We start from the raw sequence: 57671 nt of genomic DNA, 5'->3' as shown, positions 1-57671 counted from the left end.
ATTGATGAAATGCAAATCAAAGATATAAGACTAGTATTTCAAGCAGTAGCTTTAGCTTTTGAAAAACTAACAGGGGTAATGTGTTCAGTTGTAATGGAGATGAGTCATGAAGGTTTTGGAAGAGTTGTAGTTTTTGCAGGGAAGATTGTGCTTGCAGAGAAATTCTTCAAAGATGCTCATAGATTCTCATTTAGAACTTATGATGACTTGCTAGTTGATGGTGAAAAATATCTTCTAAAAGCAGAAGAGACTTATAACAAATATAAAAACTTATAAGCTTTATTCATAAAGCTCTTTAGGGTTTGCTTCTTTATAAAAGAAGTTATAAAAATATAGGTCCCTTAAAAATGGGACATTTTGAAGGAGAAAAGTATGGCAAATATTGGGATTTTTTGTGGAACAGCAGGTGGAACATCTATGATAGTTGCAGAAGCTTTAGCAGAAGCTTTTGAAGTTGATGAAGTAATCAATATGGAAGAAGATTTTGATGATATTGATCAAATGCTTGAACATGATGTTTTATTTATAGGAAGTTCTACTTGGGGACAAGGTGATGTATATTTTGAGTGGGTTGATCCTTTACTTGAAATTGAATCAGACGGAATAGATTTTTCTGGAAAAACTATTGCATTATTTGGTGCAGGAGATAGTGTAAAACATGGTGAACATTTTTGTTCAGCATTAGGAAAACTACATAAAACATTTACAAATGCTGGTGCAAAAGTTGTTGGTTTTGTTGATGCAAGTGATTATAAATATGAATTTTCACAAGCAGAAATGGATGGAAAACTTTGTGGTTTAGCAATTGATGAACACAATGAAAAAGACAAAACTGAAGATAGAGTAACAAAATGGATTGACTCTTTAAAAGAAGAGATTCCAGCTTAGAAAAAATAATATCCCTTTAATCTGGGATATTTAAAAGGATACAAAATGAAAACTGTAGAAGAATTTTATAAATTAAGAGATACAGAAGATTTTTTTAAATTTTTTGATATTGATTTTGACCAAAAGTTAATCAATGTAAAAAGATTTCATATGATGAAAGAGTATGGAACTCTTATAAAAAAAGGTTTAGCTGAAATAGCAGATGAAGATAAACTTTTAGAGTTTTTGAAATTTTCACTACTTAGAGTTTATGGTGATTATAAAACTGGTCACTCTCCAAGTGCTGCTGATGTATGGAATATGTATGAAACAGGAAAACTTGAAGGTTGTTCTTCATGTAGTCCAAGTCCAGCAGGAACAAGTACAGGAGGAAGTTGTGGGTGTTAATCATAAAGATATCGTAGATGCAAACACTCCTTTGCATGATAGTGTAACAGCTAATCGTTCTGGAAAAGATGAAGATAAACCAAAATTTGGTTTAGGACAAAAAGTAAAACTAATAAAAGAGATAGTAAATGATGGGACATACCCTCATGCACCAATTGGGACACTTTTGATGCCAGCAGGTGCAGTAGGTTATATAAAATCAATGGGTGAATTCTTACAAGTTATTCGTGTATATGAAGTTCACTTTTTAGGTTTACTTGATGTTCCTGTTGAAATAGTTGGGTGTAGAGAACATGAACTAGAAGCAATGGAAGATTTTAGAGATGAAGTAGAAGAAGAGTTAGAATTTATGCGTAAGCATAGAGAAAAGAACTACTCAAAAGACTAAATTTTTTTAACCAAGTCAGATGAAAGAGTTTTCAGAACTTTATCATATGGCTTGGTTTGTATGAAGAAACAAGCTAAAAAAGGAGACAAAATATGGCAAAAGTTATTTTTATGCATTTTGATACTGTTACTGATGGTGTTTATGATGCAAAAATTGGTGAACCAATTGTAAGATTGGCTAAAGAAAAAGGTGTTCCTATGCCTTCAGATACTAAAGATTACTCAAAAAGTTTAATTACTGTTGAAAATCTTGCAACTGAAGAACCTACAAGTTATATGGAAGATGAAGAGTTAGATGTATTAGTTAAATTAGGGGCAATCACTGCTGAAGAAGCTGAGCAATGTCAACAATTTACAATAAGTCCTAAAGTTAGAATTGCGCCAATGATGTTAATCAAAGGTGACATTTTAGTTAAACCGTATAAATTAAAAAAATAAGGAAAGAAAATGACAACTAGAGTAGAAATTATTAACGATTTTTTAGCAATCAATGTTAAACCAGGAAGTACAATTCAAGATGTAGTTGAAGCATCTGGTTCAGCTTTACCTTTTGGATGTAGAGATGGAGAATGTGGAACATGTGTTGTTGAAATAGAACAAGGTATGGAATTTATTTCTGATATCAATGAGAAAGAAATCAAAGTAATCAAAGAGGCTTGTGCTGGTACTTGTACTGATAACACAAGATTATCTTGCCAAATGAAAATAGTTAAGCCTAACGGTGTTGTTAGAATTAAGTATTAAAAAATATACAGGTTTATGTCCAAATTCTTTTTGAATTTGGGCAAAATACGATATGGCACAAACATTATCAACCTCCGCTTCTCAGAAGCAAAATCTTAATTTATCTTTGAAATTGTGGCTTCCGATGCTACAATCTTCACTTCAAGACCTAGAGAAACATCTAAAAAATGTATCTTATGAAAATCCATTTTTAGAAATCAAAAAACCAAAAGAGTTTTATAACAACTTTATGCCACAAGGTACAAGTGGGGAGTTTATAGAATCTTTAGCACTTTATGATGAATCATTAAATGATATTATTAGTGAACAAATCTGTGCACCAAACTTTTCAACTCCAAACTCACAAAAAGTAGCTATGGAAATTTTGTGTGACATAAATGAAGAGGGATACTTTGAAGGTGATATAGAAAAGATTGCTATAACATGTGGCGTGTATAAAGAGTATGTAGAATCAATAAGACAAAGATTTTCACTTTTAGAACCAAGTGGAATTGGATCAATGAATTTATCAGAATCATTTCTTTTTCAATTAGATGCTTGTGATAAACAAATTGATAATGAACTATACAATTTCATAAAAAAAATCATAAAAGATATTGCTCACTTAGATAAGTATGCCTCACACCATAGATTTGATGAAGCAAAAGATATTATCAAATACTTCAATAATCCACCAGCAGTGAATTATATGAATAACAATGTACAGATAATTCCTGACTTCTTTGTAGAAATTGGTGAAGATATTAATATCAAAATAAATCATGCTTATTATCCTGATTTAGAAGTAAAAGATGCTTTTAATACTAAAAATGAAGGTATAAGAGAGAAGTTAAAAGAGGCTAGAGATTTAGTAAACTTATTGGGTTTAAGAAAATCAACTCTATACAAAATAGTTCTTTTAATTGTTGAAAAACAAATCTCATTTTTTGTGGGAGGAGAACTTAGACCCTACTCTATGCAAGAGTTAGCCAATGAGATTGGTTTCGCAGAATCTACAATATCAAGAGCTGTTGCAAATAAATATATAGAGTGCTCTTTAGGAACATATCCACTAAAACACTTCTTCTCAAATGCAGTTAATAATAAAGATTTATCATCTTCGGAGATAAAAAACTATATTAAAAGTTTAGTAGAATATGAAAATAAAGATGAACCACTAACAGATCAAGATATTCTTGATGCTATTCAAGAAAAGTTTAGCTTATCAATGGTGAGACGTACTATTACAAAATATAGAAAAATGTTAGATGTACCCTCATCAAAAGAGAGAAAAAAACTCTATAAAGTAGAAAATTTATAAAATAAATATTGCTGTCTTTTTTCTTTTTAAAACTCTATTCTTATCCATTAAAATCATAATACCTGGCATTTTTAGGGCTTGATTACAATCAAGACAATTTTTGTCCTATTTAGATAATATTCTAAAAAAAATAAGGACAACATATGTTTAATATAAAATCACTATATTTTAGAATGACAGTAATCCATTATCTAGGAATGATCTTATTACCTATAAATGCATTCTTTTTTACTGGTAATATAACTTCACAAACTATTCAAGTTATTATTGCAATATCTTTAATTTTTCATGAATTAGATGAAAGGAAAAATGGGAAACAACTTTCAAAGGCATTAATTAACTTTCTAAAGAATATGGACAATAAAAATGCAAAACTTAAAATAAATACAACTTTTGCTAGTGAATACTCTGAAATAAAAGATATTATTGATAATAGAGATAAAAATCAAAAAATCAAAGAAAAAGAAGAATTATTATTTATCATAGAAGCAAAAGATATACTTGAACAAGCCAAAAATGGCTCTTATGAAAATGTTATTCAAGCAAAAACTTCAAATGATGTACTTGAAGAATTTAAAAAAGTTGTTAATGATATGATTATTGATACAAAAAAACATTTTGAAATAATTAATGGTATTCTAAATGAATATACCAATTACAACTATAAAAATAATTTGGTTTTAGAAAACATTTCAAGTGATGGAGAGTTTATGAATTTATCGACTTCAATCAATCAACTTAGAGATGCAATTACTCATATGTTATTAGAAAATAAGAAAAATGGTGTGACATTACAGCAATCATCAGAAATCCTGTTAGATAATGTTTTAAAACTAAATAGTTCTTCAACTGAAGCTTCTAAAAGTTTAAAAGACACAACTATAGTATTAGAACAAATCACTCAAAATATTAGTAAAACATCCCAAAAGACTGTTAAAATGTCAGAGTTTGCAAATGCCGTTATATCCTCGTCAAGAAAAGGACAAATTCTAGCAAATAAAACTAATATCTCAATGGATGAAATTAATGAAAAAGTAAGTTCTATCAATGAAGCAATTAGTATTATAGATCAAATTGCATTCCAAACTAACATTTTATCACTAAATGCAGCAGTTGAAGCGGCAACGGCTGGAGAAGCAGGGAAAGGTTTTGCAGTAGTTGCACAAGAAGTTAGAAATCTAGCAAATAAAAGTACTGAAGCAGCAAAAGATATTAAAAAGCTTGTAGAATCTGCAAACCTGAAAGCAAATGAAGGAAAAATTATTGCAAATGAGATGATTGATGGGTATAGCAATCTAAATACTGATATTGATAAAACAATAGAACTTATAAATGAAGTAGCAATAACATCTAAAGAACAACAAGATGGTATAATTCAAATTAATGATTCTGTACAAATTTTAGAAAAGCAAATATTTACAAATTCAGAAGTATCATCAAAATCAAATAAAATTGCAACCCAAACATCAAATATTGCAAATACAATTGTTGATGAGGCAAATAAAAAGAGTTTTGAAGGTAAAGAAAGTATCTCTTGTAGTAGATGTGCTTAAATTATTATGAAAAAAAATAGCTATAAAACAATTGAATATATCACAGAAAATAGTTGTAAAGACATATTAAATAACTATGACTTTAGAGAAATAGATGCTTTACAATTATTAAAAATTAAGAAATTAGTTTATAAATATGAAGAGAGTTTATTGGAAGAGTTTTATAAATTTATTTTCTCCTTTAATCATGCAAAAAGATTTTTACATAATCAAGAGATTTTATATCGACATGAAAAAGGAATAAGAGCTTGGTATAGAAATTTATTTTGTGGTAAATACGATACTAATTACTTTTATAAATTAAATATTATAAGTGAAGTTCATGTTCGTATTGGATTACCAACACACTATGTAAATGCAGCATTTAGTTTTGTGAGAAGATTCATAAAAGATAAACTAATATCTGAAAAAAGATATGAAGTATTAAGTGCTTTTGATAAAATAATTGATATTAACTTAGATATCTTAACTATTTCTTATCAAGATGAAGAACAAACAAAACTTATAGATGAAATAATCTTACTAAAACTAGCTGTTGAAAATAATAATATAGAACCTTATATTCAGTCAATCTATAACTCAAAAACAATGAAAGTAGAAAAATATGAATGTTTAATGAGAATAATTAATCCAAATACCCTTGAGGTTAAATCCATATTCCCATATCTAGATATTGCAAAGAAAATTAAGCTTTATGAAAAGATGATGACCATCATGGTTGAAAAATCATTATCTTATTTCTCAACTCGAGATAATGAATTTAGCCTTAACTTATCTTATGAAGATATTGCTAATGAATCCTTTAGGAATTTTATATATGAAAAAGTTAAATCTTTTCCTTATTCTTACAATATTATTTTTGAGATTTTAGAAACAGATTTTATTGAAGACTTTTCAATTGTTGAGACATTTGTAAATAATGTTAGAATATTTGGTTGTAAAATTGCTATTGATGATTTTGGAAGTGGGTTTTCTAGTATGGAAAATATTTTAAAACTAAATCCTGAAATTATAAAAATTGATGGTTCATTAATAAAAGATATTCATACATCTAATGAATCAAAAACTATTGTTAGAAATATTATTAATATGGCAAAAGAATTAAATGCAAAAACAGTAGCAGAATACGTCCATTGTAAAGAGGTCTATGATACAATTCTTCAATTAAATGTTGATTTTATACAAGGTTTTTATCTTGCAGAGCCCAAAAGTCTAAAATAAAGTTTATAAAACTCTTCCCAGATATTAAATGACATAAAACAACTACCAACTAGTCTATTCTTAAGATAATATTTCAGTAAGAATCATAAAGGAATATTATGTTTAATTTTGGAAAAACAGAAGAAGAAGCAGGAAGATTAACTGCTATGGAAGAAAACTTTGCAATTATATCATTTAAGCCAGATGGCACAATAATTCATGCAAATGACAATTTCTTAAATGCATTAGGTGGTTATAAACCAAGTGAAGTAGTAGGGAAGCACCATAGAATGTTTTGTGATAAAACCTATACAACTACACAAGCATATGCTGATTTTTGGAAAAATCTAGCAAATGGAATAGCTCAAATTGACGAATTTGAAAGAATCAGAAAAGATGGTACATCTGTTTGGATTCAAGCTTCATATACAACAGTAAAAAATAAAAGTGGAAAAGTAACTCGTGTTGTTAAATTTGCTCAAGATATTACTGATGCAAAAAAAGTAATCCAATCAGTTAATGCAGCAATTGATTTAGCAAAAACAGGAATTATGAAACAAACTATAAAAGAAACAACTAAAAATGATGGCATCGAAAACCTTAAAAATGGGGTTAATGAGCTATTTGACATTGTATCTACTAAAGTTGGTGGTGATTTAAATAAAATTTCAGATGCCCTATTATCTTATCAAAAGTTAGACTTTACACATAGAATATCTGAAGATTCAGGAGAGGTATCTGAAGGATTAAATAACCTAGCAAATGTTGTAAATGATATGTTGGTCGAAAATAAAGCAAATGGATTAACACTCGATAAAAGTTCAGATTTACTTTTAATAAATGTAGATAAATTAAATCAAAGTTCAAATGAAGCAGCAGCTTCTTTAGAAGAGACAGCAGCAGCACTTGAAGAGATAACATCAAATATTAGAAACAATACTGAAAATATTGCAAAAATGGCAAGCTACTCAAATAATGTTACAACTTCTGCTTCAAACGGAGAAAACCTTGCAAATCAAACAACAGTTGCAATGGATGAAATTAATGTACAAGTAAAATCAATAAATGAAGCAATTAGTGTAATTGATCAAATAGCATTTCAAACAAATATCCTAAGCCTAAATGCAGCCGTTGAAGCAGCAACGGCAGGAGAAGCTGGAAAAGGTTTTGCGGTAGTTGCTCAAGAGGTAAGAAATCTAGCTTCAAGGAGCGCAGAAGCAGCTAAAGAGATAAAAGCTATAGTTGAAAATGCTACATTAAAAGCAAATGAAGGTAAAAATATAGCTGGAAATATGATTATTGGATATAAAGAGTTAAATGAAAATATTCAAAAAACTATAAATCTAATTTCAGATATTGAGATGTCAAGTAAAGAACAACAAACTGGAATAGAGCAAATAAATTCAGCAGTCAATCAACTTGATCAACAAACACAAGAAAATGCTATGATTGCATCACAAGCTCATGATATAGCAGTTACAACAGATACTATTGCTAAACTTGTCGTTTCAGAAGCAAACGAAAAAGAGTTTATTGGTAAAAATGAAGTGAAAGCAAAAGAGATGAACTTAAAAGCTGAACAATCTAAATCTACTCAAGTAAAAGAGAATAAAACTGCTTCTTCACAAAAAAAGAATGAACAAACAAGAATTTCAAAAAATGAAATAATAAGACCTAAAACAACTAAAGATGAATGGGAAAGCTTTTAAAGTTTTCCCATATATAAAACAAAAATTAAAAAAGTTACAAGAGTTTATTTTTAACATAATTATTAAAAATAGACTCTAACTCTTCTTCGTTAAAACTCATATTAAAATCATTTGATACTATTTTTTTAAAAGTTTCAAAACTGTCAATTAAAATCTCTTCTTGTGAATTTTCATATATCTTTATATAGTTGTCATTTCGTAAACTTCTTATTTCAGTATCATTTATGGATGAGATTACTAAGTTATTTACAAAAACTGCGGATGGATGTTTGTGTGAATAGAAGTGTCCCATTTCATAATCTGCTTCATTATAATTGTTTAACTCGTAATTTGTGATAGTAAATTTTTCTTCATCTTTTAATGACGCTAGGGCAAAAAGATTCTTTTCCAATGTTTTAACACAGTATGAAATACCCAAATGACTTGGCGTGAATTCATCTATTATTTTAACTGGAACACAAGGAGATCTAAATCCAATACCCACATCAATTAGATATCTTTCATCATTAAAGTTTAAAATTGTAAATCTATGGGTTTTTGGAACAATGTTGTTTGTATTGTTAACAACTCTTGCCATATATGATTTTACATCAAAACCTAACTCAGATAAAACTACAAAAAAAAGTTTATTGTGCTCAAAGCAATATCCACCTCTTTTATTTATAACAATCTTTTCATATATCTTATTTATATCCAAAGATATTTCATCTTTTAATAAAACAGTCATACTAGAAAAAGAAAATGTTTTTAAATGTGCTTTTATTAAGTGAGTAATTTCATCTAAGCTACTAATTTGCTTATCAAATCCTAAAGTTTTTAAATAATTCTTTACTATGTCTCTCATTTATTATCCTAAAAGTTAAAAAAATACTACTAGATTTTGTAGTAATTTTATCAATATTTACAAAAAAAGTCATTGTAAAACAATAGTGTAAATAAGATAGATTTTATCCTATTTTTTCTTTTTTTAAAATATTATATCAATAAAATCCCATATTTTAGGGATTTTAAGTAAATTGTAAAATTTCTTTATATAAAAAAACTTCTGTGGAACACTATGTGCAATTATCTATTTTGTAATTATAATATTAAAAGGAGACAATATGTCAGATTTAAGACAAATAGCGTTTTACGGAAAAGGTGGGATTGGTAAATCAACTACATCTCAAAATACATTAGCAGCAATGTGTCATTATTATGGAAAGAAAATTTTAATCGTTGGGTGTGATCCAAAAGCAGATTCAACTAGATTAATATTACATGAGAAAGCTCAATGTACAATTATGCAACTTGCAGCTGAAGCTGGAACTGTTGAAGATTTAGAATTAGAAGATGTATGTAAACCAGGTGCTGGAGAATTTCACCCAGATAACAATGATATAACTGAAGGTTACATTAATTGTACTGAATCAGGTGGTCCTGAGCCAGGTGTTGGATGTGCAGGTAGAGGTGTTATTACAGCAATTAACTTCCTAGAAGAAGAAGGTGCTTATGATGATGAATTAGATTTCGTTTCATATGACGTTCTTGGAGATGTTGTTTGTGGTGGATTTGCTATGCCTATTAGAGAAGGTAAAGCACAAGAGATTTATATTGTAATGTCTGGTGAAATGATGGCTATGTATGCAGCTAATAACATTTCTAAAGGTATTTTAAAATATGCAAATACTGGTGGAGTTAGACTTGCTGGTTTAATTTGTAATGCAAGAATGACAGATAAAGAGTATGATTTATCTAAACACTTAGCACAACAAATCGGTACTCAAATGATTCACTTCGTACCAAGATCTAACCACGTTCAAAGAGCTGAGTTAAGAAGAATGACAGTTGTTGAATTCTCACCATCATCTGACCAAGCTATGGAATATAAAGAGTTAGCAAGAAAAATTATTGCTAATGACTTAAAAGTTATTCCTGAGCCATTAGAAATGGATGACTTAGAAAACCTATTAATGGAATTCGGTCTTGAAGAAGAAGTTGACGAAGAAAACTTAGGTAAAAAAGCAGAAGAAGCTTAATAAATAAATTAAAAAATAAAAAAAAGAAATATAAGGAGAACAAAATGTTTGTATGTGGATACCACTTCCCAGCTGATATGGGTAATGATGTAAGTTTTGATAAAGTAATAGAGAAAGTACAAGATGGAATTGATGCTACAGGTAAATCTGTAACTGTTTCAAGTGAAACAAGAGAAGGTGTTAAATTAGAAGAAATTTCTATCCCAGAAGGTTCTTTTTTACATACTGCCTTAGTTGATTATTATACTAATACTGAGTGTAAAGAAAAAGATGGTTTTAAAATGGTTTATTATACTAACAAATACCAAATTTCTGAAATCTCAAAATCTGTTGACGGTGATGCAACTAAAGCAATTTGTAAAAAATTAGATGACATGAATCTATATAGAGTTAAAGTAGCATAAGCTACTTTTTCTTTCAAAGGAGAAAATTATGGGACCAGAAACATTAGAAAGTATTCAAAAGCAAGCAATTGCTGATGTACTAGAAGCTTATCCAGAAAAAGCTAAAAAAAATAGAGCAAAACACCTTGGGGTTGATAATCCAGAGGGTGTAAAAGGTTCTTGTGATACTACAAGAAGTAATAAACAAACTGTACCAGGAGTAATGTCTCAAAGAGGTTGTGCATATGCAGGATCTAAAGGTGTTGTTTGGGGACCAATTAAAGATATGATTCATATTTCTCATGGACCAATAGGTTGTGGGCAATATTCAAGAGGTGGAAGAAGAAACTATTATATAGGAACAACTGGTGTAGATACATTTGTTACTATGAATTTCTCGACTGACTTTAATGAAAAAGATATCGTATTTGGTGGAGATAAAAAACTTAAAAAAGCGTTAGAAGAGATTGATGAATTATTCCCATTAAACAATGGTATTTCAATTCAATCAGAATGTCCAATCGGTCTAATCGGTGACGATATTCAAGCAGTAGCTAAAGTACATAAAAAAGAGACAGGTCATCAAACTGTTGCTGTATCATGTGAAGGGTTTAGAGGGGTTTCACAATCTCTTGGTCACCACATCGCAAATGACATGATTAGAGATCACGTTATGCCAGATACATCACATAGAAAAGATTTCGAAACAACTCCTTATGACGTTGCAATTATCGGTGATTATAATATCGGTGGTGATGCTTGGTCAACAAGATTAATCTTAGAAGAAATGGGATTAAGAGTTATTGCACAATGGTCTGGTGATGCTACTTATAAAGAGTTAGCAATTGCTCCAAAAGCAAAATTAAACCTACTTCACTGTTATAGATCTATGAACTATATTTCTAGACATATGGAGCAAGAGTTTGGTATACCTTGGATGGAATATAACTTCTTTGGACCAAGTAAAACTACTGAGTCTTTAAGAAAAATTGCTTCATTCTTTGATGAAACAATCCAAGCAAAAACTGAAGCTACAATAGCTAAGTATACTGCTATGACAGATGCTGTTATTGCTAAATATAGACCAATGTTAGAGGGTAAAAAAGTTATGCTTTATGTTGGTGGATTAAGACCAAGACACGTTATTGGTGCTTATGAAGATTTAGGAATGGAAGTTATTGGTACTGGTTATGAGTTTGGACATGGTGATGATTATAAAAGAACTAAAGAAGATTTAGAAAGATCAACACTTATTTATGATGATGCAAATGAGTATGAGTTAGAAGAGTTTGTTAAACAATTAAGACCTGACTTAGTTGCAGCTGGTGTTAAAGAGAAATATGTATTCCAAAAAATGGGTCTACCATTTAGACAGATGCACTCTTGGGACTACAGTGGACCATACCATGGGTATGACGCATTTGCAATTTTTGCAAAAGATATGGATTTGGCTATGAATTCTCCTGTATGGGATCATACTACAGCTCCATGGGATAAAGAAGTAGAGGGAGCGTAATATGCAAGATTTAGATAATATAGTAAACGGACAAAAACTGTTTTTAAAACCTGAATATCAAGAAGTTTTAAAAAACAAAAAAGAATTCGAAGGTAACATGGGTTCTATTAATCCTGCTAAAGTTGATGAAATCCAAGAGTGGACTAAATCATGGGATTATAGAGAAAAAAACTTAGCAAGAGAAGCAATTACTGTTAATCCTGCTAAAGCTTGTCAACCTCTAGGTGCTGTAATGGCTGGTCTTGGTTTTGAAAATACTATGCCTTATGTACATGGTTCTCATGGATGTGTTTCATACTTTAGAACTTATTTTACAAGACACTTTAAAGAACCAACTCCATGTGTTTCTGATTCTATGAGTGAATCTGCAGCGGTATTTGGTGGATTATCAAATATGAAAGATGGTTTAAGAAACTGTAATGCACTTTATAAGCCAGATATGATAGCTGTATCTACTACTTGTATGGCAGAAGTTATCGGGGATGACCTTGGTGCTTTTATTCTTGGAGCTAAAGAAGATGCTGAGGGTGAATTAGACAATGTTATCATTCCTAATGCACATACTCCTTCATTCGTAGGTTCTCATATTACAGGTTATGATAATATGATGAAATCTATCTTAGAGCAAGTTAGTACTGAAAAAGGTGCTGTTGATGAAGAAAGAATTAATATTATCCCTGGATTTGAACCATATTTAGGTTCTTTAAAAGAGATTAAAAATATTTCTAAAATGTTCGGTGACAAAATTGTAATGTTAGGTGACCATGAAGAACAATGGGATACAGGAGCTGGTGAATATAAATTATACGCTGGTGGAACAAAAATTGAAGATCTTAAGACTTCAATTAATGCAAAAGCAACTATATCTTTACAAAAGTATTCTTCTATTGCAACTGCTAAAACTATTAAAAACAAATGGAAACAAACTTACGAAACTTGTAATCCAATTGGTTTAAGTGGTACTGATGCATTTGTTATGAAATTAGCAGAATTAACTGGTAAAGAAGTTCCTGAAGAATTAAAAAATCAAAGAGCTAAGCTAGTTGATGCAATGCAAGATTCTTACCCATATATGCATGGTAAAAAAATTGCAATCTGGGGAGATCCTGATTTCCTTTTAGGAATGGTTTCTTTCTTAGTTGAAATGGGTGCAATCCCAACACATGTTGTTTGTCACAATGCTCCTAGAAAAAACTGGGAAGCAGAAATGAGAGCAATCTTAGATAAATCAAACAGAACTGACGAATGTAACATTTGGCCAGGTAAAGATTTATGGGCATTAAGATCATTATTATTCACAGAACCAGTTGATTTCATGATTGGTAACGTTTATGGTAAAGAACTTTACAGAGATACAAAAATCCCACTTATCAGAATTGGTTTCCCAATTTTTGATAGACATCACTTACATAGATACTCTATGAGTGGTTATGAGGGAGCTATCAACCTTTTAACTTGGATTACTAATGGTATCTTAGACCAATTAGATGAAGAGACAAAAGATATTGCTGAAACAGATTATTTCTTCGATTCAGTAAGATAATTTTAAAACTAGAGGTTTTTCCTCTAGTTTTTTTTAGCTAATCGTTATATATAAAAATATATAATGCTTTTATCAATAAGGAAAAAAGATGAAAAAAATAGTCTTAGGAGTTTTATTATTGGGTATAACGCTATTTGCAAATAAAATTAATATTGCAGTTGCAGCAAATGTAAGCTATGCAATCAATGATTTAATAACAGAGTTTAATAAAACTAATCCAAATACAAAAGTTCATGTAACACTTGGAAGTAGTGGAAAACTAACTGCTCAAATTAAAAACGGAGCACCTTATAATCTTTTTATGGCAGCAAATATGAAATACCCAAATGCACTTTTTAGTGAAAATATTGCCATAACAAAGCCAATAATTTATGCCCAAGGAAGTTTAGCAATCTTAAGTGCAAAAAAACTAAACTTTTCAAAGGGAATCAATCTTGCAGTAGATAATTCAATAGAAAAAATCGCAATTGCAAATCCTAAAACTGCACCCTATGGAAAAGCTGCCCTTGAAGCTATGAAAAATGCAAAAATATATGAGAATATTGTAAAGAAACTAGTATATGCAGAGTCAATCTCACAAACTGTTACCTACACACTAACAGCTACTGATATTGGTTTTATTGCAAAGTCATCTTTATACAGCCCAAAGATGAGTATGTATAAAAAAGGGATTAATTGGATAGAGGTAGAAGAGAGACTCTATACTCCAATCAACCAGGGAATAGTTATACTAAAAAATGCAAAAGATAATAAAGAAGTAGAAGCATTTTATAACTTTATCTTAAGTAAAAATGCAAAAAAAATATTTAAAGAGTTTGGATATTTAGTACCATGAATAAAATAGAAGCAATCATATCTCAAATAGACAATATTGATAATCTTAATATTGTTCAATTTGACTTTTTGGGAATCAGTCTTAAAATGATGAGTTTGGATTTAAGTGAAAATATAAAAGTGGGTCAAAAAGTCATTTTGATAGTAAAATCTACAAATATCTTAGTGGCAAAAAACTTTGAAGGAATGCTAAGCTTCTCCAATCAATTCAAGGCAAAAATAGAAGAAGTAGATAATGGAAAACTTTTAAGTTCTATTTCTCTAAAAGTAAAAGAGCTAAATTTAGAATCAATTATTACCCAATCAAATTCTTCTAAAATGGATTTAAAAAAAGATGATGAAGTTACGGTTTTAATAAAAGCTAGTGATTTATCAATATATGAGGTGATAAATGATTGAAATACTAAAAAGCCTAGAGTTTACCCCTTTTTTATTATCATTTAAATTGGCCTTTGTTACCACTTTGATTTTGTTTGTTATATCTTTACCTTTTTCTTGGTATTTATCACAAACAAAATCAAAATTTAAACCAATATTCGAAGCTATAACTGCACTTCCTATTGTACTTCCTCCTTCTGTTTTAGGGTTTTATATTTTATGGGCACTCTCTATTAACTCTCCTATTGGAGCATTTTTTGAAGAGACTTTTGGAATAAAACTTGTTTTTAACTTTACTGGACTTGTCATTGCTAGCTGTTTTTATTCACTTCCTTTTATGATGCAGCCACTTCAAAGTGGCTTTGAAAGTATAAATAAAAACATGCTAGAAGCTAGTTATATAAGTGGGAAAAGTAAATTAGAAACCATGATAAGAGTAGCCTTACCAAACATAAAACCAGCCTTAATGACTGCTATAATTGTAACTTTTGCTCATACAGTTGGAGAGTTTGGAGTAGTTCTTATGGTGGGTGGAAGTATTCCAGGAGATACAAAAGTAGCCTCTGTAGCAATTTATGAATTTGTTGAAATTATGGATTATAGTATGGCTCATATTTATAGTGCTATTATGGTAATTATTAGCTTCTTAGTACTTTTAAGTGTATATATATTTAATGGTAAAAACAATAAAAAACTTGGTGGAGTTGCCTAATGCTAAAAATAGATATTAATAAAAAACTTCATGGGGCAAATGGAGATATGGATTTAGATGTAAATCTTACTATTAAGGAGGGTGATTTTGTTGCCCTAGCAGGACAAAGTGGTAGTGGGAAAACTACACTTCTGCGAATCCTAGCAGGACTAGAATCTGCAACTGGACATATAAGTATTGCAGATGAAGTTTGGTTGGAAAACAAAAATGTAATATCACCACAAAAACGAAAAATAGGATTTGTATTTCAAGATTATGCACTTTTTGCAAATATGAGTATTGAAGAAAATCTTTTATATGTAAATAAAGACAAAAATCTTGCCAATGAACTTTTAGAAATAACAGAGTTAAGTGAACTAAAAAAGAGATTACCAAACACTCTAAGTGGAGGTCAAAAACAAAGAGTTAGTCTATGTCGTGCTATGATGAACAGACCAAAACTTCTACTTATGGATGAACCCTTATCTGCTTTAGACCCACAAATGAGAAATAAACTCCAAGGCGAGATACTAAGCTTGCATAAGAAGTTTAATACTACAACTATAATGGTAAGTCATGATCCAAGTGAGATATATAGATTGTCAAATAGAGTTGTTGTATTAAATCATGGTCAAGTTATAAATGATGGACAAGCCAAAGATGTATTACTTAAAACTAGCGGTACACAAAAATTCTCTTTTGAAGGGGAGTTACTAGATATTGTAAAAGTAGATGTGATTTTTATAGCAATTGTAGCAATTGGACAACAGCTTGTAGAAATAGTAGTAGGAAAGGAAGAAGCACAAGATTTACAAATTGGTCAAATTGTACAAGTGAGTACAAAAGCTTTTGCACCAATGATAAATAAAAAATAATAAAATAAATTATTCATTTGCCTAAAAGGAATGCTACTTGCAACTTACTTAGTATATTTAAAAAAGGATTGCATTTGGAACTTGAGAAGTTTATTTTACCTCTAATACTAATTTTATACACTACTGGAATTATTCTTTACACAAATTATAAATATAAAAATAAAGCATAAAAATCTACGGAACACTTCTTGCATATACATTATCTAACCTTTTGTAGTTAAATTTTAAAGAGTAAAGTTTCCCGACTTTACTCTTTTTTTAAAAGGGATTTAAAAAGGAAGAAGTATTTATGGCAGAAGCAACTCTAGAAGCAACTCATAATTTTGCAAAAAAGTTTTCAACTTATAAAGAATTTTATATTAAAAGCAATGACCTGATTTTCTCAAAACTTGGTCTTGGAACTTTTAATAAAGAGCCTTACAAAGAAGAGAATTATGTTTTTCATTATATTGAAGGTGTAAAAGAGGCTGTTAAAAATGGTATAAACCTTATAGATTCTGCAAGTAATTATAGATATGGACAAAGTGAAAAAGAGATAGGAATAGCACTAAAAGAGCTTTTTGAAGAGAAAATAGTTACAAGAGAAGAACTAATTATTTGTTCAAAGGGTGGTTTTATTCAACTTGAATATCCATTTCCAAAAAACCCATATACTTGGATTGAAGAGAATATCATCGATTCAAAACTTGCAACAAAAGATGACATAGAACTTGACCAACACTGTTTAAGTGCTGACTTTATAGAGTGGTCTTGTAAAAAATCTTTAGAAAATATGGGAATTGATAAATTTGATATCTACTACTTACATAATCCAGAGATACAAATACAAAAACATGGATATAAAAAGTTCCTAAAAAAAGTAGAAACCATCTTCAGAAGACTTGAAAAAATGGTAACTATGGGCTTTATAAAATATTATGGAGTTGCTGTTTGGAATGGATTTAGTGATAAATCTACAGGTGAACATATTAACTTAGAAGATTTAGTAAATATTGCACAAAATGTTGGTGGAGAGAATCATCACTTTAAATATATTCAAACACCATTTAACATAGCAAAAACCTCAATATATACTATGCCAACACAGAGTGTAAAAGGTGAAGAGTGTACACTTTTACAAGCAGCACATAGACTTAAAGTTGGAGTAATTAGCAGTTCTTCATTACTTCAAATGAATCTATTTAAAAAATCATTTAAAGCAGAAACTGGTTATTTACTTGATAATAAAATGGTTTTAGAAAATGATATTCAACTAGCACTTCAATTTGTACGTTCAACACCAGGAATAATAAGTTCACTTTTTGCATCTAAGGTTCCTGTACATATAAAAAGTAATCTAAAAATAACTGAAATAAAAACAACTCCAAGAGCACACTACGACCTAATGTATAGAGTATAAATAATGATTTATGATGTAGTAGTTGTAGGTGGAGGAATTGCTGGACTAATGGCAGCAATAGAGGCCAAAGAGGTTGATAATAGCGTCGCTGTAATTACCAAGGGAAATATATTTAAATCTAATTCTGCCATGGCTAGTGGTGGAATAAATGCAGTTTTAGATAAAGATAACATTACTGAACTAAACTCACATATTAATGATACATTTAACTCTTCAAAGGGATTAGGTGATATAAAGTCCATAAACTATATGTGTAAAAGTGCCTCTGATATCATCACAAAACTTCAAGACTACGGTGTTGAGTTTGATAAAGATGAAAAGGGGGATATCTTACAAAGACCTTTTGGTGGAGGTTCTGTTAATAGAACTTGTTATGTGGGAGATAAAACTGGATTTGCAATAACTCAAGCACTTATAAAAAAAGCAAAAGAGGTAGGGATTACATTTTTAGTTAATACTTATGTCTTAAATTTAGCAAGATATAAAACTTCAATTTCTGGTGTTGTTTGTTTAAGAAGATCAGACTCTTCAGTTTTAGTCTATCCTGCAAAATCTGTTGTTTTAGCAGGTGGGGGATATGCTGGTATATTTAGAGGAAACTCAACAAATGCACAAGATTATACAGGTGATTTATTAGCTGTTTGTTTAAGAGCTGGAATGGTTTTAAAAGATATGGAGTTTTTACAATTTCATCCAACAGGAATAGCAAAAACAAATTATTTGGTAACTGAGGCAGCAAGGGGTGAGGGTGGCTATTTAATAAATAGTGATGGAGAAAGGTTTATTAATGAACTTGAGACCAGAGATAAGATTGCAAAAGCAATACTTGAACAACAACAAAATGGCAAAGAGGTCTTTATAGACCTAAGACATTTAGGACTTGAGAAAATCCAAGAAAAGCTACCTTCTCTATTCAACGCTGCATATAATCAAGTAGGCATTGATATAAGTAAAGAGTTGTTAAAAATAAAACCAGTAGCCCATTATAGTATGGGTGGAGTTGATACTAAAATGGGAACAACCAATATAAAAGGTCTTTATGTTTGTGGAGAGATGGCAGCAAATGGTGTACATGGGGCAAATAGACTTGGAGGAAATTCACTTCTAGAAGGGACTGTTTTTGGTGTATTAGCAGGAATAAAAGCTAGTAAACATGCCCAGTTTAATGACTTTTTACCAATTGATTATAATGATGTGATAAAAGATATTCAAAATATAGATAAAATTTTTGATGGTGAAACATCAAAAAACTTCAATGCTATTAGAATATCTTTAGGAAAAGCAATGTTTGAAAAAGTAGGAATCAAACGCTCAAAAACAAGCTTAATAAAAGCCTTTGATTATGTAAAATACCTAAGACGAGAATCATATTCACTACATTGTATAAATAAAGAAAAAAGAAATAATGTTGAACTTGTCTCTATTTTAGAACTACGAAATGCCCTAGAGATTTCTGAAGCAATTATACTTGCTGCTAAGAAAAGAAAAGAGAGTCGAGGGGCCCATTTTAGGGAAGATTATAGTGAAGAAAATATTAAATATAAAAAACATATTTTAATAAAAGAGATTCAAAAAGGTTTCTTCAGATTAAGATATGAAGATAACTCAATACTTACAAAAATAAGAAATCTATTTATAAATAGAATGGATTAAATTTAAAAAAAGGAGAATAAAATGGCAAAAGTAATGTTAAGAGAAAATGAGGGCAAAATATATTTTTATTTTGCAAAAAAAGATATGGAAGAGATTATAGAGTCTGTTGAGTTTAATACTGAAGAAAACTGGGGTGGAGAGTGTGAACTTTCAAATGGAGAGACTTGGTGGATACAACCAGGACCTAAAAACCTACCAAAAGAAGAAGTTTGTAAAAAACTAAATGGTTAAGATTAATTTGTATATTTTTTATACAAATTAATTTGTGAATTTCTATTCACCATGCTATACTAATAGTAAAAAAGGATTTTTATGTCGCTATTTGATAATACAGCCTGTAATTCATGTCTAACACTAAAAGAGTTAACAACACTTTATGAGATTTCAGCAGTTATTTCAAATCACTATGATTTAAAAACTTCTTTAGAAAAATCCATAAAGATTTTAAAAAATAGTCTAAACCTTACAAATTGTACTGTACATGTTTTAGACGAAGACCTACTATCAGTATTTGCATCTGTAGAACTTACAGCTATTCAAAAAAAATTAGCAACGTATAAAATAGGTGAAGGTGCAACTGGTATTGCAGCTGAATCTAAAGAACCTGTAGTTGTAGAAAATATTCATAGTGATTCACTATTTTTAAACAAATCAGGAAAAAGAGACTTTTCAGATCTCTCATATGTTGCAGTTCCTTTAGTTGTAGATAATCAAACAGTTGGTGTTTTAGGTGCTGCTCTTACAAAGAGTACAGAAATAGGATTTGAGGATTGCGTAAGAATATTGACAATTATTGCTTCAATATTTGCACAAGCTATTTACTCTTATCAACTATTTAACAGAGAGAAAGAAAGATTAGAAGAGTTGAAATCATATTATAAAATGGAATGGGACTCAAAAGTTCACAACTTTGGAGATATCATTGGTGATAGCCCAAAAATGGAACAAGTTTTCAAAGTAATAGAAAGAATAGCCCAATCTGAGGTTACTATCTTAGTGCGAGGGGAAACAGGTACAGGTAAAGAGTTAGTTGCCGCTGCTATTCATAAAAGAAGTAAAAGAAAAGATGAACCATTTATTAAATTAAATTGTGCTGCAATTACTGATACTTTATTGGAAAGTGAACTTTTTGGTCATGAAAAAGGTGCCTTTACCGATGCAAGAGAGACAAGAAAAGGAAGATTTGAACTAGCAGATGGGGGAACACTATTTTTAGATGAAATAGGTGATATCTCTGCTTCAGCACAAGTAAAACTTTTACGGGTACTTCAAGAGCGAGAATTTGAAAGAGTTGGTGGAAGTAAAACAATTAAAGTAAATGTTAGGCTAGTTGCTGCAACAAATAGAAATCTTGAACAAATGGTAAAAGAGGGTAAATTTAGAGAAGATTTATACTATAGATTAAATGTTATTCCTATAGATCTTCCAGCTCTTAGAGAAAGAGGTAATGATATAAAACAGCTTGTAAACTATTTCTTAGAACGCGCAATAAAAAATCATAAAAAGAGCGTAAAGATTTTAGATGATGCAATGGAAATACTTGCTGCTTATCCATGGCCAGGAAATGTAAGAGAGCTTGAAAATACAATTGAAAGAATTGTATTAATGGGAAATGAAGATGGTATAGATGCCCTTGATATGCAACTACTTCTTCCAGCACTTGAACGAGGTAAAATAGAGAATAAACCTATTGCTGCAGCAACTCAACAAACTCCTCTACCTAAACAAAGTTTAGAAGAGATGGAAAAAGCAGCTATAGAAGAAGCTTTAATTGCAAATAATTTTAATCAATCACATGCGGCAAAAGAGTTAGGCATAACACTTAGACAAATTGGTTATAAAATCAATAAATATGGAATAACAAATGAATTATAAAAATGAAGAGTTTCAACTTATTGATGAGTTTATTGATGTTGGATATATGGCAGAAAATATTGAAGCTATAGATTTACAAGGAAATGAGTTAACTATAAAAAAAGCAAGTCCAAATAGAATGATTCAGATTTTTTTATCATTTCCAAATTTTGAAGACTTTAAAGAAGAAATCATAGCTTTTGATGAGTTTATGAATGATGCAGAAGTTGAAATTTTTACCTATTTAATTTTTAATAAAAACACAAATTTTGATTATAAATTTAAAAAAATAATTCCAGTTTTTGATATAAATGAAGATTTTGCAAATATGTATGGCACAAAAATCATAAATGGAAGTTTAGAAAATAGTCTAACAAAAGCACTATTCTTAGTTGGAAAAGATGGCGCAATCTACCATATTGATATGCCAGAAAATTTAGAGAAACCTTTAGATATGGATAGAATTAGAATCGAACTAAACAAAGTTTACCAATCATATACAGGAGTTGGTTGCCACGATTAATCCCTTTGTTTTTGCCTTAAACTCTCTAGTTTTAGGCTAGTGTAGTGTATTTTAAAATGATTAATCAAAGGGAACGGCATTTGCATATTATATACAGATAAAGTAATAGATTGGATACCATAATGGATAACTTAATAGAAAAATTAAAAAGTGGCACTATTGTCCCATTTTTAGGGATGGGTGTATTCGAAGATTGTACTGCAAAAGATGGAACAAAGCTTCCATTTGATAGCGATTCGATGATTTTAGCTTTAAATAACGGAAGAGCTATGAGCCCAAGACTTATGTATGAATACAGTCGTGCAGCTATGAGTTTAGAGCAAAGAAAAGGTAGAGAATTTATAATTCAAATGACTAATCATATCTACAGTTCTAAAGAGTATGATTTACCAAATGTATACACTTGGCTAAAACAAATCAAACCAAAATATATCATTGATACAAATATGGATGATAGCCTACAAAAAATCTACAGTGATGAAGAACACTTTCTTATCACAGGAGTTTCTAGAATAACTGCTGATTATGATAGATTTATAATATATAAATTTGATGTTAGTAAAAATGATTATGAAAAAATAGAAAAAGAAGCCTTAACTTTAGATTTACCAATTTTATTTAAACCTATGGGTTCAACAAAACCTGAGATGAATTTTATCATCTCAGATGCTGATTTTGTGGATTGGTTAACTGAAGCCATGGGTGGTTTTGCTATACCTGCTATACTAAAAGATTTTAGAAAAGATAAAGAGTACCTTTTTATGGGTGTTGATTTTGCTAAAGATACTTTTAGAATGGTAGCAAATGAGATTACGATGGATTTAAAAGGTGGGTTTACTATACTTAATAAACCTGAACTAACAAAAAAAGAGGATAAATTTATTAAAACTCACAATTTAGAAAATTTAAATTTGAGTTTAAATGAGTTTATAAATAGCCATGCCTAGTAAATTAAAATCATGTGACTTTTGTGGAAAAGAGATAAAAGAGGTCAAAAAAATATTTTCAAGTGAAAAATCAAATATTTGTGATGAATGTATCTCTATGTGTTCAAATGTTATGGAAAAAGAGACCATAAAAGAGGCTAAAAAAGAGTTTCAAAAAGGTCTTAGTGTTCCAATTAAAATAAAAGAACATCTTGATGAATATGTAATAGGACAAGATGATGCTAAAAAAGTTTTAGCAGTAGCTTTATATAACCATTACAAAAGAATTGATAAACCAATAATCAAAAATGTTGAACTTGAAAAGTCAAATATTATGTTAATAGGTCCTACAGGAAGTGGTAAAACTCTACTTGCAAAATCATTAGCAAAAATCATGGACGTACCTTTTGCCGTTGCAGATGCAACAGCTTTAACAGAAGCTGGATATGTGGGTGAAGATGTTGAATCTATACTTTCAAGACTTCTTGCAGCTGCTGATTTTGACTTGGAAAAAGCAAAAAGAGGGATTGTCTATATTGATGAAATAGATAAAATTGCCAATAAAAGTGAAAGTGCTACAAGTGGAAGAGATGTAAGTGGAGAAGGTGTTCAACAAGGTTTATTAAAAATCCTAGAAGGTGCAGAAGTTTATGTTCCTGTAAAAGGAAGTAGAAAAAACTCTTCAGCTGAAACAATTATTTTTGATACTACCCATGTCTTATTTATCTGTGGTGGTGCTTTTGTAGGATTAAGAAAAGATGAAAATAAAGATAAATCATCTGTTATGGGATTCTTAAATAAAGATAGCAAACAAAAAGATAAAAAAGATATAGAAGCAAAAGAGCTTATCTCTTTTGGATTGATTCCAGAGTTTATTGGAAGAATTCCAGTAATTGCTGAACTTAACAAGCTTTCAAAAGATGATTTAATCAGAGTTTTAAAAGAGCCTAAAAATGCCATCACAAAACAGTATGAAATACTTTTTGAGCTTGATGGAGTTGATTTAAAATTTGAAGATAAAGCCTTAGATGAAATAGCAAATATTGCTTATGAAAAAGATGTAGGTGCTAGAGGTCTTAGAGGTATCATAGAGAGACTTATGCTTCCTCTTCAATACACAATACCATCTGAAGAGAATCTTGGTACCTGTGTGATTACAAAAGATTACATAACTGAAAATAAAGATGTGGATTTGATTTATACAAAAAGTAGTGAAAAAAAAGTCTCAAAAGAGATAAGCTACGATGATATTAAGAAGTAATTTACAAATATGTAAAGCTACAAGTGTAGATATACCTATACTTGTAACACTTCTTAAAGCACTATTTAGTATAGAAAAAGATTTCTTTTTTGATGAAAAAAAACATAAAGATGGATTAAACTTATTAATCAATTCTAGAAACTCCCAAGTAATAATCGTAAAATTTGAAAATGAAATAATTGGAATGATAACAATACAAAAGATTATCTCTACAGTTATGGGAACAAAAGTCGGACTTATTGAGGATTTTATAATCAAAGATGATTATAGGGATTTAGGAGTTGGAACTTATCTTTTTGAATATATAAAAGATTATGCTGAAAAAAATAGCCTAACAAGACTACAACTTGTCTGCGATGAAGACAATATAACTGCAAAAGAGTTTTATACAAATAAGAAATTTAAACAAAGTAATTTAAACGCTTGGTACTACACTCTATAAAAATAATTCAATAATGGAACACTATTTGCATCTTCTTTTTATATATTTATATAAGGAAAGACAATGGCAGTTAAAATTACAGAAGAGTGTATAAGTTGTGAGGCATGTGCTCCAGAGTGTCCAGTGGCAGCAATTTTAGAAGATGGTCATGCAAAAAATCCTACAGATGTATTTTATGTAAAACCAGAATCATGTGTTGAGTGTGTTGATCATGCAGACAAACCAAGATGTGCAGAAGCATGTCCAACAGAAGGTGCAATTGTATGGGATATGCCTTATACTGCAGAGTATTCTGAGTACTATGCAATGGGTAATGACGAAGGAACATATAAAATTAGAGAACATAAAACAAAAGGTCTTATGTTACCTACTGTAAAAGCTCAAAAGTTTATCGAAGATATATCTATTGAAGATAGAGAATCTTACGCAAACGTAGGACAATTTTAGTCTTTGATTGTTGACAATTAATGCCCATTCGGTTATATTTCATTTATGGAAAATAAATTTAATATAGATGGCAATTTTTGGGTAAACAAAGATGAAAAAGCCTTTATTGGCAAAGGAAGAGTTGAACTTCTAAAAAACATCCAAATTTATGGATCTATCTCTAAAGCAGCAAAGCAAATGAAAATGAGCTATAAAGCTGCTTGGGATAGTGTTGATATTATGAATAAACTATCTCGTGAACCTTTAGTTACTAAAGTAACTGGTGGCGTTGGTGGAGGTGGAACAGTAATAACAACCTATGCAAAAGAGATCATCAATGCTTATGATGAGTTAAAAAATCTACATGAAACTTATTTAAAAAATATGACTAATCTTTTTGATGGATTAGTAATTGACCTAAAAAATGAAAAACCTGTTTTCTCAAAACTTCAAGGAATTATTACAAATATTATTTCAACAAATAAAACCTGTGAAATAGAGATTATCTTAAACTCAAAACAAAAATTAATAACTATTGTAAATGAAGAATTTTTATTAAAAAGAGAGTTAAAAGTTGATAAACCTGTAAAACTATTAATTGAAACTAGCTCCGTAGTTATTACAAAAGATGAAAACTCTAGTAGTGCTAGAAACTACCTTAAAGGTAGAGTAAAAGAGATAGATGATGATGGAATAAGCACCTATTTGACTATTGATTGTGGAGATAAAGATATAATAAATGCAAAAATCACAAACTCTAGTTATAAAAACCTATCAATTGAAAAAAATAATCTAATTTATGCCTTTTTCAAAGCATACAACATAAATATTATTTAAGATAAAGTGATATAAGCCAAAACAGCATATCTAGAAAATTTTGAAATAACAACCAATAATAAAAAGTATTTGAAATTAAACTTTAAAATACCTGCAATAAAAGTTATAGGATCGCCAATAAATGGCACCCAAGATAGAAGTAATGACCAAGCTCCATATTTATCAAAAAAGCTTTTAGCACCTTGTAAACTCTTTTTTGAGATGATATTCTTATTTTCTAAATACTCTTCACCCTTCAGCCCCAAATAGTAATTTAAACAAGCACCCGCACTATTTCCTAAAGTAGCCACAAAAAGAAGTAGATATACGTTATACCCTTCTAAGATATCATATACAAGTAAAGCCTCACTTCCCATTGGGAAAAGTGTTGCAGATATGAAACTTGAGAAGAGAAGTGCTAAATAAGTCATCAACTTTCTTTTTCCTACTTTTAAAATTTATTATAATTTTAAGTTTATTTTGATACTATTTCACTCCTAAAGAGTAGCCCAAAGAATAAAAATTTATTTTTTGGGCTCTTCTTTAGACCTTTACAATTATATCTGAAGACAACGCCCCAGGATGGGAACATAGCAAGGCACCTTCTTTTATGGTGTGTTTAGGTATCTGGAGAGGAGTGCTATTGGCACTCTTTTTTTTTGCTTATTTAAAATCTGAAAAATCTTCATTTAATATCAAAACTTTTTTTGTCTTTTTAATATAAATAAATCTTTTATCCCCACTTTTTAGAGCTTTTATAATCAAGTTTTTTATTTCATTATCATTTTTTTTATAACTTTTCATCAAAGCTGTAAAATCCTGCAAAGAGATAAACTTATTTTTCTCTGGTCTAGCTTCTATCTTTGGTTTATAAACAGAACGCATCTCATTGAAGGCACTTTGTAAAAGTTTTATTTCTGAGTCAAAGACACTTATTATTTTGTCTTGATTTTTTTCTAATCTTGCTATTTCTTCTTGGTACTGTCTTCTTAACCATTTTACAGATTTTTTTAGAAGAACAATTTGTTCATCTTTGCCCTCTATTACTTTTTGAATAGATACACTATTTTCTTCTTTTTTTTCTGCTATTTCTTCTACAGAAGCAACATAAGCATCTTTCTTACTCTTGTCATCCCATAAATATACATAGGTTTTCCCAGATTGTTTTATAGATTTTAATTGATTATTTTTTATTCTATAATGAACACCTTGTAAAGATATTCCAAGTATCTCCGCCGCTTGTGCTGTAGTTACTAATCTTTCCAAGGTTACAACTTATAGTTTATTTGAGTCTATTTCAATAACCGTATGAACATTTCCACGTGGTTTGAAATCAGCTACAACTTTTAACCATCTTGGCTCTAATTTTTCCATTAGAGTATCAAAAATCTCATTTGCCACATTTTCGTGAGAAATTTCTCTAATCATAAATGAATTTATATATAGTTTTAAAGCTTTTAACTCTATAACTGTTTTATTTGGAGTGTAATGTAAAAATATTGTTGCAAAATCTGGATAGCCACTTCTAGGGCATTTTGCCATAAATTCTGGCAGCTCTATATTTATCACATAATTTTTGTCATTTTCATTTGGCCAAAAGTTTTCTTCTTTGTTTATATCAAATTCAACTATCTCTTTTTCACCATATTTCATTCTATCTTGCCTTTTACTTGAAAATTCTTTAAATATTATAAGTACATGATTTTATCAAAACTATTCTTACAAATGTTATATTAATATAATTTCATGGTATTATAGTATTAGAAAAACTTATTTATGGAGTTTACATATGAGAACAGATGAATATGATATAGCAATAATTGGTGGTGGACCTGGAGGCATTGCAACAGCACTTGAAGCAGTCGTTCATGGTATCAAAAATATTATACTAATAGATAAAGCTGACAATCACTCTAGTACTATTAGAAAATTTTATAAAGAGAACAAAAGAGTTGATAAAGACTGGAAAGGCAAAAGTGTCGATATAGAGGGGAATATTCCTTTTATGGATGGAACAAAAGAGTCAACCTTAGACTTTTTTGACAAACTTTTGGACCATGATAAGATAGATACATTATTTAATACAGAAGTTGAATCAATAATTAAAAAAGATAATGAAGAGAAATTTCTAGTTACAACAGGAAATCAAAGTTTTAAAGCAAAAGCTGTAGTAATAGCAATAGGAAAAATGGGCAAGCCTAATATGCCAAAATACAAAATCCCACCATCACTAAAAGCAAAAGTAAATATAAATTTAGATGGCTGTAGTGAAGGTGAAAAAGTATTGGTTGTAGGAGGGGGAAATAGTGCAGCTGAGTATGCTTATGAACTAGCTGATGAAAATAACAATGTCACACTAGTTTATAGAAAATCTCAATTTACTAGATTGAATCCTGAAAATGAAGAGATTCTAAAAACCTACAATGGACAAGAGAAACTTCGACTACGAATGAATACAGATATTATCTCCTTAGAAAATGAACATGGAAAAGTAAAAGTGAATTTTGATGATGGTTACTTTACCTTATATGATAGGGTTATTTATGCAATAGGAGGAACTAGTCCAATAGATTTCTTGAAAAAATGTGGCATAGAGTTAGATGATGAAAACAAACCTATCTATGATGAGCACTATCGTACAAATATACCTTTTTTATATGTAGCTGGAGATATAGCTTTTAATACAGGAGGTTCCATTGCAGCTTCTCTAAACCATGGCTATCATATAGTAAACTCATACATGAGAAGAACAGGTAAAATTTATGCCTATACGGACAAAGTAGAAGAGTTTCTTAAAAGAAATCCTGAGTTTAAATAAAAATATTGGATATAATAATTTATGAATTTTAAATTATTAATCCTAATTTGTCTTACTCTTTTTTTCTTTTCCACAAGTTCAGTTTTAGCTCGAGCTGCACTAATAAATAACTCCATTGATCCATATAGCTTTACATTTTTTAGACTATTTTTTGGAGCGCTAACACTTCTTGTGATTTTATACTTTAAAGAAAAAAAAATAAATCTAAGCCTAACTAAAAACTGGGACACATCATTTATGCTTTTTGCCTATGCCATCTGTTTTTCCTATGCTTATATAAACTTAGATGCTGGACTTGGGGCATTGATTCTTTTTGCTATTGTGCAACTTACGATTATAATTGCAGCCCTGATAAAAAAAGAACACATTGATTTAAAAAAAGCTTTAGGTATTACTATAGCTTTTGCAGGTTTAGTCTATCTTTTATACCCTTCTGAAGGTTTTGAGATATCAATTTATCACTCTTTTTTGATGATGATATCAGGAGTTGCTTGGGGACTTTATACATTATTTGGAAAAAAATCTGCCAATGCCACACTTAATACAACAGATAATTTTACAAAATCACTTTTATTTCTTTTAATATTTTTCACTTTTTTTGTAGATAATATAAATATTTCAACTTATGGGCTAACTTTAGCTTTTATTTCTGGTGGTATTACCTCTGCTATTGGATATCTTTTATGGTACTACTTACTTCCAAATATAAAAATAGTAACATCTGGGATTTTACAACTTCTAATTCCACCCCTTGCTATATTTTTAGGAGTAATATTTTTAAATGAAAAACTAACTTCTACCTTAGTTATATCAACAATCTTAATACTTCTTGGAATATATATATCCATATACAAAAAATCTAGTAATTAATAACAAAAAACTATAAGAAAATAACTATCTTATTTTTTTTATAGTTTTTAATTGTATAATATAAATTAAAAATAATAATAAAAGAGTCACCATGAAAAAACTTACATTATCATTGTTAATACTTAGTATTTCATTATTTGCAAGAGAGTATATTACAATAGGAACTGGTGGTATAACAGGAACATATTACCCAACAGGTGGAGCAATTTGTAGACTTTTAAATATGATAAAAAAACAAACAGATGTCTTATGTACAATAGAATCAACAGATGGTTCTGTTTACAATATCAACTCAATAGTAAAAGGTGAACTAGATTTTGGTATTGTACAATCTGATATTGTTTATGATGCTTTAAAAGGTATTGAAAAATTTGAAGGCAAAGACGTTCCTAAATTAAGAGCAGTGATGGCAATATATCCTGAGTTATTTACACTAGTCTCAAGAAAAGATGCAAATATAAAAAGTATAATGGATATAAAAGGTAAAAGAATAAACCTTGGAAGTCCAGGCTCAGGGAATGAAGCAACCGCAGAAATACTATTTGCTGCCTTGGGTATAAAAAAGTCTGAGTTAGCCTATGCAGGAATGTCAAAAGTTGCTGAAATGCCAGAGGAATTAAAAGATAGCAGAATTGATGGATATTTTTATATGGTTGGTCACCCAACAGCAAATATAAAAATCACTTCAGATTTTGTTGATGTTAGACTTGTACCTATTTCAGGCAACAAAGTTGACAAACTTGTAGAAAAGTATCCCTATTATACACAAGATATTATTCCTGCTAATACATATAAAGGAAACAGTGAAGACGTTTCTACTTTTGGTGTAAAAGCTGTTTTAGTAACTACTAGCGATACAAGTGATGAAATTGTTTATGCCCTTGTAAAACAAGTTTTAGAAAACTTTGAATTATTTAGAAAATCTCATCCTGCCTTTTTACATATTACTGAAGAATCTTTACTAAAAGGTCTATCTGCTCCACTACATGATGGTGCTAAAAGATATTACAAAGATGCTGGACTAATTAAATAGAACTCAAAAGGGCAAGATAAGCTTGCTCTTGATATTTATTTAAACCCTCTGGGTACTCAACACTATTTTTTCTCTCAAAACTTCCCATTGCTTGTGAAGAAACTAACTCTACAGAACACTTAGGATTTAGTTGTATTAAACTCTCCATTTTAAAAGTAACTGCACCACCTGCAAAGTTTCCTTTTTTTGCTCTTTTTTTGATATATACTTGTTCAATATTATTCTCAGTTAAAAATACCAATAAATCATTACAATAACTTCGTATAGACTCTTGATGTTCATCATCTTCTAAAGTGATTTTTTTTGTTTTTAAATCTTTGTATTCGCTATCAATTTGAACTGCTAAGATGGTTTGATTTGCTTTTAGTTCTATTCCACATATATTCATTTTATTATTCCTTATAAGTGTCCCATTTAAAAGGGACATCAATATTATGATTTATAGAAGTATAAGATAAATTTTTAATTTGCATTGATTTTATTGCAGATTGTTATATTATTTAAAAGTGAATAATTTATATAATTATGTTATTATTTATCGTAATTTTAATATATGGAGTGTGTATAAAATGAATTCTTATAATATAAAATTTACAGACTATAAGAATCTTTTAACTCATATAAAAACAAATAAGCTTGATACTCATAAATCCTTACTTATACAAATCTTTTCAGGCATTATTGACAAAGATATACTTGAAGAGTTGAGTACTTTTTTAACAAATCACCTCCCCCAAGCCAAAATTATTGGTGCAACAACAGATGGCGAAATATTAAACGACAAAGCCACCACACACCAAATCATAATATCTTTTACAACATTTGAACACAGTACATTAAATATTTCAACTATTGATTTAAACTCAAAAAACAACTCTTTTGAGGATGGAAAAGAATTAACACAAATGCTTTTAAATAAAAAATCAAAAGTTTTTATTATATTTGCTTCAGGATTAAATATAAATCCAGAAGAGTTTTTAAAAGGTATTAAAAAAAGTGCTCCAAAAGTAATTGTTGCAGGTGGTTTAGCTGGAGATAATGCAAAGTTTAGTGGTACATATATTATTAGTACTAACAAATTACTTCCCTCTTCAGCAATAGGAGTTTCAATTAACTCCGATAATCTGTATGTTAATAACCAATACTCACTAGCTTGGAAAAACTTAGGGAAAATGTTTAAAGTAAATAAATCATCTGGAAATACTATTTATGAAATTGATAATATGACCCCATATAATTTATACAAAAAGTATCTAGGTGAAGAAGTAGCCAATGAACTTCCAGGTATTGGAATAGAGTTCCCACTAATCATTCAAAAGAATGGACAAAAAATAGCAAGAGCACCTTTATATCTCCAAGAAGATGGGTCAATGATTTTTGCAGGAAATATTGAAGAAAATGCAGAAGTACGTTTTGGAATAGGAAATATTGAAGAGATATTAAACGGCTCTTCACATCTTATAAATAGGCTAAGCTTACATAAAAATGAGGCAATATTTATATATTCATGTATGGCAAGAAGAAGGTTTTTAGAAAACAAAGCCTCTTTGGATATAAAAGATTTTAGTAAACTTGCTCCCACTTGTGGTTTTTTTACCTATGGAGAGTTTTTCTCAACAAATACTTCTAATGAACTACTTAATGAATCACTAACTGTTTTAGCCCTAAGTGAACATTCTGAAACCTACCAAAACATAAAACCTATATCTAATACAAAAATTTCAAATAAACTTTTAAAACAAAAAGCTATCTCTCACATAATAAACACTACATCAAAAGAGCTAGACTCCCTTAACGCTTATTTAGAGAAAAAAGTTCAAAGGAAAACCCAAGAAAACATTGAACAAAAAAGATATATTTTTGAACAAGAAAAAATGGTACAAATGGGAGAAATGATAGAAAACATAGCTCACCAATGGAGACAACCATTAAGTGCGATTTCTAGTAATATTAGCTCCACAATAATACAAAAAGAACTAAACTTATTGGATGATGAGGAGTTAATTAAAAACTTAAATAAAATATTAAATCATACAAAATTTTTATCTGATACAATTAATACTTTTAGAAATTATATTAACGAAAACAATGAGACAAAAGAGATTGTATTTCAAGATAGATTAAATATTGTAATAGATATTTTATCTACAACATTAAAAGATAATCACATAACACTAATAAATGAGATTGATTACTCAAAACCTATAAATAAATGGCTAACAATTGGTGATTTGTCACAAGTTGTATTAAATATATTTAATAATGCAAAAGATATCTTAATTGAAAAAAATATTAGAACTCCTTGGATAAAAATAGAGTGTAAAATTATAAAAGGAGATATTGTTACAACTATTGAAGATAATGGTGGAGGAATAGATGAAGATATTATTTCAAAAATTTTCGAGCCATACTTTACAACAAAACATAAAAGTCAAGGTACAGGAATAGGGCTTTATATGTCACACAATATTATAACAAATAAATTAAATGGTAATTTGTATGTTAAAAATACTGAACAAGGTGCTAAATTTTTTATAGAAATACCTTTAGATAGTAAATAAAATACTAGTAGAGTTTTCCATATAAATCCATATATGTAAGATAAACTCTTAGGTCAAATTCATATTGATGATAATTAGGCTCCATAAAGCAACATAAACTATAAAAGGCCTTATCATGTTCTTTTTCTTTTAAGTGGGCTAATTCATGCACTACAATCATCCTAAGGAACTCTTCTGGAACATTTTTAAACAAAGTTCCTACTCGTATCTCATTTTTACTCTTAAGCTTGCCACCTTGAACTCGAGAAATAAAAGTGTGTAAACCCAAAGCATCATTGATAACATTTATCTTTCCATCATAAATCACCTTACTAAGAGGAAGTGACTTTTTTAAATAGCTATTTTTGAAATCCATAGCATAAGAGTAGAGCGCTTTATCATTTTTATAATCATGAGAAATTTTGTATTTATTAAGTAAATATTTATCAAGCTTTTTATCATCTATTAGTTTTTGTATCTGGGAGATTATGTCTTTTGGATAGTGGTTTAAATATTTTAGAGTTTTCATATTATTTAGTCAAATGCATTATTAGGTTCAGCTTTAATATACTTAATACCTAATATCTTCAATTTTTCATCATTATGAAGAATATCGAATGTAATTGGTACTTTTTGAAAGTTAATATATTTATTATATTCAATATTTGTAAGAGCAAAACTACATATTTCACAATTTATACTTGTATTGTAAATAGCTATTCTTTTACTATCACAAGAAGGACATGGTAAATAAACAAATCTTTCAGGTTTTAATATTACTTGCCCATCTACTCTAGCTTTAATATAAGTATATTTACCATATTCTAAATTTGCTTTATAAATTTTTTTTCTAACGTTAAAAGCCACTTCATTTTTTATATATTTTTTCAAATCATCAATAATATTTTTTTTTCTATGGAATGGGTCAATTTGTGTAGTTGCTAAAATTGGGTCATTATTGTAAAACTTTATAATAAACTTATAAAACCAATAAAAAATTCTCATAAATAATTTATAAAATATAAAATCATGTAATTGTGTTCTCCAATGAAAAACACCATTTCTAATGTCTTTTAATGTATTTAAATCATAAATAATTTGCTTTGGTATTTTATAAAAAGAAGATATTAAAATTATTGTTTTTTCAAAACTGATTGTTTGACTATATTTTTTTGGTTTAGAACTATTTAAAGAACTTTTTATTAAAGACTTCTTATCTACAATTTTAATATATTGTTTAAGTTTTGTATATATGGAATTATTTAATTCTGAATATATAAGTCTACTATCGATTTTTTCCAATTGTTGTTTTAAAAATGTTTCTAATCCGATACTTAGATGTATAAGAGAGCTTAATAATTTATCAGGATATTCTGCTAAAAGAAATTCATCAATAGCAGCAGAAATATAATTTTCTGGTCTTTGTAAAAACTCTTGTTTTTTACCATATTTTTTTGATGTAACTGTACTCATAAATCAATCCTCACTTCAGCACTCATAAGTTTTAATTGTAATTTTAGAGCTAAGTTTCATTCTTTGAGAAGGTTTCATATAAATCCTTAAAAGTCATATTTTATTTAAGGTCAAGGCGACGGTTGAGTTTTTGCGAAGGAGCCTACTAGAAGTAGGTGACTGAGTAAAAACTCAGCCTCCAACGCAGAGATTAATTAAAAGATGTCTTTTAGACTAAACGTCTAAGTGTTCTACATCTTTCGCATGTTCTTCAATATAGTTTCTTCTTGGCTCTACTTCATCACCCATAAATAGTGTGAAAGTATCTGATGCTACTGTTGCATCTTCTATAGTAACTCTTAGAAGTCTTCTTGCTTCTGGTGTCATTGTTGTTTCCCAAAGTTGCTCAGGATTCATTTCCCCAAGACCTTTATATCTTTGAATATAAGCACCTTTTTTAGCTAAAGCTTCTATCTCTTCTAAAATTTCTACTAAATCTCTACCTTCAAATACAGTTAAATCTCTTTCAACTAATTTGTTGTAAATATAAGTAGCTTCACTAAAATATGGTGATGCAAAAAGTTCATCATCAATTAGTAACTCTTCAAGACCTTCATTTGTTTGAACAAAAAGTTGAATACTTTCATCTGTTAATCTTTTAGATAAAATGTTATATCCCTTTGCTTCTAGGAAATTTTTTACTTCTTCATATAGGGCTGTAAAGTCTAGATTCACTAAATTTGAATTTTCAATTAAGTGTTTTAATACTTCTGCTAAAGAGTATCTTTTTTCTAATTGTGTTAGCATTCCTCTATATCTAGAAACTGTTTTAAATAAATCCACTAAGTCATTGTATCCAAGACCTTGGAACTCAAATGATTCTAAACCATTTTCTATTAAGAAGGCAGATAGGGCATTGTCATCTTTTAAATATGTTTCATTTTTACCTTTTTTATATCTATAAAGAGGTGGTTGAGCAATATATAAATAACCTTTTTCAATAACTGGTCTTAAAAATCTAAAGAAGAAAGTTAAAAGTAGTGTTTGGATATGAGATCCATCAACATCTGCATCCGTCATAAAAATGATTTTATGATATCTGATTTTTTCTTCATCAAAATCTTCACCAATACCACAACCTAAAGCTGTAATCATATTTCTAATTTCATCAGATTTTAAAATCTTATCAAGTCTTGATTTTTCAACATTTAAAATCTTACCCTTTAGTGGTAAAATCGCTTGATAAACTCTATCTCTACCTTGTTTTGCAGAACCCCCTGCAGAGTCCCCTTCCACCAGGTATAATTCTCTAATAGCTGGATCTTTACTTTGGCATTCTGCTAATTTACCAGGAAGAGTTCCTACTGTCATAGCATCTTTTTTACGTGTTAAATCTCTAGCTTTTTTTGCTGCTTCTCTACCACGTGCTGCCATTAAAGCTTTATCCATAATAGCTTTAGCTTGTGCTGGATTTTCTTCAAAATATTTATCTAATTGTTCAGATGTTAATCTTTGACAAATAGGTTTTACATAAGAAGAACCAAGTTTACCTTTTGTTTGACCTTCAAATTGAGGTTCCGGAACTTTTACAGAGATAATTGCAATAAGACCTTCTCTTACATCATCACCTGTGATTTTTGTATCTTTTTCTCTAGCTGCTGCATTTTCATTTAAGTATTTAACAATAGATCTTGTAAGTCCTGCTTTAAATCCAGCTTCATGAGTTCCCCCATCAATTGTTCTAATATTATTTACAAATGATAAAGTCTTTTCAACATAAGTATCATTGTACATAACTGCAATATCAACTTCAACATCATCAACTCTATCATTAAAAGCAACTGCATCAGATACCGCTGTTGCAGTATTTATATCTTCAACGAACTGTTTAATACCACCTTCAAAATGATAAACTTCTGTATTTTTATGAATTTCATCTACTAAAGTAATAGAAATAAATGAGTTTAAATATGCTACTTCTCTAAATCTTTTTGCTAAAACTGCTGTATCATAAGTATTTACTTCAAAAATAGAAGTATCTGCTAAAAATTCAATAGTAGTTCCTGTTTTTCTAGGACTCTCTCCGATTACTTCTAGTGGAGCTTTTGGAATACCTTTTGAAAACTCTTGATAATGTATTTTACCTTCTCTGTAAATAGTCATTTTAAGTTCTTCTGATAGTGCATTTACAACAGAAACACCAACCCCATGAAGCCCACCAGATACTTTATATGTATCTTTATCAAATTTACCACCTGCATGAAGTACTGTTAAAACAACAGTAGCAGCTGAAATTCCTTCACCTTCATGGATAGATGTAGGAATACCCCTACCATCATCTTCAACTCTAATCCAATGATCTTTAGTCATAGTAATTTTTATATTTCTACAGTATCCAGCCATTGCCTCATCAATTGAGTTATCAACAACTTCATAAACCATATGATGTAAACCGTTAGTGTTAGTATCACCAATATACATACCTGGTCTTTTTCTAACAGCTTCTAAACCTTTTAAAACCTTAATATTACTAGCACCATACTCTTGGCTCATAAATTATCCTTTTTTATTTATCTAACACGATTGGCATTACAATCGTGAAAAATTTGTCATCTTCTAAGTAAAATGGTAGATTTGATTCATTGAATCCTACAACAATATTTTCATTATTTGACATACTTAAAAAATCTAATAAGTATTTTGCATTTACTGCCAAATAAAAGTTTTCACTAATATTTAAATCAATATCTATTTGTGTTTTAGATTCAGTATCTTCATCTAAAGATTCAAAAATTATAGAATTTGGAGAAAAAGTAATTTTAATATTTGAAAATAGTGAAGTAACTAATTTAATAGAATCTATTAAAACAGCTTTAGGTAATGTTAAATTATATTTTAAACTATTTGGAATAATTCTTTCATAATCTGGAAATTTTCCATTAATTAGTTTTGTAAAAAATTTAGAATTATCAGCTTCTACTACTAAGTTTGTATCATCATAAGATATCTTAGCATCATCTAAAAATAGTTTTTGAATCTCAATAATTGCTTTTTTTGGAATGATAAATTGAGATTCATTATTTGATATATTTTGTAAATGTGAAATAGCAAGTCTTCTTGTATCTGTTGCAACAAAATTGATTTTAGAATTTTTAATATCAATTAATGCTCCATTTAATTCAAACTTAGGATTGTTATTATCAATAGCTGGTGTAATTTTTCTAATACTATTTACTAAACTTATAGTAGAAATATTTAAAATATTTAAATCACTATTCATAATTAAATTTGGATATTCATTAGCATCATACATAGGTAGTTTAAAAGTAGATCTACCTTGTTTTATAACTAAATTATTATCTATAGTATCAACAGTAATAGTATCATTTTTTAATCTTTTAATAATACCTAATAAATTACTTCCATTAACTGTACCTTTTCCATCTGTTGATTCTTCAATATCATTAACATAAGATTCTAAACCTATTTCATAATCAGTAGCTTTTAATGTTAATTTAGAATTTAATACTTCTAAATATATATGAGAAGTAATAGAACTTGAATCTTTTTTTTCTAAAAATGGTTGCATTGAAGAGATTATATTTTCAAAAATATTTTTTGCAATGATAAATCTCATTTTATCCCCTTTATTTATATTTAATTTAGTGGTAGTAGTAGACTATGTGAATAGATGAAAACTCTTATTTTAATCCGATTATATCAGCTCTTGCAAGAGTGATTAAAGAACTAAAGATATTCACATCTATTCACATAATGATTTGAAACTTTTCTACACCTATCCTCTATTTATGATTTTATTTTTTAAATTTTCAATTATAAGTTTAAAATTTTCATCTTTTTCAATAAGCTCATTTGCTTTTTTGATATTATGAGAAATTGAACTATGATCTTTCATCCCTAAAAATTTAGCAATATCTGGCATAGAGTTATGTGTTAACTCACGAGCAAGGTATATTACTATTCTTCGTGCATTTGCAACAAGTGCAGTTCTTTTTTTAGACTTAATATCACTTGGCTTGATATTTAATTCAATTGCCACAGTTGTTATTATATCAGGAAGTTTGATATTTTCTTTTGTCTCTTTAATTTGCTCTTTTAAAAGATTTTGTACCATTGGTAAATTAATCTCTTGATTAAGTAGCGAGGCACTGGCATTTATTCGTATAAGAACACCCTCTATTTCTCTAATAGAGTTATCTAAATTGGTTGCAATATAGTTTATAATATCTCTTGATAACTTAATACCATTTAATTCAGATTTTTTTTCAATAATTGCAATTTTTGTTTCAAGTCCTGGTATTTGAACATCTGCTGTTAAACCCCACTCGAATCTTGACTTTAATCTATCTACTAGACCTGCTATTTGTGATGGCAGTCTATCTGATGTCATTACAATTTGTTTTTCTGCATTGTGAAGTTCATTGAAAGTATGAAAGAACTCCTCTTGAGTTTGCTCTTTTCCACTTAAAAATTGAATATCATCTATAAGTAAAACATCACATTTTCGGTATTTGCTTCTAAAGTGTTCCATATTTTTGTTTTTAATTGCAAAGGTAAAGTCATTCATGAACTGTTCAATGGTAACATATATAATTGTTCTTCCATGTTCTACGGCATCATTTCCAATAGCTTGAAGTAAGTGAGTTTTTCCTAAACCAGTACCACCATATATAAAAAGTGGGTTGTATTGAATACCTGGTTTTTTAGAAACTGCAAGTGAAGCATTGTAAGCCATTTGATTTGATGGACCAACAATAAATGAATCAAAAGTATAAGAAGGGTTTAAGATGGTGCTTTCCACCTCTTTTCTTCCACTCTTTTCTTTTAATATCTCTTTTTTTGTCTTTTTTTCACCAGTTAATTTTATCTCAATAGCTGGTTTTGTCCCATCGATAGTCTCGATACAGTGCTGTATGATTTTTGAGTATTTACTTTTTATCCAATTTGCAATATATTTATTTGGGACTTCGAAAATAGCTATATTTTCATCAGATGAAATTTTTTTGTATACTAGTTGTTTTAAATATCTTTCATAATCTGATTTTGATGTCTCATTTTTTAAAACTGATAAAATCTCTTTGCTTGTCATTAAATATAAACTCTTTTTTATTTGATTGGTAGATATTATAGCTAAAATATTTTAAAAACTAAGATATAATAAAAATATTGTTGATTAAGAAGTGAATAACTTTTGCTAAACTATATAATTTAAGTGAAAACTAATAAAAGATTTACCAATATACTACACTTTACACAAGTGAATAGATTTTTTAAGGATATGTGAACAGTTGAAAAAAAAGATATTAGGAATAGATCCAGGGACTATAAATTGTGGTTATGCAGTTATAGAAAAAGATAGTAGAGATTTAAGACTTTGTGAAGCAGGATTGATAAAAATAAAAAGCAAAATTCTGCAAGAGCAAATAGTAGAAATGGTAGAAGGCTTAGACTTGATTTTTTCAAATCATGAAATAAGTGAAGTTGCTATTGAAGATATGTTTTATGCTTTTAATCCAAAAAGTGTAATAAAGCTTGCTCAATTTAGAGGTGCCATATCTTTAAAAGTTTTACAAAACTTTGGAAATTTTTCTGAGTATACTCCTTTGCAAGTCAAAAGAGCAGTTACGGGAAATGGAAAAGCTACAAAAGAACAAGTAGCTTTTATGGTAAAAAGATTGTTGGGTATAAAAAAAGAGATTAAGCCACTTGATATCACAGATGCAATAGCAATTGCACTTACTCATGCTCAAAGATTAAAATAAAAAAGTGATATTATAATTTAAACAAAAGCTGTTATAATTCGCCTTCTAAAAATATTAGGATAATAAATGAAACGAATTGGAATACTATCTTCACACAATGGAAGTGGTTTTGATACTATTTTAGAAGCTTGCGAAAATAAAATCTTAGATGCTCAAGTAGTATTAGTAATTTCTAATAATCAAAATGCAAAAGTATTGGAAAAAGCATCAAATAAAGATGTTCCAAATTTTGTAATAAATGCAAAAAAATACCCAAATGAAAATCTTGATGAAAAAATCACAAATCTGATGCTAGAGTTTAAAATAGATTATATATTTTTATCAGGATATATGAAAAAAATCGAAAAAAATCTTTTAAAAAACTTTCCAAATAAAATTATAAATTCCCATCCTGCTTTACTTCCTAAATTTGGTGGAAGTGGTATGTATGGGAGATTTGTACATGAGGCTGTAATTGAATCAAAAGAGACAAAATCAGGTTGTACAATACATTATGTTAATGAAAACTATGATGAAGGAGAGTATATTTTGCAAAAAAGTATCACTTTACTTCAAGATGAAAAAGTAGAAATACTTGAAGAGAAAATAAAAGAGCTTGAAAAGACAGCTGTAGTAGAAGCATTTTTAAAATTGATAAAGTAGTTTGCTATTTAATAATATTTTACATATAATAAAGCAAGATTAATTTTGGAGTAAGAATGAAATATTTAGTTTGTGATGATTCTAAGATGGCTAGAAAGATGCTAATAAAAGCTCTTAAGGCTTTAGTTGGCGAAAATATTGAAATAGTTGAAGCTTCAAATGGACAAGAAGCTGTAGATTTATATACTCAAATATCTCCTGAAGTTACATTTATGGATTTAACTATGCCAATAATGAGTGGTTTTGAAGCAGTTAAAATAATTTGTGAAAAAAATAAAGATGCAAAAATAATTGTAGCAAGTGCAGATATACAAGAAGGCTCTATGGCAAAAGCAAAAGCAAATGGCGCTTTAGGGTTTATTAAAAAACCTGTCAATGAAGAGAACTTGAAACCAGTTCTTCAAAAACTGAAGGTTTTATAATGGTTGAAAATGACTTCTTAAGTGAGGATCAAAAAGATTGTCTGCAGGAGTTAATGAATATCTCATATGGTTCAGCAACTGCTGCAATTGCTGATATTATTGAAAAGTTTGCAAAGTTAAGTATTCCAAAAATTGCCACATTGTCAAGTGAAAACTTTAAAGACTATATTAAAAATAAAGTAGATGAATACCATGTTTGCTATTTGGTTAGTCAGTCAATTGATGGGAAACTTTCAGGTGAAAATCTCTTTTTAGTGGATGACAAATCTTTAAAGAATTTAGCTTTAGAGTTTGGTTTAAGTGAAGTGGAAATAGATGAGGATGAATTAAAAGATGTGGTTTTGGAAATTACAAATATTATTTCATCAACAACTTCAAGTAAACTAGCTGAACTTATAGAAACTGATATTTTATTTGCTCCTCCTCATGTGGAAATTATTGACTCTGCACAAGATTTAGGAGATTATTATAAAGTAGAATACAATCATATAATTATAATCTCAACATTAATAGAGTTTGAAGAACAGAATATTAACAGTGAGTTAGTAATAATGTTAAAAGATGATTCTATTACATATTTGAGAGATGCATTAGACAAAGTTATGGATGAGTATTAAGATGGAATTATTAAATAATAATATAATTTTTAATACTATTGATAATGGGATAATGATTTTAGATGAAAACTTAAATATCAAAGCATGGAATAAATGGCTTGAAGTAAAAACAGGTATAAAGTCAGATGAAATTGTAAATCACTGTATCTGTGAAAGATTTCCCTATATTGAACAAAAAAAATTAGTAAGAAAAATAAAATCTGTCCTTATAACTAAAAACGCTTCTTTTTTTAGTGTAGAACCACATGAATATTTAATCAAAATTAAATCAAATACTATTATGGGTAAAGTTTTTAAATATATGAGACAAGATATCACTCTTGTACCTTATGATTTAGAAAGAAGACTTGTGTGTTTATACATATATGACCATACAAAACTTCATGAATCAAGTGAGAAATTAAAAAAACTAAATGAAGAATTACAAGATCTTTCAAGTAAAGATCACCTTACTCAACTCTATAACAGAAGATATTTTGGAGAAGCAGCTGCAACAATGCAAAGCTTATCTGTTAGAAATAATCACCATATCTCTATTATCATATTGGATGTGGATAATTTCAAACAAATAAATGATAATTATGGACATTCAGTTGGGGATAAAGTTATAGTTTCTCTTTCTAGAATATTAGAAAATAATTGTAGAAAAAGTGATATTGTTGCAAGATGGGGTGGAGAAGAGTTTGTGATTCTTTTATACAATACTACTTTAGGTTATGCTCAAAGTGTTGCAGAAAATATTAGAAAAAATGTAGAAGATTTTTATGTTGAAGTAAAAGATGAAAAGTTAAAATTTACACTAAGTTTAGGTGTTTCAGAATTTGAACCACAAATAGATAAAGACTTAGAATGTACAATTAGCAGAGCAGATAAAGGTCTATATACAGCAAAAGCGAGTGGTAAAAATATGGTTGTGACTAACTAATCACAACCTAGGAAGCGACCACTTTTTATAATAAGCCACAAGTCTTAAAAGAACTCCAGCGACAAATAGTATAGTTATCGTTAAAATATTTGTTTGGTGGAATAAATGTAAGATATACATGAATAGCCCAACAATAATTGCAACTGTTCCATAAAACTCACTTACTAATATGGACGGTACTCTATTTATAAGAATATCTCTTATTGTTCCTCCTCCAACAGCAGTTAGAAAAGCTAAAATTAAAACACCCAAAAAATTGAAGTTATTATCAAGGGCAATAATTGAACCAGTTATTGCAAAAGAGACTAGGCCAATTGCATCTGATATTATAAAAGCAGTTTTACCTTCAAAGTCTGGAATTTTATGAAGTTTAAAAATTAGTGATATAAAAACCGTTGCAATTACAAGTATTACTGGAAGTGTATCTGTAAAAATATATGGAGTTTTATTTGCAAGAACATCTCTAATCATTCCACCACCAAGAGCTGTTAAAAATGAAGAGATAACTATTCCTAAAATATCTAAGTTATAATGAACCGCAATTAAAAAACCACTTGTTGCAAAACAAATGATTCCAATGATATCTGCAATTTGTAAGGCTGTCATTTTTACTCTTTCTTATAAAGTCTTTTATTTTTTGGGATTATACTAAGTTTTTTATTTAAAATTGATTTTGAAAATATTCTTATTATTTTTATAATCATACTCTAATTTTAAAAAGTGTCTTTTTAATATTTTTTTAACAATACTAAGTCCTAATCCAAAACCATCTCTTTGGACTAATTCTTGAGTAAATGGTTTTAAGTAATATTCTAAATCTTTTGAAAGTTTTTCACCACTATTTATTATGGATATTTGAGAGTTTTTAGCCTCTATTATTATAGGAAAAGAGTTTGTATATTTTAAGGCATTATCAATTAAGTTTTTTAAAGCAATAGCTAGATAATTTAGGTCTGCTTCTATTTTAAAATCATTTATTATTTCAATCTTTATTTTTGACTCATCATTTATGTATAGTTTTCCTAAAGATTCTAAAATCAAGGTTTCAGCACTAAAGTGTGTGATATCTAGTTTAGAAGAGTTTAATTTTTCTAGTTCTATTAGCTCATTTGTTAAGATTTCTAAATCACTAAAAATCTTTTTCAAAAGCTCTTTTTGTGAAAAGTCATCAATCTTTTCTATGGCAAATTTCCCTTTTGCAATAGGTGTTCTTAACTCATGCCCAATATCTCTTAGCAGCTCTTCTCTTGTTTTTATTAGCTCTTCAAGGTTGCTTGCCATTTGATTAAATGTTTTTGCTAAAACACCTATTTCATCATTTGATTTTACTTCAACTCTTCTACTTAAGTCTCCTTTTGAAAAACTCTCTATCTCTTTTGTGATTTTTTTAAGAGGTGAGAGAAGTTTTAATATATATAAAAATATAAGAGTTAAAACAAAAATATCAAGAAAAACCAATAAGTTTAATCTAAACTTTTCATTTAAATTCTCTTCATCTTGTGTTTTTAAAATATATTCATCATCTAAGTATTTTATATGAAGTATAAATTCATCTTGAAAATTTTCTTGAAAAATAGAGATAAATCCAAAAGTATGTGCTTTGTAGTACAAAATATCTTTTTTTGCATTTTTAAGTTTTTTTAGTGGTCTTAATTTATATTGTTGGATAATGTTATTTACTAATTTTGTATTATCTATGTTTTCAAGAAGTTCATTTGATATTTTAAGATATTTGTCTTTTATTAGAGTCTCTATTCTTTGTGAGTTAATACTATCAATCCAAAAACCAATGATACCCATAAGTATAAAACTAATAAAAAATAAAATAGAGATTTTTTTTACAATACTCATTTTAACTCACAAACTTATAACCAATACCCCAAACAGACTTAATATATTTGGGGTTTTTAGAATCATCACCAATCTTATATCTTATATTTGATATATGCATATCTATTGTTCTATTTTTTGTAGTTATATCCAATGAAGTTGCGTGAAGTATTTGCTCCCTTGAAGAGATTTTATTTAGGTTTTCAATTAAAAATATAAAAACCTCAAACTCTATTTTTGTAAATTCTACAGGAAAATTATCAACTTTAACTTCTCTATTCTCTTTATCTATCTCAAAATCACCTATTATTATTTTACTATTTTCATATTTTTTTAAAATATGTTCTATTCTAAGCACTAATTCCCTTGGTTCGTATGGTTTTGCTAAATAGTCATCAACGCCAAGTTCAAAACCGTGTATTTTATTTCCAATATCACCACGAGCTGATGAGATTATGATAGGAATATCTTTTATCTTTTTTAGTTTTTTAAATAGATCAAATCCATCCATTTCTGGAAGCATCAAATCTAATATAGCAATAGAGAAATCTTGATTTTTAGAAAACTCTTCAAGTGCCTCTTTTGGATTTGCAAAAGAGGTGCAATCAAAATGATAATCTTTTAGATAATCATTTATAAGAGTTTGCATTTGAAGATCATCTTCTATAAGTAAAACTTTTTTATTCAACTCTCCACTCCTGTAAATAGTATGAAAATTGTTTTCTTTGTTTGGCATTTAAAATTTCATGAATCTTTTTAAACTTTTTTGCTTCAAGCTCTATGGTTTCTTCATGGATTTCTTCGACTATCTCTTCATATTCATCTTTATCAAAATACTCTTTTTGAAAAAGTTGTTGAAGCTTTTTTTCCTCTTTTTCTTTTTTGTGATAATATTTTGAATATTTTTTCCTATATTTGATAAGTACTTCTTTTATATCTTCATACTGTGCAGCACTTAAATTTAAATAGTCTAAGCTTTTATAAATATGATTATGATTATTTTGGCTTACATCTTCACTTGCATAAAGAGTAAAAGCCCAAAATAGGCTACATAAAAGCGCGAATATTTTTAATCTTATCATCTTCAATCAATCCTTTTTCAACATCACTGTGGCATGCTTTACAGTTGGCTTTACTTTTAACATCGGCGTGGCCAAACACTTTTTTGGGAATCTCTTCATGCTCTTTTTTCCAAAAATCAGTATGTGTAATGGCAATTATATCTTTATTTCCAATGGAATTCAAAATCTTAAAACTGAACTCTTTTGTCGATGTTTCCGCACTGTTTTTAATTAAGAATGCTGAAATATTTTGGTTATCTTCTTCACTAATTGATGCATCATCTCCAAAATGGTTCTCCAAGTCGCTCATCATACTTATCCATGAGTGTTTAGGCAAAGAACTGGGAGGGATATAGAGTGTGACACGATGCACACTCACTAACAAAAAGTTCATTTTGTTTTTCATAATCAATTGGTTCATATTTTGATGCAACTAAAATATTTTTAGGAGAGCTTACATTAAATACAAAATAAGCAATCATTAAAAAAAGAAAAAACACAGCAATGAGTTTTTGAAAAAATGTTAATTTTATACTTACTGACTCTTTTGTTTTTTTATAACCTGTAAAAATAGAGCTCAATGTTTCATGTTTGCTATGAAGCAGTTTATCTGTTAATACCCCTCCAACATGAGCAACAATAAGAACAATAGCCAAATTGGCTAAAATTTCATGTAACTCTTCAAAAAGTTCCATTTTTTTGAAAAAAGAGTCATTTAAAAATGAAAAAATTCCTTTCCCTTCTTGAATACCAAAGGTTAATGCCCCTGTTACAATAACAAAGAAAATAACAACAAACATACCTATCATAACAAAAGAAGCAGGAGGATTGTGTCCTACATATTTTTGTTCAGAATTAAAAATATTGAACATAAACTCTTTTACTTTTGCAATACTTAAAGGAAAATCTCTAAACTTAGAGTATTTAGGTCCTAAATAGCCCCAAAAGAATCGAAAGCCCAAAAGAATAAGTATGGCGTAACCAATCATGGCATGATAGTTTAACAAATCATCATCATCGGTTAAAAATGCCAATAAAATTAAAAGAGCAAACAACCAGTGAAAAACACGTGTTGGTAAGCTCCATATATAAGATTTAAACATATTGTTTCCTTAATCTTCCCAACGTCCAAAATTAGGAATTAAAATATCATTGTCGCTGTAAATCCCTCTATCAGCAGTCGTATGACACGCTTTACAATTAAAAATTCCTTTAACCTCTTCTTGAGTAATTAAGCTTGGACGTATATCTTTGTGTTTTTCAATCATATACGGTGTTAAGGAAATTGAATCAGGGATTGGTCTCCCTCTTAAACTATTCACAATTCGGCTACTTCGTTTGTAATGCATGTTTTTTTCAGCACTGTTGGCATTTAAATAATTTGATAGTGAAACAAAATCTTCTTGTGCCAATGAAGCATCTGTATCAAAATGATTTTCCAAATTGTTCATCATTTTAGTCCATGCATTTTCAGGCAATAGTCCTGGCTGATAAGCAAAGTGACATGAACCACACTCTTTAAGATAAAGTGTATTATTTACAGGGGCTACCCCTTTTTTCGTCGACTTGCCATAGTTGCCATATCGCTTGTCATCATCTGCAAAAGAAACGGTCAATAAAAATGCAATTAGTAGTAAAAGTTTCATTATTTGTCCTTTGATAAGATATAAGTTACAACATCACCTTTTTCTAGTGCTGTTCCTTCACGATTGTAAACATCATTGAAATTTCTTCTTAACCATTTTTTTATGTTTTTAACTTCTGTAAATCTTTCTGGATTTGCTTTAGGAGATAGTGGTTCTATTACTTTTCCTGTGAAGAAGTTTTTATTTGATTTTGTTAAGTCAATACCATGACAAGAAGTGCACGATATTTCTTTGCCTTTTTTACCCATATGTTTTGAAGTGAAAATCTCTTCACCTCTTTTTATATCAAAGCCTTTAAAGTTAGGGTCTGTTTTTTGAACTTCTTGTTTAAGAGTGTTTAAATAGTCCCCAACAACTGATGCATAAGTTAGATTTAGGATTAATCCCAAAAGAATTAGTAGTTTCATCTTTAAGCCTTTTCATTTTTATATTGTAAGTATAAAAGAAAAGCTTAAAGTATTGATACAAACTTCCTTGACAGTTTCTTTACAATTTGGAAATAAGTTATATTTGAGTTAGTTTGTTAACTTCTTTTTAGAAAATTATCTAAAAAGAAGTAGAGGTTTTTTTGATTTTTCAAGCATTTTAGAGGTAATACTTCCAAAAACAACACTTTTTAGTCTATTGTGACTATAAGCTCCCATAGCAATAATATCAATATTATTATCTTCTTGATATTTTAAAATTTCATCAATTTTATCACCATCTAGTGATGAAGTTTTTACTTCAAAATCTGCTCTTGCAAATAAGTTTTTAGCTTCATTTAAAAGTTTTTCAGAAGATGCTTTATCTTTATTTACATTTACAATGTGTCTTGAGACATTTGGGAAAATAGGATCTTTTGTTGCTATGTCAATAGCTTTATTTGCATAATCAGAACCATCATATGCCATCAAGATAGAGTTTATAGGAGTAAATTCACAGTTTGCTAGAAGTATTGGAATATTTAATGCTCTTATTATATCTTCTATATTTTTATAATTTGAACTAGTTTTATCAAAACCAATAATTGCAATATTAGTCTCTTTTTCTAAATCCTCAAGATTCTCTTCAAAGTTACCATGTCTTTGCATAGAAAAGAGGTTTTCAACCCCTTTTTCTTTTACATAAGCACTAAAAGTTTTTAAAAGTTTTTTACCTATACTTATTAGCTCTTTGCTTTCTGCTTGCTCTTCTCTTGTAAGTTCTTCAAGAAGATTTTCCTTTGAGCCAAATCCAATATTACCCGAAAGATTAACTTTTTTGGAGATGTGGGAGTGGTCTACTACATTTAATAATACAAGAGGTAAATTAAGAAGTTTAGAGATATAAACTCCATAATCACAGGCAGCCTTACAATACGAAGAATCATCTATACAAACTAAAACTTTTTTTGAACTCACTTTAGTGTCCTCCCATTACTTTATCAATCTCTTCTGGATCATCATGAATACCAAATCTATCGATGATAGTTTTACTAGCTTCATTTTGACCGATTACTTCAACTTCTGCACCCTCACGTCTTAATTTTATAACGGCTTTATCAAGGGCATAAACTGCTGATATATCCCAAAAGTGTGCACGTGTTAGGTCAATAGTAACTTTATCTAAAACCTCTTTAAAGTCAAATGTTTCATAGAATTTATCAGCACTATTAAAAAATACTTGACCTACAAATTTGTAAGTTTTAGCACTATTATCTTCATTATAAAAAGTTTCACTATACATAAAGTGAGAGATTTTATTGGCAAAAAATAGAGATGCTAATAGTACTCCTGAAAAAACACCATGGGCTAAGTTATGTGTATATACTGTAACACAAACGGTTGTAAGCATAACAATATTTGTTGATATTGGTAGAGTTTTTAAGTTCTTAATAGAACTCCAATCAAAGGTTCCAATTGATACCATAATCATAACAGCAACAAGTGCAGCCATTGGAATTACTGAGATAATATCACTTAAAAATACAACCATAATAAGTAGAAAAAGACCAGCAAGTAGTGTTGATAATCTTGTTCGCCCACCCGATTTTACGTTGATAACTGATTGTCCAATCATAGCACATCCAGCCATCCCACCTAAAAATCCAGATGCAATATTGGCAATACCTTGTCCTGAACACTCTCTATTTTTATCACTTTTTGTATCTGTTAATTCATCAACAATTGTTGAAGTCATTAGTGATTCTAAAAGACCTACTACTGCTAGGGATACTGAGTAGGGAAGAATGATAAATAAAGTATCAAGATTTAATGGAATCTCAGGGAATAAAAATATTGGTAAAGTATCAGGAAGATCTCCCATATCACCAACAGTTCTTATATCTACACCTAAAAAAATCACAATAAGAGTTAAGGTTATAATTGTAACAAGTGGAGAAGGAATAATCTTACCGATTTTTGGAACATAAGGAAATAGATATATAATAGCAAGTCCAAAAGCAGTAAGTGCATAAACATGCCAAGTTACATTTGTAAGCTCTGGAAGCTGAGCCATAAAGATTAAAATGGCTAAGGCATTTACAAATCCAACAACAACAGCCCGTGGAACAAAACTCATAAATCTTCCAAGCTTTAAATACCCTGCAATTATTTGAAAAATACCAGTTAAAAGAGTTGCCGCAAGTAAATACTGTAGACCATAGTCTTTTACCAGAGTTACCATAACAAGTGCCATAGCACCAGTTGCAGCACTTATCATCCCAGGACGTCCTCCAACAAAGGCAATTACTACAGCTATACAAAATGAAGCATATAGTCCAACCTTAGGGTCAACTCCTGCAATAATTGAAAAGGCTATTGCTTCTGGAATAAGTGCAAGTGCAACAACAAGTCCAGAGAGGGTATCTCCTCGTATATTACTAAACCATTCATCTCTTTTAAAATATTTTTTTACCATTTTTTCTCCACTACTGTTTAAAAATTGAAATTTGATTGTTTTTCTTAGGTTTTGAGGAAAAAATCCCCATAAGTGTATCTTTTAGTGGAATTGTAGCTAAAAAGATTTAAATCACAAAATTTACTATAAATCTTTTATAAAAACAAGTTTTACTGTTGTTCCCTCATTTTCACTGCTTTTTAGCTCAATTTTTCCCTTGTGTGAGCTTATTATTTTTTCTACAATTGCCATTCCAAGTCCTGTGCCACCTGACTCTTTATTTCTACTCTTATCTGTTCTATAAAATTTTTCAAATATTTTATTTTGTTCTTCTTGTGCTATTCCTATTCCTTTGTCTTCTATACTGATTATAAACTGATTATTTTCTTGGTAGTTTTTTATGAGTACTGTTGAGTTTTCATGACTAAATGAGATAGCATTTTTAAGAATATTCTTAATAGCAATTTTCAATAACTTGCTATGTCCTTTGATTTGAAAAATATCCTTTATTTGTGATTGTATTTTTATATTTTTTAATTTTGCATAGGCTTTTAGCTCTTTTATTGCATCAAAAGTTATCTCATCTATATAGGCATCTTCTTCAATAATTTGTAGACTATTTTCATTTTTAGCTAAAAAAAGTAGGTCATCAATTGTTTGTTGAATCATCAAAACTTCATCCATGCAAACTTTTAAAGTATCTTTATACTCTTGTGTGTTTCTATCTTTTCTTAGGGCAATTTCTATTTCTCCTCTTATTATAGTAAGTGGAGTTTTAAGCTCATGGGAAGCATCACTAGAGAACTGATTAATTTTTTCAAAAGAGATTTGAAGTCTTTCTAGTAGATTATTAATCTCTTGTGAGAGTTGAGATATTTCATCATTGCTATTTAAAACTTCTAATCTTTTTGATAGGTTTGTGGCATTTATATTTTTTAAATCTTGAAGTGTTTTTTCAACAGGTGCAAATGATTTATAAATTAGAAAGTTTCCACCAATAATAGAAAAAATTAATACAATAGGAACTATAAATATCAAGATATAAAAAAGGTCTTCCATGGTGTGGTTTAGTACTTTATAGTCAGTTGCCACTTGTAAAATATAGTTTTCTTTTTTGATTAAAAACTTTATCTCACCCACTATAAAACTCTCGTACCTCTCAAAATGAATAACATTTTTTTGAATATCATTAAAAGCATGTGGAATAGAAGCTGGGAAAGAAGAAGAGTTTACAATTTTGAAATTTTTCTCTTCTACTAATCTTATATATAAGGGTTTAAATTTATATTCGTTTTCTTCATCAAAACTTAGTGTTAGAAGATCACTTTTATGGTCAAGTATATCATCAACAATATCTAAAACAATAACTTTCAAAGAGGTTTCTATCTTATCAAGTGTTGATAAATGAAGAGTTTTATAAATTGAAAATGATAGAATAATTAAAATAAAAGCTTGAATTAAAACATTATAAATGAGTAGTTTTCTTTTAATTGATAGATTATTCAGCATTTATTTTAAACCCCAATCCTCTTACTGTTTTGATAAGTTTCTTTTCATAAGGTTTATCTATTTTATTTCTAAGTCTATAAATATAAACATTTACAATATTGCTAATATTTGATTCCTCCATATTATTCAACATTTCACCCAATAAAGTCTCTGATAAAACTCTATTTTGGTTCTTGATTAGATACTCTAAAAGCGAAAACTCTTTTGCAGTTAGATTTATAGTATCATCTGCCCTTTTGGCAGTTTTTGCAAGTAAGTCTAACTCTAAGTCGGCAATTTTGAGTTTAGTTTGTGTTGAATCTTTTGCTCTTAATTGCACTCTAATTCTTGCTAATAACTCTGAAAAAGAGAAGGGTTTTGGCAAATAATCATTCGCTCCAATATCCAAGCCTTTGATAGTATCTTCAATACTATCCCGTGCAGTTAACATAATAATTGGAGTATTTATATCTTCTACTCTTAGTTTTTTGCAAACTTCTATTCCATTAAGTAGTGGAAGCATAATATCAAGTAAAATTAAATCATAGCTATTTACACTCGCTAAATATAATCCCTCTTCACCATTATATGAATAATCAACACTATAAGACTCTTCTTCCAAGCCTTTTTTTAAAAAGTTTACGATTTTTACATCATCTTCTATTATTAAGATTTTCATTTGATTATTTTACACTTTTTGATGTTAATTTTAATAGGGTAATTTCACTTTTTGCTTTATATCTAAAATTTATACCCCAATAACCCAAACCTTTGTTAACGTAAATTGCTGTATCTTTTATATAAAAAAGTCCTGCCAAAAAAGGCTGAAAAAGTCTCACAAAATAGTGAAAAGGATAAATCTGTCCTCCATGTGTATGTCCACATAAAAAAAGTTTGGCATTGGCTTTTAAAGCAAACTTATAATCTTTTGGTTGGTGAGCTAAAAATATAGAGTTTTTATGCTCCTTTAAAAAGTTTACAATTTTGCTCTCTTCTCTTTTGATTTTAAAAAACTTTGAAAATCTATCACTCAACCCTGCAAGGGCTATTTTAGAATCGTTGTATTCAAAAATATAGGTTTCATTATCAAGTAGTATAAAATCTTTTAGTAAAAATTTTAACCCTTCAAAGCCATAAAACAAATCATGATTTCCACTTATATAAAAAACTTTTTTTTCTATTGTATTTAGAAGCTTTAATTTATCAGCGATGTATTTTGTGTGACAATCTATAATATCCCCCGTGATAACTACAAAGTCTGCTTCGCAGTTATTACTGAGTTTTACTAATTCTTGGATACTATTTATTGTAGTTTTTTTATTGATATGCATATCACTAAGATGAAGTATCTTTAGATGGTTTAAATCATCAGATTTTATAGCTACTTCAACTTCATTTAGTGCTGGCAAGTTCATTAAAAAATCTTTTCTAAATCTTCTTTTGTAATATAAGAGATAGATTTTATAACACCATTCTCAAGTCTATATAGAGTTGACTTTTCCTCTTTACTTACAAATCTATTGTCTTCTTCATCATAGATCAATAAAACACTGTGTTTATAATCTCTCATTTTAGGCAATGCAAACATTTTTGTAATAATTGAAGGCATTCCTGAGATATTTGCAATAAAAGCAGCATGGTGATTTTTCAAAAAGTCTTTATCTTTAGTAGATAAAAATTGGTTTATGTCTGCTCCCGTACCTTTTTCAAAAGAGACAATAATCATCTCTATTGAGCTATCAATAGTCTCTTTTTCATCAAACTGATTTGGAAGAGAAAAACTACCAATATTTTGGTTAAGTTCAAAACTATTTGCATATAAAAATAGTGCAAATAGAGGTAAAATTAAAAGTTTCTTTAACATCTACATTCCTTTTACAAAAGTAAAATTATATTTTATATCGATTTGATCTCTAACAGTTAGAAAAAACATTGTTGGTGGCTCTAGTCCAAAATCTGTTAGTAGAAATGAAAAATCACCATTCATAGCTAGACCATCAGCTTCTTTAATAGTTGATAATGAACTAATCTCTTTAGTAACGCTATTTAGTGTTAGGTTTCCAGTTATTTTGTATTTATCTTCAACTTTTGTAATTGAAGTGATATTAAAAGAAATAGTTGGTGTGATAGATGATTTTAATAACTCATACATATTCTTATCCCTATCTTTGTTATCACTTACAAGTGTTGAAGAGTTGATACTAAATACTCCACTTATTGATTCTATATTGTCCCCTCTTTGTACAATTGCTATGATATCTTTAGTTTGTGGATTAATAGTACTATCTCCAAAAACTTCAGTGTGAGCTTGAATTTGACCATCAAGCAACTTTAACTCTTGTGCATTTACAATTAATGCAAATAATAAGACTAAAACTAATTTAAACATTCTTTCTCCTTTGATTGATTTTCTTCTTGTGAACTTAAAACTTTTATTAGTGAAATTAAAAATATAATTGGTACAAAAAGCGTAAGATTTTCTAAGGCTACAAATAAGCCTGCCCCTGATGCTATCCATCCTATAAATACCATATAAAAGGCTAGACTTTTTAAATCTCTTTTTAATAATGATTGTAAAATTGTCACATTGTAATAAGAGATTACAAAAGGGTAAACAATTGATAATAAAAGTGCTTCTTGTAAAAAATAGAAAAGATAAGAAAGTGCAAATAGGATAACTATAAAAAGCTCTTTTTCTAACTTTTGAATTTTAAATTTTAAAGCTGCAATTACTCCAATAATATGAAATGCAACTATCTCAAAAGTATATCCCCCTCTCCAAATAGGTACATTTATATCTCGTGATAGTGTTTCAAAGAGTGCTGAATCTAAAAATATCCATAAAACCATTATAAATAGAGAATAAGACTCAAAGGCAGAATTACTCTTTAGCTCTTTTAATCTTGGAAGTTGGGTAGAACAAAGTAAAGCAATTAGAGTAAAAGCAATAGCTATGTACTCTCTTTTTGATACATCATAATTAAAAAGTAGAGTTCCTACTCCATATGAGATAGAAAGAGCAAATCCAAGCTCTATGATACTAGCCTTTTTTAACTCATTTATAAGTAAGGGTGCTAATGCTCCCACACTAATACCCAATAAAAAAAGATCGATACTTGAAAAGTTTGGGTAGAAAAAAGTTATGATTAATTGCATTGTTAAAAATATAGTTATCTTCTGTTGACTTGGAACTTTTATATAATAACTTAATAGTGAACCAATAATTCCCCCAATAGGTAAAAATGCTATTAAAAAAATATTTGACCCAAAATATTCCACAATACCTGTTTGCGCTATAAGTAAATAATAGCAAAGTTCAAATGCTATAAAAAGTGTAAGTGCTATTTTTGGCATAAATTCTCCTTTTTAAATGTCCCATTTAAAAAGGGACCTTAATATTATGATTTTCTTTTATCGTTGGAAATAAATTCCAACTAAAGAAACAAATCCTAAAGAGAAGAACGAGTTCTTCTTTCTAAAAAAAATAGTAAAAAAACAGAGGCATAAGAGATATCAAATAGTGAAATCAAAAGTGCTTCTATTCCTAAAGTTTTATTATAAAAGAGTGCAAAAAAGACGGAGCTAATCAACACTCTTGTAATAACTGTGATTTTTGTAAGTATTTGCTCATGCTCTTTGTATCTTAAAGCAAAATAGTGAATAATCCCAGTACTACTAACAAAAGCAAAAACTATGTATTCGTAAGAACCCGAAAAAGTAAAACCTAAAAGTGGATATGAAAAACTTGCAAGAAGTATTAAAAATACTCCTCCAAGTCCATCAGCCAATACTCCCATTAGATTATACTTTTGTAGATTTGTAAGTTGCAGTTTAAAAGATATGAAACTAAATAGTGATAAGAGTGTCACCACTCCAAATATACTTCTATATGTCCAAAGTGCTTGAATATTTCCTTGGATAACATTTGCTTGAATAAATCCAGAAATACTAAGTACTGTGAAAATACCTAAAAGACCACCAAGATATAAAACATAAAAAGATACTTTTTTTAACTCTTTTATATATGAAACAAACATAGCAATTACCATAAAAAATACACCTATCCCCATAGCAACATGTGCGTGGGCAACAATTAGATCATTTCTATGAAAAAGCCATCTAAACTCTGGGATAAACAGAATATTGCCTTCAACATCTACAAATAAAAAGGCAAGGATAGATATAAGAAGGGCTTTTTTAGCAAAGTTTTCTATTTGTGCATCTTTATACCATCTATATAAAATAGGTATATACAAAAATGTAAGCCATTGTAAAAACCACTCTTGTTCATATGTTAAGTGTCCTATAAAAGTTCTATATAAAACTGAGCCAAAATAAAATATAGTAGGAATAATCCATAAGATGTTCCATCTAGCTTTAAAAGAGCCAATATTTAGAAGTTTGATGATGAGATAATATATAGGAATCAAAGCTAAACTCATACCTAAAGTATTATCTCCATGAGGTCCTGAAATTGTACTTTCTACTTGTCCAATAGTTGGATTCATCAAAATCAAAAGCCCAAAAGGTGCAATAACTACTATCCATAAACATACCTTTATCCATAAAGGTATAATTTCATAAGCTTTTATATATTTGTATAAAGCAACTATATAAAAAAGACCAGACAGGGCAAGTATAAAATTTAACTCATAGGGAAAGTCATAAAAAGCCAAGCCTCTTGTGTTTCCAAAAAGAAGTGAGCTAATCATAAAGACTAAAAAGATATACCAAAAAATAGTATAAAGATTTAGGTAGTGTAAACCTTGCTCACTTTTTACCCCCTCTTTATTTATAATCAAAAATGGTAAATAAGAAAGCATCAAAGGAACAAAACCATAAAGTATAAGGCTTATATGAAGCGAACGCATATTTGATGGTAATAAAGTCTTAGAGTCAATAGAAAAACCTAATAAATTTACTGAATATAAAATCCCAAAGAATAGTGCTAAAAATAGAAATATTAGTGATATTTTAAAGTGTCTATTAACAAAAATATTAAAATTATCCAAGTTGACCATCCTTTACTTCGTAAATCTTATCAGCTGTTTTTGCTAACTCTTTATTGTGCGTTGCCACAACTATTGTCATGCCTTCATTTGATAGTTTTCTAAATAGGTCAAATACTATTTTTGCGTTTTTAGAGTCTAAGTTTCCTGTTGGTTCATCTGCAAAAAGAACTTTTGGAGTATTTATAAGTGCTCTAGCTATGGCAACCCTTTGTCTCTCTCCCCCTGATATTTCATTTGGAAATTTTTTTGCTAAATCTTTTATATCAAGTAGTTCAAGAAGAGTGTTTATCTCTTCTTTTGTAGCTTCTTCGTTTGCTAGTTTTATATTTTCAAAGTTGTTTAGGTAATTTATCAAATAGTGAAATTGAAAAATAAAACCGATATTTTTTTGTCTAAAATTATCTATGTTTTTAATATCAGAATAATTACTATCTTCAAATTTTAAATCTCCTTCTTTAGGTTTAAGAAGTGTAGATAATATAGATAGTAGTGTTGTCTTTCCACTACCACTTTCTCCAATTAAACAGATAAATTCACTCTTTTTTATTTGTAAGTTAATATCTTTTAGTGCAACATCACAAGCATAATTGTGTGAAATATTTGAAGCTTCAATAATCATATCTTATCCCCTTGCATTAAAATAATTGGGTCAACTTTTGAGGCATTTAGCGCGGGGATAATTGAGCCTAAGATTGCCATTGTAAGAGAACAGACAAAGAGATAAAAAGCTAAAGTAGATGAAATCTCTCCATTTACATATCCATGAAAAAGCGATGAAGTTCTTATAAAATATAAAAAAATCCAAGAGATGAAAAAGGCACTAATAAAACTTAAAAATCCTAAAATAGAACTTTCCGTCATAATTTGTAAAATAATTTTTTTTGTAGAAATTCCAATAGCTCTTTTTATACCAAACTCTGTTTTTCTTTGATTTATTGTTATACTCATGATGCTCACAATTCCAAGT

The 57671-nt window shown here is 29.0% G+C and carries 66 protein-coding genes (2 of these 66 cut by a window edge); 37 read left to right on the top strand and 29 right to left on the bottom strand.

Features of this window, described 5'->3' with window-relative positions:
• The 10 genes from Q0617_RS02630 to Q0617_RS02585 form a co-directional block, all read left to right on the top strand.
• Window positions 1–276, top strand: partial view of a NifX-associated nitrogen fixation protein gene (locus tag Q0617_RS02630; protein ID WP_298750187.1) — the 3' portion only. It extends 156 nt beyond the left edge of the window; the window shows 276 of its 432 coding nt (coding positions 157–432); its start codon lies beyond the left edge, outside the window; the stop codon is at window positions 274–276.
• Between the two features lie 96 nt (window positions 277–372).
• Window positions 373–888, top strand: coding sequence for a flavodoxin domain-containing protein (locus tag Q0617_RS02625; protein ID WP_298750184.1), 516 nt, complete (start codon window positions 373–375; stop codon window positions 886–888).
• Between the two features lie 45 nt (window positions 889–933).
• Window positions 934–1275 (top strand): nitrogenase-stabilizing/protective protein NifW, encoded by a 342-nt coding sequence (locus Q0617_RS02620; protein WP_298750182.1) that lies wholly within the window; start codon window positions 934–936, stop codon window positions 1273–1275.
• Window positions 1265–1663, top strand: a complete 399-nt coding sequence (locus tag Q0617_RS02615; protein WP_298750180.1) for a nitrogen fixation protein NifZ — start codon at window positions 1265–1267, stop codon at window positions 1661–1663. Before Q0617_RS02620 ends, Q0617_RS02615 begins: the two co-directional genes overlap by 11 nt.
• A gap of 92 nt (window positions 1664–1755) precedes the next feature.
• A complete protein-coding gene (locus Q0617_RS02610; protein ID WP_298750178.1) occupies window positions 1756–2100 on the top strand; it encodes a hypothetical protein in 345 nt (114 codons plus the stop codon).
• Window positions 2101–2109: 9 nt separating this feature from the next.
• Window positions 2110–2406 carry a 2Fe-2S iron-sulfur cluster-binding protein gene (locus tag Q0617_RS02605; protein ID WP_298750176.1) on the top strand — a complete coding sequence of 99 codons (297 nt, stop codon included), beginning with the start codon at window positions 2110–2112 and terminating at the stop codon, window positions 2404–2406.
• Window positions 2407–2458: 52 nt separating this feature from the next.
• On the top strand, window positions 2459–3706 hold the full coding sequence (locus Q0617_RS02600; protein ID WP_298750174.1) for an RNA polymerase factor sigma-54: 1248 nt from the start codon (window positions 2459–2461) through the stop codon (window positions 3704–3706).
• Window positions 3707–3849: 143 nt separating this feature from the next.
• A complete protein-coding gene (locus tag Q0617_RS02595; protein WP_298750172.1) occupies window positions 3850–5259 on the top strand; it encodes a methyl-accepting chemotaxis protein in 1410 nt (469 codons plus the stop codon).
• Window positions 5260–5265: 6 nt separating this feature from the next.
• The gene (locus tag Q0617_RS02590; protein WP_298750170.1) at window positions 5266–6480 is read left to right on the top strand and encodes an EAL domain-containing protein; all 1215 of its coding nucleotides are present in this window, start codon (window positions 5266–5268) and stop codon (window positions 6478–6480) included.
• 98 nt (window positions 6481–6578) lie between these two features.
• Window positions 6579–8168, top strand: coding sequence for a methyl-accepting chemotaxis protein (locus tag Q0617_RS02585; protein ID WP_298750168.1), 1590 nt, complete (start codon window positions 6579–6581; stop codon window positions 8166–8168).
• Between the two features lie 34 nt (window positions 8169–8202).
• Here Q0617_RS02585 and Q0617_RS02580 read toward each other — a convergent pair whose 3' ends face one another.
• Window positions 8203–9012, bottom strand: a complete 810-nt coding sequence (locus Q0617_RS02580) for an arylamine N-acetyltransferase (RefSeq protein WP_298750166.1) — start codon at window positions 9010–9012, stop codon at window positions 8203–8205.
• A 259-nt stretch (window positions 9013–9271) separates the two neighbouring features.
• Between Q0617_RS02580 and nifH the strand changes: the two genes are divergently transcribed.
• The 18 genes from nifH (at window position 9272) to Q0617_RS02490 (ending at window position 25727) form a co-directional block, all read left to right on the top strand.
• Entirely contained in the window at window positions 9272–10186 is a 915-nt protein-coding gene (nifH, locus tag Q0617_RS02575; RefSeq protein WP_298750163.1) for a nitrogenase iron protein, read from the top strand.
• A gap of 44 nt (window positions 10187–10230) precedes the next feature.
• The gene (locus tag Q0617_RS02570; protein ID WP_298750161.1) at window positions 10231–10590 is read left to right on the top strand and encodes a hypothetical protein; all 360 of its coding nucleotides are present in this window, start codon (window positions 10231–10233) and stop codon (window positions 10588–10590) included.
• A 28-nt stretch (window positions 10591–10618) separates the two neighbouring features.
• On the top strand, window positions 10619–12085 hold the full coding sequence (gene nifD / locus Q0617_RS02565; RefSeq protein ID WP_298750159.1) for a nitrogenase molybdenum-iron protein alpha chain: 1467 nt from the start codon (window positions 10619–10621) through the stop codon (window positions 12083–12085).
• Window position 12086: 1 nt separating this feature from the next.
• Window positions 12087–13628 carry a nitrogenase molybdenum-iron protein subunit beta gene (gene nifK, locus Q0617_RS02560; protein WP_298750157.1) on the top strand — a complete coding sequence of 514 codons (1542 nt, stop codon included), beginning with the start codon at window positions 12087–12089 and terminating at the stop codon, window positions 13626–13628.
• An 88-nt stretch (window positions 13629–13716) separates the two neighbouring features.
• The gene (modA, locus tag Q0617_RS02555) at window positions 13717–14463 is read left to right on the top strand and encodes a molybdate ABC transporter substrate-binding protein (RefSeq protein WP_298750155.1); all 747 of its coding nucleotides are present in this window, start codon (window positions 13717–13719) and stop codon (window positions 14461–14463) included.
• Entirely contained in the window at window positions 14460–14861 is a 402-nt protein-coding gene (locus Q0617_RS02550; protein ID WP_298750153.1) for a TOBE domain-containing protein, read from the top strand. Before modA ends, Q0617_RS02550 begins: the two co-directional genes overlap by 4 nt.
• Window positions 14854–15552 (top strand): molybdate ABC transporter permease subunit, encoded by a 699-nt coding sequence (modB, locus tag Q0617_RS02545; protein ID WP_298750151.1) that lies wholly within the window; start codon window positions 14854–14856, stop codon window positions 15550–15552. The genes Q0617_RS02550 and modB overlap by 8 nt, the downstream gene beginning before the upstream one ends.
• On the top strand, window positions 15552–16406 hold the full coding sequence (locus Q0617_RS02540; protein ID WP_298750147.1) for an ATP-binding cassette domain-containing protein: 855 nt from the start codon (window positions 15552–15554) through the stop codon (window positions 16404–16406). The genes modB and Q0617_RS02540 overlap by 1 nt, the downstream gene beginning before the upstream one ends.
• A gap of 289 nt (window positions 16407–16695) precedes the next feature.
• Window positions 16696–17805 carry an aldo/keto reductase gene (locus Q0617_RS02535; RefSeq protein ID WP_298750145.1) on the top strand — a complete coding sequence of 370 codons (1110 nt, stop codon included), beginning with the start codon at window positions 16696–16698 and terminating at the stop codon, window positions 17803–17805.
• A 3-nt stretch (window positions 17806–17808) separates the two neighbouring features.
• Window positions 17809–19458 carry an FAD-dependent oxidoreductase gene (locus Q0617_RS02530; protein ID WP_298750144.1) on the top strand — a complete coding sequence of 550 codons (1650 nt, stop codon included), beginning with the start codon at window positions 17809–17811 and terminating at the stop codon, window positions 19456–19458.
• Between the two features lie 21 nt (window positions 19459–19479).
• A complete protein-coding gene (nifT, locus tag Q0617_RS02525) occupies window positions 19480–19689 on the top strand; it encodes a putative nitrogen fixation protein NifT (protein WP_298750142.1) in 210 nt (69 codons plus the stop codon).
• A gap of 81 nt (window positions 19690–19770) precedes the next feature.
• Window positions 19771–21333, top strand: coding sequence for a sigma 54-interacting transcriptional regulator (locus Q0617_RS02520; RefSeq protein WP_298750140.1), 1563 nt, complete (start codon window positions 19771–19773; stop codon window positions 21331–21333).
• The gene (locus Q0617_RS02515) at window positions 21323–21835 is read left to right on the top strand and encodes a hypothetical protein (RefSeq protein WP_298750138.1); all 513 of its coding nucleotides are present in this window, start codon (window positions 21323–21325) and stop codon (window positions 21833–21835) included. Before Q0617_RS02520 ends, Q0617_RS02515 begins: the two co-directional genes overlap by 11 nt.
• Before the next feature lie 122 nt (window positions 21836–21957).
• Window positions 21958–22782 (top strand): SIR2 family protein, encoded by an 825-nt coding sequence (locus tag Q0617_RS02510; RefSeq protein WP_298750136.1) that lies wholly within the window; start codon window positions 21958–21960, stop codon window positions 22780–22782.
• Entirely contained in the window at window positions 22775–24022 is a 1248-nt protein-coding gene (gene clpX, locus Q0617_RS02505) for an ATP-dependent Clp protease ATP-binding subunit ClpX (RefSeq protein ID WP_298750134.1), read from the top strand. The genes Q0617_RS02510 and clpX overlap by 8 nt, the downstream gene beginning before the upstream one ends.
• A complete protein-coding gene (locus tag Q0617_RS02500; RefSeq protein ID WP_298750131.1) occupies window positions 24006–24464 on the top strand; it encodes a GNAT family N-acetyltransferase in 459 nt (152 codons plus the stop codon). Before clpX ends, Q0617_RS02500 begins: the two co-directional genes overlap by 17 nt.
• 63 nt (window positions 24465–24527) lie before the next feature.
• Window positions 24528–24911: a 4Fe-4S dicluster domain-containing protein gene (locus tag Q0617_RS02495; RefSeq protein ID WP_298750129.1), complete on the top strand. Its 384-nt coding sequence runs from the start codon at window positions 24528–24530 to the stop codon at window positions 24909–24911.
• Window positions 24912–24956: 45 nt separating this feature from the next.
• Entirely contained in the window at window positions 24957–25727 is a 771-nt protein-coding gene (locus tag Q0617_RS02490; protein WP_298750127.1) for a TOBE domain-containing protein, read from the top strand.
• On the opposite strand, the gene Q0617_RS02485 is transcribed toward Q0617_RS02490, so the two are convergent.
• The 3 genes from Q0617_RS02485 to queF form a co-directional block, all read right to left on the bottom strand.
• Window positions 25724–26137, bottom strand: a complete 414-nt coding sequence (locus Q0617_RS02485) for a YqaA family protein (RefSeq protein ID WP_298750125.1) — start codon at window positions 26135–26137, stop codon at window positions 25724–25726. The two genes, Q0617_RS02490 and Q0617_RS02485, sit on opposite strands and share 4 nt — an antisense overlap.
• Before the next feature lie 232 nt (window positions 26138–26369).
• Window positions 26370–26972 carry a DNA-binding protein gene (locus Q0617_RS02480; protein WP_298750123.1) on the bottom strand — a complete coding sequence of 201 codons (603 nt, stop codon included), beginning with the start codon at window positions 26970–26972 and terminating at the stop codon, window positions 26370–26372.
• Window positions 26973–26981: 9 nt separating this feature from the next.
• Window positions 26982–27359, bottom strand: coding sequence for a preQ(1) synthase (gene queF, locus Q0617_RS02475; protein ID WP_298750121.1), 378 nt, complete (start codon window positions 27357–27359; stop codon window positions 26982–26984).
• Window positions 27360–27495: 136 nt separating this feature from the next.
• Here queF and Q0617_RS02470 point away from each other — a divergent pair, with 136 nt between their 5' ends.
• The 3 genes from Q0617_RS02470 to Q0617_RS02460 all read left to right on the top strand — a co-directional run bounded on the left by Q0617_RS02470 (window position 27496) and on the right by Q0617_RS02460 (window position 30427).
• The gene (locus Q0617_RS02470) at window positions 27496–28524 is read left to right on the top strand and encodes an NAD(P)-binding domain-containing protein (RefSeq protein ID WP_298750120.1); all 1029 of its coding nucleotides are present in this window, start codon (window positions 27496–27498) and stop codon (window positions 28522–28524) included.
• Between the two features lie 21 nt (window positions 28525–28545).
• The gene (locus Q0617_RS02465; protein WP_298750118.1) at window positions 28546–29394 is read left to right on the top strand and encodes a DMT family transporter; all 849 of its coding nucleotides are present in this window, start codon (window positions 28546–28548) and stop codon (window positions 29392–29394) included.
• A gap of 91 nt (window positions 29395–29485) precedes the next feature.
• Window positions 29486–30427 carry a TAXI family TRAP transporter solute-binding subunit gene (locus Q0617_RS02460; protein WP_298750116.1) on the top strand — a complete coding sequence of 314 codons (942 nt, stop codon included), beginning with the start codon at window positions 29486–29488 and terminating at the stop codon, window positions 30425–30427.
• Here the strand turns inward: Q0617_RS02460 and Q0617_RS02455 are convergent.
• Window positions 30420–30815, bottom strand: a complete 396-nt coding sequence (locus Q0617_RS02455) for a DUF3010 family protein (RefSeq protein ID WP_298750114.1) — start codon at window positions 30813–30815, stop codon at window positions 30420–30422. The genes Q0617_RS02460 and Q0617_RS02455 overlap by 8 nt on opposite strands.
• A gap of 181 nt (window positions 30816–30996) precedes the next feature.
• On the opposite strand from Q0617_RS02455, the gene Q0617_RS02450 reads away from it, so the two are divergent.
• Entirely contained in the window at window positions 30997–32988 is a 1992-nt protein-coding gene (locus Q0617_RS02450; RefSeq protein ID WP_298750113.1) for an FIST N-terminal domain-containing protein, read from the top strand.
• Between the two features lie 4 nt (window positions 32989–32992).
• Here Q0617_RS02450 and Q0617_RS02445 read toward each other — a convergent pair whose 3' ends face one another.
• The 5 genes from Q0617_RS02445 to dnaA form a co-directional block, all read right to left on the bottom strand.
• Complete coding sequence (locus Q0617_RS02445) at window positions 32993–33496, bottom strand: M48 family metallopeptidase (RefSeq protein WP_298750112.1); 504 nt, start codon at window positions 33494–33496, stop codon at window positions 32993–32995.
• 5 nt (window positions 33497–33501) lie between these two features.
• The gene (locus Q0617_RS02440) at window positions 33502–34440 is read right to left on the bottom strand and encodes a hypothetical protein (protein WP_298750111.1); all 939 of its coding nucleotides are present in this window, start codon (window positions 34438–34440) and stop codon (window positions 33502–33504) included.
• A 213-nt stretch (window positions 34441–34653) separates the two neighbouring features.
• Window positions 34654–36972, bottom strand: a complete 2319-nt coding sequence (gyrB, locus tag Q0617_RS02435; RefSeq protein ID WP_298750110.1) for a DNA topoisomerase (ATP-hydrolyzing) subunit B — start codon at window positions 36970–36972, stop codon at window positions 34654–34656.
• A gap of 13 nt (window positions 36973–36985) precedes the next feature.
• Entirely contained in the window at window positions 36986–38056 is a 1071-nt protein-coding gene (gene dnaN, locus Q0617_RS02430) for a DNA polymerase III subunit beta (RefSeq protein ID WP_298750109.1), read from the bottom strand.
• Between the two features lie 159 nt (window positions 38057–38215).
• Window positions 38216–39529 carry a chromosomal replication initiator protein DnaA gene (dnaA, locus tag Q0617_RS02425; RefSeq protein WP_298750105.1) on the bottom strand — a complete coding sequence of 438 codons (1314 nt, stop codon included), beginning with the start codon at window positions 39527–39529 and terminating at the stop codon, window positions 38216–38218.
• 199 nt (window positions 39530–39728) lie between these two features.
• Here dnaA and ruvC point away from each other — a divergent pair, with 199 nt between their 5' ends.
• The 5 genes from ruvC to Q0617_RS02400 all read left to right on the top strand — a co-directional run bounded on the left by ruvC (window position 39729) and on the right by Q0617_RS02400 (window position 42808).
• Window positions 39729–40202, top strand: a complete 474-nt coding sequence (ruvC, locus tag Q0617_RS02420) for a crossover junction endodeoxyribonuclease RuvC (RefSeq protein WP_298750102.1) — start codon at window positions 39729–39731, stop codon at window positions 40200–40202.
• Between the two features lie 66 nt (window positions 40203–40268).
• On the top strand, window positions 40269–40844 hold the full coding sequence (gene purN, locus Q0617_RS02415; RefSeq protein WP_298750099.1) for a phosphoribosylglycinamide formyltransferase: 576 nt from the start codon (window positions 40269–40271) through the stop codon (window positions 40842–40844).
• A gap of 56 nt (window positions 40845–40900) precedes the next feature.
• Complete coding sequence (locus tag Q0617_RS02410; protein ID WP_298750097.1) at window positions 40901–41266, top strand: response regulator; 366 nt, start codon at window positions 40901–40903, stop codon at window positions 41264–41266.
• The gene (locus Q0617_RS02405; protein ID WP_298750095.1) at window positions 41266–41883 is read left to right on the top strand and encodes a chemotaxis protein CheX; all 618 of its coding nucleotides are present in this window, start codon (window positions 41266–41268) and stop codon (window positions 41881–41883) included. The genes Q0617_RS02410 and Q0617_RS02405 overlap by 1 nt, the downstream gene beginning before the upstream one ends.
• Before the next feature lies 1 nt (window position 41884).
• Complete coding sequence (locus Q0617_RS02400; RefSeq protein WP_298750094.1) at window positions 41885–42808, top strand: sensor domain-containing diguanylate cyclase; 924 nt, start codon at window positions 41885–41887, stop codon at window positions 42806–42808.
• On the opposite strand, the gene Q0617_RS02395 is transcribed toward Q0617_RS02400, so the two are convergent.
• From Q0617_RS02395 to Q0617_RS02305, 19 genes are all read right to left on the bottom strand, one after another.
• Entirely contained in the window at window positions 42809–43414 is a 606-nt protein-coding gene (locus Q0617_RS02395; protein WP_298750093.1) for a TRIC cation channel family protein, read from the bottom strand.
• Window positions 43415–43465: 51 nt separating this feature from the next.
• Window positions 43466–44659, bottom strand: a complete 1194-nt coding sequence (locus Q0617_RS02390; RefSeq protein WP_298750092.1) for an ArsS family sensor histidine kinase — start codon at window positions 44657–44659, stop codon at window positions 43466–43468.
• 1 nt (window position 44660) lies between these two features.
• Window positions 44661–45326 carry a response regulator transcription factor gene (locus Q0617_RS02385; protein ID WP_298750090.1) on the bottom strand — a complete coding sequence of 222 codons (666 nt, stop codon included), beginning with the start codon at window positions 45324–45326 and terminating at the stop codon, window positions 44661–44663.
• Window positions 45319–45720, bottom strand: a complete 402-nt coding sequence (locus tag Q0617_RS02380) for a hypothetical protein (RefSeq protein WP_298750088.1) — start codon at window positions 45718–45720, stop codon at window positions 45319–45321. Before Q0617_RS02380 ends, Q0617_RS02385 begins: the two co-directional genes overlap by 8 nt.
• Window positions 45686–46012: a cytochrome C gene (locus Q0617_RS02375; protein WP_298750085.1), complete on the bottom strand. Its 327-nt coding sequence runs from the start codon at window positions 46010–46012 to the stop codon at window positions 45686–45688. The genes Q0617_RS02380 and Q0617_RS02375 overlap by 35 nt, the downstream gene beginning before the upstream one ends.
• Window positions 46013–46028: 16 nt before the next feature.
• Window positions 46029–46802 carry a cytochrome b/b6 domain-containing protein gene (locus Q0617_RS02370; protein WP_298750083.1) on the bottom strand — a complete coding sequence of 258 codons (774 nt, stop codon included), beginning with the start codon at window positions 46800–46802 and terminating at the stop codon, window positions 46029–46031.
• 9 nt (window positions 46803–46811) lie between these two features.
• A complete protein-coding gene (locus Q0617_RS02365) occupies window positions 46812–47315 on the bottom strand; it encodes a diheme cytochrome c (RefSeq protein ID WP_298750081.1) in 504 nt (167 codons plus the stop codon).
• Window positions 47316–47344: 29 nt separating this feature from the next.
• Complete coding sequence (locus Q0617_RS02360; protein WP_298750079.1) at window positions 47345–47752, bottom strand: DUF1924 domain-containing protein; 408 nt, start codon at window positions 47750–47752, stop codon at window positions 47345–47347.
• Window positions 47753–47887: 135 nt separating this feature from the next.
• Entirely contained in the window at window positions 47888–48727 is an 840-nt protein-coding gene (locus Q0617_RS02355) for a universal stress protein (protein WP_298750077.1), read from the bottom strand.
• Window position 48728: 1 nt separating this feature from the next.
• Entirely contained in the window at window positions 48729–50225 is a 1497-nt protein-coding gene (locus Q0617_RS02350; protein ID WP_298750075.1) for a SulP family inorganic anion transporter, read from the bottom strand.
• Between the two features lie 123 nt (window positions 50226–50348).
• Complete coding sequence (locus tag Q0617_RS02345) at window positions 50349–51713, bottom strand: HAMP domain-containing sensor histidine kinase (RefSeq protein ID WP_298750073.1); 1365 nt, start codon at window positions 51711–51713, stop codon at window positions 50349–50351.
• Window positions 51703–52371, bottom strand: a complete 669-nt coding sequence (locus Q0617_RS02340) for a response regulator transcription factor (protein ID WP_298750071.1) — start codon at window positions 52369–52371, stop codon at window positions 51703–51705. Before Q0617_RS02340 ends, Q0617_RS02345 begins: the two co-directional genes overlap by 11 nt.
• Window positions 52372–52375: 4 nt before the next feature.
• Window positions 52376–53107, bottom strand: coding sequence for a metallophosphoesterase (locus Q0617_RS02335; RefSeq protein ID WP_298750069.1), 732 nt, complete (start codon window positions 53105–53107; stop codon window positions 52376–52378).
• On the bottom strand, window positions 53107–53556 hold the full coding sequence (locus tag Q0617_RS02330) for a hypothetical protein (protein WP_298750066.1): 450 nt from the start codon (window positions 53554–53556) through the stop codon (window positions 53107–53109). Before Q0617_RS02330 ends, Q0617_RS02335 begins: the two co-directional genes overlap by 1 nt.
• Window positions 53557–54081 carry a YceI family protein gene (locus Q0617_RS02325; RefSeq protein WP_298750064.1) on the bottom strand — a complete coding sequence of 175 codons (525 nt, stop codon included), beginning with the start codon at window positions 54079–54081 and terminating at the stop codon, window positions 53557–53559. It abuts the gene before it with no gap.
• Window positions 54069–55046: a hypothetical protein gene (locus Q0617_RS02320; RefSeq protein ID WP_298750062.1), complete on the bottom strand. Its 978-nt coding sequence runs from the start codon at window positions 55044–55046 to the stop codon at window positions 54069–54071. Before Q0617_RS02320 ends, Q0617_RS02325 begins: the two co-directional genes overlap by 13 nt.
• Window positions 55047–55141: 95 nt before the next feature.
• A complete protein-coding gene (locus tag Q0617_RS02315; RefSeq protein WP_298750060.1) occupies window positions 55142–56704 on the bottom strand; it encodes a hypothetical protein in 1563 nt (520 codons plus the stop codon).
• Window positions 56697–57323 carry an ABC transporter ATP-binding protein gene (locus Q0617_RS02310; RefSeq protein WP_298750058.1) on the bottom strand — a complete coding sequence of 209 codons (627 nt, stop codon included), beginning with the start codon at window positions 57321–57323 and terminating at the stop codon, window positions 56697–56699. Before Q0617_RS02310 ends, Q0617_RS02315 begins: the two co-directional genes overlap by 8 nt.
• Window positions 57320–57671, bottom strand: partial view of an FtsX-like permease family protein gene (locus Q0617_RS02305; protein WP_298750056.1) — the final stretch only. Its footprint extends 722 nt past the window's final position; the window shows 352 of its 1074 coding nt (coding positions 723–1074); the start codon falls outside the window, past its right edge; its stop codon occupies window positions 57320–57322. Before Q0617_RS02305 ends, Q0617_RS02310 begins: the two co-directional genes overlap by 4 nt.

The organism is uncultured Arcobacter sp. (genome assembly GCF_937982575.1).
In the GTDB taxonomy this organism is placed as follows: Bacteria; Campylobacterota; Campylobacteria; order Campylobacterales; family Arcobacteraceae; genus Arcobacter.
This window is presented reverse-complemented; position numbering and strand designations above follow the sequence as displayed.

Bases quoted from the DNA above. Each gene is read 5' to 3' on its own strand.
- Q0617_RS02345 (WP_298750073.1), bottom strand. From the start codon at position 51,713: ATGCTGAATAATCTATCAATTAAAAGAAAACTACTCATTTATAATGTT.
- Q0617_RS02590 (WP_298750170.1), top strand. From the start codon at position 5,266: ATGAAAAAAAATAGCTATAAAACAATTGAATATATCACAGAAAATAGT.
- clpX (WP_298750134.1), top strand. From the start codon at position 22,775: ATGCCTAGTAAATTAAAATCATGTGACTTTTGTGGAAAAGAGATAAAA.
- Q0617_RS02540 (WP_298750147.1), top strand. From the start codon at position 15,552: ATGCTAAAAATAGATATTAATAAAAAACTTCATGGGGCAAATGGAGAT.
- Q0617_RS02600 (WP_298750174.1), top strand. From the start codon at position 2,459: ATGGCACAAACATTATCAACCTCCGCTTCTCAGAAGCAAAATCTTAAT.
- Q0617_RS02605 (WP_298750176.1), top strand. From the start codon at position 2,110: ATGACAACTAGAGTAGAAATTATTAACGATTTTTTAGCAATCAATGTT.
- Q0617_RS02465 (WP_298750118.1), top strand. From the start codon at position 28,546: ATGAATTTTAAATTATTAATCCTAATTTGTCTTACTCTTTTTTTCTTT.
- Q0617_RS02340 (WP_298750071.1), bottom strand. From the start codon at position 52,371: ATGAAAATCTTAATAATAGAAGATGATGTAAAAATCGTAAACTTTTTA.
- Q0617_RS02460 (WP_298750116.1), top strand. From the start codon at position 29,486: ATGAAAAAACTTACATTATCATTGTTAATACTTAGTATTTCATTATTT.
- Q0617_RS02375 (WP_298750085.1), bottom strand. From the start codon at position 46,012: ATGATGAGCGACTTGGAGAACCATTTTGGAGATGATGCATCAATTAGT.
- Q0617_RS02510 (WP_298750136.1), top strand. From the start codon at position 21,958: ATGGATAACTTAATAGAAAAATTAAAAAGTGGCACTATTGTCCCATTT.
- Q0617_RS02470 (WP_298750120.1), top strand. From the start codon at position 27,496: ATGAGAACAGATGAATATGATATAGCAATAATTGGTGGTGGACCTGGA.
- nifD (WP_298750159.1), top strand. From the start codon at position 10,619: ATGGGACCAGAAACATTAGAAAGTATTCAAAAGCAAGCAATTGCTGAT.
- Q0617_RS02570 (WP_298750161.1), top strand. From the start codon at position 10,231: ATGTTTGTATGTGGATACCACTTCCCAGCTGATATGGGTAATGATGTA.
- modB (WP_298750151.1), top strand. From the start codon at position 14,854: ATGATTGAAATACTAAAAAGCCTAGAGTTTACCCCTTTTTTATTATCA.
- nifT (WP_298750142.1), top strand. From the start codon at position 19,480: ATGGCAAAAGTAATGTTAAGAGAAAATGAGGGCAAAATATATTTTTAT.
- Q0617_RS02445 (WP_298750112.1), bottom strand. From the start codon at position 33,496: ATGAAAACTCTAAAATATTTAAACCACTATCCAAAAGACATAATCTCC.
- queF (WP_298750121.1), bottom strand. From the start codon at position 27,359: ATGAAATATGGTGAAAAAGAGATAGTTGAATTTGATATAAACAAAGAA.
- Q0617_RS02440 (WP_298750111.1), bottom strand. From the start codon at position 34,440: ATGAGTACAGTTACATCAAAAAAATATGGTAAAAAACAAGAGTTTTTA.
- Q0617_RS02580 (WP_298750166.1), bottom strand. From the start codon at position 9,012: ATGAGAGACATAGTAAAGAATTATTTAAAAACTTTAGGATTTGATAAG.
- Q0617_RS02620 (WP_298750182.1), top strand. From the start codon at position 934: ATGAAAACTGTAGAAGAATTTTATAAATTAAGAGATACAGAAGATTTT.
- Q0617_RS02335 (WP_298750069.1), bottom strand. From the start codon at position 53,107: ATGAACTTGCCAGCACTAAATGAAGTTGAAGTAGCTATAAAATCTGAT.
- Q0617_RS02395 (WP_298750093.1), bottom strand. From the start codon at position 43,414: ATGACAGCCTTACAAATTGCAGATATCATTGGAATCATTTGTTTTGCA.
- Q0617_RS02500 (WP_298750131.1), top strand. From the start codon at position 24,006: ATGATATTAAGAAGTAATTTACAAATATGTAAAGCTACAAGTGTAGAT.
- purN (WP_298750099.1), top strand. From the start codon at position 40,269: ATGAAACGAATTGGAATACTATCTTCACACAATGGAAGTGGTTTTGAT.
- Q0617_RS02520 (WP_298750140.1), top strand. From the start codon at position 19,771: ATGTCGCTATTTGATAATACAGCCTGTAATTCATGTCTAACACTAAAA.
- Q0617_RS02405 (WP_298750095.1), top strand. From the start codon at position 41,266: ATGGTTGAAAATGACTTCTTAAGTGAGGATCAAAAAGATTGTCTGCAG.
- Q0617_RS02595 (WP_298750172.1), top strand. From the start codon at position 3,850: ATGTTTAATATAAAATCACTATATTTTAGAATGACAGTAATCCATTAT.
- Q0617_RS02320 (WP_298750062.1), bottom strand. From the start codon at position 55,046: ATGCCAAAAATAGCACTTACACTTTTTATAGCATTTGAACTTTGCTAT.
- Q0617_RS02360 (WP_298750079.1), bottom strand. From the start codon at position 47,752: ATGAAACTACTAATTCTTTTGGGATTAATCCTAAATCTAACTTATGCA.
- Q0617_RS02495 (WP_298750129.1), top strand. From the start codon at position 24,528: ATGGCAGTTAAAATTACAGAAGAGTGTATAAGTTGTGAGGCATGTGCT.
- Q0617_RS02515 (WP_298750138.1), top strand. From the start codon at position 21,323: ATGAATTATAAAAATGAAGAGTTTCAACTTATTGATGAGTTTATTGAT.
- Q0617_RS02550 (WP_298750153.1), top strand. From the start codon at position 14,460: ATGAATAAAATAGAAGCAATCATATCTCAAATAGACAATATTGATAAT.
- Q0617_RS02585 (WP_298750168.1), top strand. From the start codon at position 6,579: ATGTTTAATTTTGGAAAAACAGAAGAAGAAGCAGGAAGATTAACTGCT.
- Q0617_RS02530 (WP_298750144.1), top strand. From the start codon at position 17,809: ATGATTTATGATGTAGTAGTTGTAGGTGGAGGAATTGCTGGACTAATG.
- gyrB (WP_298750110.1), bottom strand. From the start codon at position 36,972: ATGAGCCAAGAGTATGGTGCTAGTAATATTAAGGTTTTAAAAGGTTTA.
- Q0617_RS02450 (WP_298750113.1), top strand. From the start codon at position 30,997: ATGAATTCTTATAATATAAAATTTACAGACTATAAGAATCTTTTAACT.
- Q0617_RS02310 (WP_298750058.1), bottom strand. From the start codon at position 57,323: ATGATTATTGAAGCTTCAAATATTTCACACAATTATGCTTGTGATGTT.
- Q0617_RS02325 (WP_298750064.1), bottom strand. From the start codon at position 54,081: ATGTTTAAATTAGTTTTAGTCTTATTATTTGCATTAATTGTAAATGCA.
- Q0617_RS02485 (WP_298750125.1), bottom strand. From the start codon at position 26,137: ATGACTTATTTAGCACTTCTCTTCTCAAGTTTCATATCTGCAACACTT.
- Q0617_RS02610 (WP_298750178.1), top strand. From the start codon at position 1,756: ATGGCAAAAGTTATTTTTATGCATTTTGATACTGTTACTGATGGTGTT.
- Q0617_RS02350 (WP_298750075.1), bottom strand. From the start codon at position 50,225: ATGGTAAAAAAATATTTTAAAAGAGATGAATGGTTTAGTAATATACGA.
- Q0617_RS02490 (WP_298750127.1), top strand. From the start codon at position 24,957: ATGGAAAATAAATTTAATATAGATGGCAATTTTTGGGTAAACAAAGAT.
- Q0617_RS02535 (WP_298750145.1), top strand. From the start codon at position 16,696: ATGGCAGAAGCAACTCTAGAAGCAACTCATAATTTTGCAAAAAAGTTT.
- Q0617_RS02370 (WP_298750083.1), bottom strand. From the start codon at position 46,802: ATGTTTAAATCTTATATATGGAGCTTACCAACACGTGTTTTTCACTGG.
- nifK (WP_298750157.1), top strand. From the start codon at position 12,087: ATGCAAGATTTAGATAATATAGTAAACGGACAAAAACTGTTTTTAAAA.
- Q0617_RS02625 (WP_298750184.1), top strand. From the start codon at position 373: ATGGCAAATATTGGGATTTTTTGTGGAACAGCAGGTGGAACATCTATG.
- modA (WP_298750155.1), top strand. From the start codon at position 13,717: ATGAAAAAAATAGTCTTAGGAGTTTTATTATTGGGTATAACGCTATTT.
- nifH (WP_298750163.1), top strand. From the start codon at position 9,272: ATGTCAGATTTAAGACAAATAGCGTTTTACGGAAAAGGTGGGATTGGT.
- Q0617_RS02380 (WP_298750088.1), bottom strand. From the start codon at position 45,720: ATGATAAGATTAAAAATATTCGCGCTTTTATGTAGCCTATTTTGGGCT.
- Q0617_RS02410 (WP_298750097.1), top strand. From the start codon at position 40,901: ATGAAATATTTAGTTTGTGATGATTCTAAGATGGCTAGAAAGATGCTA.
- dnaN (WP_298750109.1), bottom strand. From the start codon at position 38,056: ATGAGATTTATCATTGCAAAAAATATTTTTGAAAATATAATCTCTTCA.
- Q0617_RS02390 (WP_298750092.1), bottom strand. From the start codon at position 44,659: ATGAGTATTGTAAAAAAAATCTCTATTTTATTTTTTATTAGTTTTATA.
- Q0617_RS02455 (WP_298750114.1), bottom strand. From the start codon at position 30,815: ATGAATATATGTGGAATAGAACTAAAAGCAAATCAAACCATCTTAGCA.
- dnaA (WP_298750105.1), bottom strand. From the start codon at position 39,529: ATGACAAGCAAAGAGATTTTATCAGTTTTAAAAAATGAGACATCAAAA.
- Q0617_RS02330 (WP_298750066.1), bottom strand. From the start codon at position 53,556: ATGTTAAAGAAACTTTTAATTTTACCTCTATTTGCACTATTTTTATAT.
- Q0617_RS02400 (WP_298750094.1), top strand. From the start codon at position 41,885: ATGGAATTATTAAATAATAATATAATTTTTAATACTATTGATAATGGG.